The sequence below is a fragment of the Bacteroides sp. An322 genome, from assembly GCF_002161765.1.
GTDB lineage: Bacteria > Bacteroidota > Bacteroidia > Bacteroidales > Bacteroidaceae > Phocaeicola > Phocaeicola merdavium.
The window spans coordinates 57,672-101,826 of the sequence record NZ_NFIN01000011.1 but is presented as its reverse complement, the minus strand read 5'-3'; the positions used below and the strand labels follow the sequence as shown (position 1 = coordinate 101,826).

The 44,155-nt window shown below is 44.8% G+C and carries 37 protein-coding genes and 2 tRNA genes (1 of these 39 running past the window's edge); 20 read left to right on the top strand and 19 right to left on the bottom strand.

Annotation, left to right across the window (positions count from 1 at the left end; all coding sequences use genetic code 11):
• The first annotated feature begins 339 nt into the window (after positions 1–339).
• The gene (pnp, locus tag B5F91_RS07970; protein ID WP_087428555.1) at positions 340–2,535 is read left to right on the top strand and encodes a polyribonucleotide nucleotidyltransferase; all 2,196 of its coding nucleotides are present in this window, start codon (positions 340–342) and stop codon (positions 2,533–2,535) included.
• Positions 2,536–2,717: 182 nt separating this feature from the next.
• On the opposite strand, the gene B5F91_RS07965 is transcribed toward pnp, so the two are convergent.
• From B5F91_RS07965 to B5F91_RS07950, 4 genes are all read right to left on the bottom strand, one after another.
• Complete coding sequence (locus B5F91_RS07965; RefSeq protein ID WP_087428554.1) at positions 2,718–4,427, bottom strand: RagB/SusD family nutrient uptake outer membrane protein; 1,710 nt, start codon at positions 4,425–4,427, stop codon at positions 2,718–2,720.
• A gap of 13 nt (positions 4,428–4,440) precedes the next feature.
• Positions 4,441–7,581 carry a TonB-dependent receptor gene (locus tag B5F91_RS07960; protein WP_087428553.1) on the bottom strand — a complete coding sequence of 1,047 codons (3,141 nt, stop codon included), beginning with the start codon at positions 7,579–7,581 and terminating at the stop codon, positions 4,441–4,443.
• A gap of 385 nt (positions 7,582–7,966) precedes the next feature.
• Complete coding sequence (locus B5F91_RS07955) at positions 7,967–9,829, bottom strand: RagB/SusD family nutrient uptake outer membrane protein (protein ID WP_087428552.1); 1,863 nt, start codon at positions 9,827–9,829, stop codon at positions 7,967–7,969.
• Between the two features lie 28 nt (positions 9,830–9,857).
• A complete protein-coding gene (locus tag B5F91_RS07950) occupies positions 9,858–12,995 on the bottom strand; it encodes a TonB-dependent receptor (protein ID WP_087428551.1) in 3,138 nt (1,045 codons plus the stop codon).
• A gap of 238 nt (positions 12,996–13,233) precedes the next feature.
• Between B5F91_RS07950 and B5F91_RS07945 the strand changes: the two genes are divergently transcribed.
• Complete coding sequence (locus B5F91_RS07945) at positions 13,234–14,949, top strand: DUF5597 domain-containing protein (RefSeq protein WP_087428565.1); 1,716 nt, start codon at positions 13,234–13,236, stop codon at positions 14,947–14,949.
• A 23-nt stretch (positions 14,950–14,972) separates the two neighbouring features.
• On the opposite strand, the gene B5F91_RS15180 is transcribed toward B5F91_RS07945, so the two are convergent.
• The 3 genes from B5F91_RS15180 to B5F91_RS07935 form a co-directional block, all read right to left on the bottom strand.
• Complete coding sequence (locus B5F91_RS15180) at positions 14,973–15,110, bottom strand: hypothetical protein (protein WP_158099901.1); 138 nt, start codon at positions 15,108–15,110, stop codon at positions 14,973–14,975.
• A 63-nt stretch (positions 15,111–15,173) separates the two neighbouring features.
• Positions 15,174–15,338 (bottom strand): rubredoxin, encoded by a 165-nt coding sequence (rd, locus tag B5F91_RS07940; RefSeq protein ID WP_087428550.1) that lies wholly within the window; start codon positions 15,336–15,338, stop codon positions 15,174–15,176.
• 69 nt (positions 15,339–15,407) lie between these two features.
• Complete coding sequence (locus B5F91_RS07935) at positions 15,408–16,115, bottom strand: NAD-dependent deacylase (RefSeq protein WP_087428549.1); 708 nt, start codon at positions 16,113–16,115, stop codon at positions 15,408–15,410.
• A gap of 136 nt (positions 16,116–16,251) precedes the next feature.
• Here B5F91_RS07935 and B5F91_RS07930 point away from each other — a divergent pair, with 136 nt between their 5' ends.
• The 9 genes from B5F91_RS07930 (at position 16,252) to B5F91_RS07890 (ending at position 24,706) form a co-directional block, all read left to right on the top strand.
• Positions 16,252–16,836, top strand: a complete 585-nt coding sequence (locus tag B5F91_RS07930; protein WP_087428548.1) for an FKBP-type peptidyl-prolyl cis-trans isomerase — start codon at positions 16,252–16,254, stop codon at positions 16,834–16,836.
• A 27-nt stretch (positions 16,837–16,863) separates the two neighbouring features.
• Positions 16,864–17,739 carry an FKBP-type peptidyl-prolyl cis-trans isomerase gene (locus B5F91_RS07925; protein ID WP_087428547.1) on the top strand — a complete coding sequence of 292 codons (876 nt, stop codon included), beginning with the start codon at positions 16,864–16,866 and terminating at the stop codon, positions 17,737–17,739.
• Positions 17,740–17,943: 204 nt separating this feature from the next.
• Entirely contained in the window at positions 17,944–19,116 is a 1,173-nt protein-coding gene (locus B5F91_RS07920) for an iron-containing alcohol dehydrogenase (RefSeq protein WP_087428546.1), read from the top strand.
• 186 nt (positions 19,117–19,302) lie between these two features.
• Complete coding sequence (locus B5F91_RS07915) at positions 19,303–19,845, top strand: DUF1599 domain-containing protein (protein ID WP_087428545.1); 543 nt, start codon at positions 19,303–19,305, stop codon at positions 19,843–19,845.
• On the top strand, positions 19,835–21,169 hold the full coding sequence (locus B5F91_RS07910; protein ID WP_087428544.1) for a BT_3928 family protein: 1,335 nt from the start codon (positions 19,835–19,837) through the stop codon (positions 21,167–21,169). The genes B5F91_RS07915 and B5F91_RS07910 overlap by 11 nt, the downstream gene beginning before the upstream one ends.
• Positions 21,170–21,248: 79 nt before the next feature.
• Complete coding sequence (tpiA, locus tag B5F91_RS07905; RefSeq protein ID WP_087428543.1) at positions 21,249–22,004, top strand: triose-phosphate isomerase; 756 nt, start codon at positions 21,249–21,251, stop codon at positions 22,002–22,004.
• A gap of 169 nt (positions 22,005–22,173) precedes the next feature.
• A complete protein-coding gene (locus B5F91_RS07900) occupies positions 22,174–22,626 on the top strand; it encodes an SPOR domain-containing protein (protein WP_087428542.1) in 453 nt (150 codons plus the stop codon).
• Complete coding sequence (folE, locus tag B5F91_RS07895; protein ID WP_087428541.1) at positions 22,626–23,213, top strand: GTP cyclohydrolase I FolE; 588 nt, start codon at positions 22,626–22,628, stop codon at positions 23,211–23,213. The genes B5F91_RS07900 and folE overlap by 1 nt, the downstream gene beginning before the upstream one ends.
• A 140-nt stretch (positions 23,214–23,353) precedes the next feature.
• Positions 23,354–24,706 carry an MATE family efflux transporter gene (locus B5F91_RS07890; protein WP_087428540.1) on the top strand — a complete coding sequence of 451 codons (1,353 nt, stop codon included), beginning with the start codon at positions 23,354–23,356 and terminating at the stop codon, positions 24,704–24,706.
• Between the two features lie 158 nt (positions 24,707–24,864).
• Here the strand turns inward: B5F91_RS07890 and B5F91_RS07885 are convergent, their stop codons facing one another.
• The 3 genes from B5F91_RS07885 to B5F91_RS07875 all read right to left on the bottom strand — a co-directional run bounded on the left by B5F91_RS07885 (position 24,865) and on the right by B5F91_RS07875 (position 26,560).
• On the bottom strand, positions 24,865–25,089 hold the full coding sequence (locus tag B5F91_RS07885; RefSeq protein WP_204244671.1) for a hypothetical protein: 225 nt from the start codon (positions 25,087–25,089) through the stop codon (positions 24,865–24,867).
• 103 nt (positions 25,090–25,192) lie between these two features.
• Positions 25,193–25,963 carry a pyrroline-5-carboxylate reductase gene (gene proC, locus B5F91_RS07880; protein ID WP_087428539.1) on the bottom strand — a complete coding sequence of 257 codons (771 nt, stop codon included), beginning with the start codon at positions 25,961–25,963 and terminating at the stop codon, positions 25,193–25,195.
• A 150-nt stretch (positions 25,964–26,113) separates the two neighbouring features.
• On the bottom strand, positions 26,114–26,560 hold the full coding sequence (locus tag B5F91_RS07875; protein ID WP_087428538.1) for a thioesterase family protein: 447 nt from the start codon (positions 26,558–26,560) through the stop codon (positions 26,114–26,116).
• 119 nt (positions 26,561–26,679) lie between these two features.
• On the opposite strand from B5F91_RS07875, the gene B5F91_RS07870 reads away from it, so the two are divergent.
• Together B5F91_RS07870 and B5F91_RS07865 are read left to right on the top strand one after the other, a co-directional pair.
• Complete coding sequence (locus B5F91_RS07870; protein WP_087428537.1) at positions 26,680–27,963, top strand: O-acetylhomoserine aminocarboxypropyltransferase/cysteine synthase family protein; 1,284 nt, start codon at positions 26,680–26,682, stop codon at positions 27,961–27,963.
• Between the two features lie 98 nt (positions 27,964–28,061).
• Entirely contained in the window at positions 28,062–29,858 is a 1,797-nt protein-coding gene (locus B5F91_RS07865; RefSeq protein ID WP_087428536.1) for a MutS family DNA mismatch repair protein, read from the top strand.
• A 77-nt stretch (positions 29,859–29,935) separates the two neighbouring features.
• Here B5F91_RS07865 and B5F91_RS07860 read toward each other — a convergent pair.
• From B5F91_RS07860 to prmC, 8 genes are all read right to left on the bottom strand, one after another.
• Positions 29,936–30,021: transfer RNA gene (locus B5F91_RS07860), tRNA-Leu, on the bottom strand.
• Positions 30,022–30,040: 19 nt separating this feature from the next.
• Positions 30,041–30,113: transfer RNA gene (locus B5F91_RS07855), tRNA-Gly, on the bottom strand.
• A 166-nt stretch (positions 30,114–30,279) separates the two neighbouring features.
• On the bottom strand, positions 30,280–31,620 hold the full coding sequence (argH, locus tag B5F91_RS07850; RefSeq protein ID WP_087428535.1) for an argininosuccinate lyase: 1,341 nt from the start codon (positions 31,618–31,620) through the stop codon (positions 30,280–30,282).
• A 17-nt stretch (positions 31,621–31,637) separates the two neighbouring features.
• The gene (locus B5F91_RS07845; RefSeq protein ID WP_087428534.1) at positions 31,638–32,063 is read right to left on the bottom strand and encodes an SRPBCC family protein; all 426 of its coding nucleotides are present in this window, start codon (positions 32,061–32,063) and stop codon (positions 31,638–31,640) included.
• A gap of 98 nt (positions 32,064–32,161) precedes the next feature.
• Entirely contained in the window at positions 32,162–32,797 is a 636-nt protein-coding gene (pyrE, locus tag B5F91_RS07840) for an orotate phosphoribosyltransferase (protein WP_087428533.1), read from the bottom strand.
• A gap of 85 nt (positions 32,798–32,882) precedes the next feature.
• The gene (locus tag B5F91_RS07835; RefSeq protein ID WP_087428532.1) at positions 32,883–33,572 is read right to left on the bottom strand and encodes a ComF family protein; all 690 of its coding nucleotides are present in this window, start codon (positions 33,570–33,572) and stop codon (positions 32,883–32,885) included.
• Positions 33,556–34,035 carry a regulatory protein RecX gene (locus B5F91_RS07830; protein WP_087428531.1) on the bottom strand — a complete coding sequence of 160 codons (480 nt, stop codon included), beginning with the start codon at positions 34,033–34,035 and terminating at the stop codon, positions 33,556–33,558. Before B5F91_RS07830 ends, B5F91_RS07835 begins: the two co-directional genes overlap by 17 nt.
• Positions 34,032–34,874 (bottom strand): peptide chain release factor N(5)-glutamine methyltransferase, encoded by an 843-nt coding sequence (gene prmC, locus B5F91_RS07825; protein ID WP_087428530.1) that lies wholly within the window; start codon positions 34,872–34,874, stop codon positions 34,032–34,034. Before prmC ends, B5F91_RS07830 begins: the two co-directional genes overlap by 4 nt.
• 39 nt (positions 34,875–34,913) lie before the next feature.
• Between prmC and ribD the strand changes: the two genes are divergently transcribed.
• From ribD to murI, 7 genes are all read left to right on the top strand, one after another.
• Positions 34,914–35,948 carry a bifunctional diaminohydroxyphosphoribosylaminopyrimidine deaminase/5-amino-6-(5-phosphoribosylamino)uracil reductase RibD gene (ribD, locus tag B5F91_RS07820; RefSeq protein WP_087428563.1) on the top strand — a complete coding sequence of 345 codons (1,035 nt, stop codon included), beginning with the start codon at positions 34,914–34,916 and terminating at the stop codon, positions 35,946–35,948.
• Positions 35,949–36,083: 135 nt separating this feature from the next.
• Positions 36,084–37,553: a DUF6242 domain-containing protein gene (locus tag B5F91_RS07815; protein WP_087428529.1), complete on the top strand. Its 1,470-nt coding sequence runs from the start codon at positions 36,084–36,086 to the stop codon at positions 37,551–37,553.
• A 15-nt stretch (positions 37,554–37,568) separates the two neighbouring features.
• Complete coding sequence (locus B5F91_RS07810) at positions 37,569–38,309, top strand: isoprenyl transferase (protein ID WP_087428528.1); 741 nt, start codon at positions 37,569–37,571, stop codon at positions 38,307–38,309.
• A 128-nt stretch (positions 38,310–38,437) separates the two neighbouring features.
• A complete protein-coding gene (gene bamA, locus B5F91_RS07805; RefSeq protein ID WP_239416369.1) occupies positions 38,438–41,017 on the top strand; it encodes an outer membrane protein assembly factor BamA in 2,580 nt (859 codons plus the stop codon).
• A gap of 33 nt (positions 41,018–41,050) precedes the next feature.
• On the top strand, positions 41,051–41,566 hold the full coding sequence (locus B5F91_RS07800) for an OmpH family outer membrane protein (RefSeq protein WP_087428562.1): 516 nt from the start codon (positions 41,051–41,053) through the stop codon (positions 41,564–41,566).
• Positions 41,567–41,646: 80 nt separating this feature from the next.
• Positions 41,647–42,195, top strand: coding sequence for an OmpH family outer membrane protein (locus B5F91_RS07795; protein ID WP_087428526.1), 549 nt, complete (start codon positions 41,647–41,649; stop codon positions 42,193–42,195).
• A 131-nt stretch (positions 42,196–42,326) separates the two neighbouring features.
• Positions 42,327–43,154, top strand: coding sequence for a glutamate racemase (murI, locus tag B5F91_RS07790; protein WP_087428525.1), 828 nt, complete (start codon positions 42,327–42,329; stop codon positions 43,152–43,154).
• Positions 43,155–43,410: 256 nt separating this feature from the next.
• On the opposite strand, the gene B5F91_RS07785 is transcribed toward murI, so the two are convergent.
• Positions 43,411–44,155, bottom strand: the 3' portion of a protein-coding gene (locus B5F91_RS07785; RefSeq protein WP_087428524.1) for a peptidase U32 family protein. Its footprint extends 518 nt past the window's final position; only the last 745 of its 1,263 coding nucleotides appear in the window; the start codon falls outside the window, past its right edge; its stop codon occupies positions 43,411–43,413.

Sequence of the window (44,155 nt, the reverse complement as noted above, 5' to 3'; positions counted from 1 at the left end):
CATCGATTATGAATTCCTTGCTGAAACCGCAGAAGCTATGGTACAGATTGCATTCATCCAAATCATGCTTAACAGATTTATCGAATGAAATCAAAACAGCTTCTAAAAAAATTCGTATGCTAAAAATGGTTTAGTGAAATTAACGGGAGGCAGAAATGGTTTTGCTTCCCGTTTTTTATTCTTACAAAATAAAAGCCTGTTTTCTTTTCCCTAAAAGCATAAAATACTGTAAAAACGAGCAAAGTGTAAAAGTTTTATCTCATATTCACCCGATTACTTCAATATAATTCGTATCTTTGCGCGCGATTTATAGCGAAAAATTACATTAAAACTTTATTTATGATCAATCCTATTGTTAAGACGATCGAGCTTCCTGATGGCAGAACCATCACGCTCGAAACGGGAAAGCTGGCAAAACAGGCAGATGGTGCTGTTACGCTGCGCATGGGTAACACCGTGTTGTTGGCTACTGTTTGTGCCGCAAAAGATGCAGTTCCCGGTACAGATTTTATGCCGCTTCAGGTAGAGTACAAAGAGAAATATTCCGCATTCGGACGTTTTCCGGGTGGCTTCACCAAACGTGAAGGCAAGGCTTCGGATTATGAAATCCTTACTTGCCGCCTGGTAGACCGTGCGTTGCGCCCCTTGTTCCCTGATAATTTCCACGCTGAAGTTTATGTGAACATCATTCTTTTCTCTGCCGATGGCGTCGATATGCCTGATGCATTGGCAGGACTTGCCGCATCGGCAGCACTTGCCGTATCGGATATTCCGTTCGGCGGACCTATCTCGGAGGTTCGTGTCGCACGTATCGATGGCAAGTTTGTTATCGACCCGACTTTCGAACAACTGGAGCAGGCTGATATGGACTTGATGGTGGCGGCTACGTATGAGAACATCATGATGGTAGAAGGCGAAATGGATGAGGTAAGCGAACAAGACTTGCTCGAAGCCTTGAAAGCCGCTCACGAAGCTATCAAAGTTCATTGCAAGGCGCAGATGGAACTGATGGAAGAAGTCGGTTCTACCGTAAAGCGCGAATATTGCCACGAAGAAAACGACGAAGACTTGCGCAAGGCGGTTCACGAAGCTTGCTACGACAAGGCATACGCCATTGCTCAATCGGGCAATAAGAACAAGCACGAACGCGAAGATGCCTTCACCGCTATCTGCGATGAGTTCAAGGCTCAGTTCACCGAAGAGGAATTGGAAGAAAAAGGTCCGATGATCGACCGTTATTATCACGATGTGGAAAAAGAAGCGATGCGCCGTTGCATCCTTGATGAAGGCAAACGTCTGGACGGACGTAAGACGAATGAAATCCGTCCTATCTGGTGCGAAGTAAGCCCGTTGCCTTATCCGCACGGTTCGGCTATCTTCACCCGTGGCGAAACCCAGTCGCTGAGTACCGTCACATTGGGTACGAAAGCCGACGAGAAAATCGTGGACGATGTACTCGACCAACACAAAGAACGTTTCTTGCTTCACTATAACTTCCCTCCTTTCTCTACAGGCGAAGCGAAAGCGCAACGTGGTGTGGGACGCCGCGAAATCGGTCACGGCCATTTGGCATGGCGCGCGTTGAAGGGTCAGATTCCTGCCGATTATCCGTATTGTGTACGTGTGATGTCTGACATCCTCGAATCAAACGGTTCTTCTTCTATGGCTACGGTATGTGCCGGAACGCTTGCCCTGATGGATGCAGGTGTGCCTATCAAGAATCCGGTTTCAGGTATTGCAATGGGATTGATTAAGAACGCCGGAGAAGATAAATATGCAGTCTTGTCGGATATCTTGGGCGATGAAGACCACTTGGGCGACATGGACTTCAAGGTAACCGGAACAAAGAACGGTATCACCGCAACTCAAATGGATATCAAGTGCGACGGATTGACTTACGACATCTTGGAAAAAGCTTTGCTTCAGGCAAAAGAAGGCCGTGAGTATATCCTTGGCAAGCTGACCGAATGCATCGCAGAACCGCGTCCGGAACTGAAGCCGAACGCTCCGCGCATCGAAACCATAACGATTCCGAAAGAATTCATCGGTGCCGTAATCGGTCCGGGCGGAAAGATTATCCAGGGCATGCAGGAAGAGACAGGCGCTATCATCTCTATCGAAGAAATAGACGGTGTAGGACGCATCGAGATTGCAGGTACGAACAAGAAATGCATCGATGATGCTCTGCGTATGATTAAGAGCATTGTAGCCATCCCCGAAATCGGTGAGGTTTACACAGGAAAAGTCCGTTCGGTTATGCCATACGGTGCTTTCGTTGAATTCCTTCCGGGCAAGGACGGCTTGCTTCACATTTCTGAAATCGGCTGGAAACGTTTGGAGACTATCGAAGAATCAGGTCTGAAAGAAGGCGATGAAATTCAGGTGAAACTGATGGATATCGACCCGAAGACCGGCAAGTTCAAATTGTCTCATAAAGTGTTAGTGCCGAAACCGGAAGGTATGGCTGAAGAAAAACCGGCTCAGAACCATCATCCGAAACGCGAGCATAAGCCTCAAAGTCACAAAGAAAAATAATACATTTCTTTATAAAGCAATAAAAAAGACTGTCTTCTATAAGGGCAGTCTTTTTTTATTGCCTATAATCCTCCAAATTCTTAAAAGGAAACTCATAAGAAGAGGTCTCCGTTAACGGCAGATTCTCACGAACCCACCAATTAACAGAGACCTAAGAAAAGCACAAAACTTACAAATAGTAATTACCAACCTAAGAATTCAGCATCTGCAGTTCCCCAACCTGGATTCTGAGTCAAGACACCATTAGAAAGATCAAGCTGAGCCTTTGGTATAGGCCAGAAACCACCTGTTTCTTGATAACGCTTAGCAAAACCGTCACCAAACTCTTGCATTGTTGTTTCTGTTCCCAGATTATTTATCTTAACACCAATTTGCTTTTGCAAAGCAGGCACGACATCGTTCCAACGCATCAGGTCAAACCAACGTATTCCTTCAAATGCCAATTCATGACGACGCTCTTTCTTCAATGCATCCAAGCTATAACCAATTGCCGGTAATCCGACACGAGCACGTACTTGATTCATCCCATCGGCAGTTTCTGTCAATTCTGAATGCATTAACAAGACATCAGCATAACGCATCATAATCAAGTCTTGAGTTTGACCTAACTGATTGTTATTCTGAGCTCCATACATCAAACTAGAATAAACAACCTCACTTCCACTTGCATCATAAGCCAAGATACTCATGTATTTCTTTTGCAAATATCCTGTATATTCCATTTGGTCCTTTGCAGGATTTTGGTCATATTCAATTTCTTCCGGATCTCCAATTACAATGATAGAAGCTTTTATACGTGGGTCGTCCGGTTCTTCCGTTACCCAGTCATCATATAAATTGGGGGTAACAGTTCCACATCCCCAACCTTGTCCGAACGGGAAAGCATTCTGACCGCGTATGCCATAAAATAACGGGAACATATTTGACAAACTAACGTCATTCCATGAACCATATACATTATATTTCGTAGCAAACAAAACTTCTGTATTTACATCTGTTTCCCATGCCAACGGAGAGCCGTCGATGGCTGTTTTACCTGCTGTATATGGATAATCATTAATTGTGTACGAGTTAGTGTAAGGCCACAATTCACGGAAATCATTTACCAAACTATAACCTCCATTAGTCATACAATCTTCCAGCCAAGTTATTACCTGATCTTTTGTCACGCTTCCGCCATCAACCAAAGGCAAAGATTCCTTCTGATAATATCCTGTATAAAATAAGAATACACGTGCCATATAAGCTTCTGCTATATATTTTGTCGCATGTCCCGAAAAACTAGGATCATACGGTTTGTTCGGCATTGTTTCAATACAGTCTTTTAAATCTGTAGCAATCTGTGCATAAATTGCATCTGCTGAAGACTTTGGAAGATTTTCTGCTGCAGAAGCAAGCGGCATCGGTACTTCTCCGAATATTTGTGCCAAATCAGAATACAGCAAAGCACGCATGAATTTAGCTTCACCTATAGCTTGATTTTTTGCAGATTCATCTACCCAATCAGTAATGTTCCCAACCATTTCCAGCATCATATTAGCCCGGAAAATACCTTTATAACATTCTTCCCAAAACGGTTCGAAAGCATCTACACCTACATTCAACAGTTTATCTGTCATTTGGAATGCTTTATCGGCAGAACCACCACCGCCAAATCTATCATCAGATGCTGCTTCCGCTACGTAGAAGATATTTACTGTATGCTGACGGTTTATATGATTTAATGTAGAATAAATGCCTGCCAGCATCATATCAATATCAGCTGATGTTGTAGGGAAATTGCCGGTTGTTTTTTGGGTGTAATTTTCTGTATCCAGAAAATCTTCACAACTGCTCAAAGTTGTCAACCCAGCCAATGCTGCCATTGCAGCTATATAAATATATCTTTTCATATTCACAATCGATTTAGAATTTAAGATTTACACCAACCATATAAGTACGGGGGCTTGGATAGAATCCCAAGTCAATACCTGATGCCCACGAATAAGAATCGTTACCACTTGAACCGACTTCCGGGTCCATACCTGAATAGCCTGTAATGGTAAAGGCATTGATTACAGATACATACAAACGTGCTTGTTGTAACGGCATCTTCGGGAACAACGACTTAAAGTCATATCCCAATGTAATATTCTGTGCACGTAGATAGTTACCGTCTTCTACGAAAATATCCGAGAAGTTCTTCCAACTTTCACTACTTTCCAAACCTTCAATAGACGGCATTGTATTAGAGGTCCCTTCGCCATGCCAACATTCATATACATCTGTTGTAAAGTTTTGCTTCGGCTCACCTAAATACTGGCGGTAAGACTTCACAATCTGATGTCCGAAAGCACCGTTTGCCGTGAAAGAGAAATCGAAACCTTTATAAGCCAAATTAACAGAGAAACCCAAGCGGAAATCCGGATTCGGGTCACCGATCATCGTTTTGTCCGCATCGGTAATTTGACCGTCACCATTTTCATCAACAAATATCAATTCGCCCGGAGCTGCTGTTGATAATTTTGCTGAAGTTGCATCTACTTGTGCTTGATTTTGGAATACACCTGCTGTCTTATATCCCCAGAAATAACCAATAGGATAACCAACTTGTGCACGATAAATTTCACCGCCACTCATTGCTGTAAGTACATCACTTGGACCATGAATAATGCCTTCTGAATTAGCAATACGGGTAACTTCATTCTTATTGTAAGACAAGTTAAAGTTTACTCCATATCTGAAATCCTGTACCATATCGTTCCAGTTCAAAGCTACTTCAAAACCTTTATTTTCCACATCACCTCCATTAATATAAGGAGCACCTGTTCCATAACTTGCCAAAATCGGAGCTTGAACCAGCCAATCTTTTGTCTTCTTGATATAATAATCGAATGCGAAGCCCAAACGTGAACGGAAGAAACGGGCGTCAATACCTAAGTCTAACTGTTCTGAAGTTTCCCATGAAACATCCTCATTGGGGAGAATATTTGCATACGCACCGGTAGTCTGTGTAATCTTGTCTGTTCCAAATACATACGAGTTCTGCGAGTCAAATGCAATTGTTGCCAAATACTGGAAATTAGTGATATCCGAGTTACCGTTTTGTCCCCAGCTTGCACGAATCTTCAAGAAATCCATCCAATCTTGTATATCTTCCATAAACGGCTCGTTACTCATTACCCAACCTGCTGAGAATGAAGGAAAGACACCCCAACGTTTTCCACGAGCAAAGTTAGAAGAACCATCGGCACGCACCGTAGCAGAGAACATGTATTTCTCCATATAATTGTAATTGGCACGACCAAAGAAAGAAGCCAAACGACCAGCAGTTTGAGGACCACCACCAACGGTTGTTAAACTTGAACTGATGCCTTGTGTATTATTCAAATAGGCATAATCAAACAATCCGGGGAACAATGAATTGGCATTTGTTGCAGATACGGTTTCACCGATACCCCATTTTTCCATTGACTGACCGATAACGGCATCGAAAGAATGCCCGTTCTTTTCAAAGCTATACGACAATGTGTTTTCCCAAGTCCATGCCATACCCATACTTTGATCTTGAGAAACCTTATCATTTGAATTTACACTGGCAGACGCCAACTGGAATTTGTCGGTATATGAACGATAAGAAGAACCTTCGTAACGATATCCGAAGCTGGTGCGGTATTTCAAGTTCTTGATAGGTTGGATCTCCAAATAGAAATTGCCACGGAAAGCGTGATTACGGCGTAAGTTCTTGCCTCTTTGATAAACCATTGAAGCAATCGGATTGGCTGCATTAGCATCAAAAGCCCAACCTTCTGCCTGTTGGTCTGCATAGTCATAATAATTTCCTTCGCTATCATATACAGGCATCAAAGGATTGGCAACTAAGAAATTGTGCACGTCATTCCAATAGATGTTACCAATACCGATACCAGCCCGTTCTGTATAGCTGTACAGCATATTTTCACCGAATTTGATGACATCAAACTCATCGTTCTTTAAAACGACATGGTCTGAATTCAAACGTGCGGTATAGCGGCTGTAGTCCGGTTGAGTCGGAGCGCCGATCGTACCTTCCTGACTTGTATATGAAAGACCTATTGAAAACTTGGAAAGTTCGTTACCGCCAGCCAAATTAAACGAATGGTTTTGTGTCGGCGCATTATTGTTTTCAGCTTCTTCCAACCAATTTGTACCATTCCATGTGCCATCCATAATCGAATCATACAAATAACCCGGAAGCAAACTTTGCCAGTCGTATGCACCGTCTTTGCGGTCCATAATTTCCATATATTGGCGTGCGTTCAGCAATTCCGGTTTCTTGGCTATCTGCTGCCAGCCATAATAACCATCATAGGAAACCTGAATCTTACCTTCTTTTCCCTGACGGGTAGTGACCAAGATTACACCGTTAGCAGCACGGGCACCGTAAATCGCAGCAGAAGCAGCATCTTTCAAGACATCGATAGATTCGATATCCGATGGGTTCAGCATATTGATATCGCCTCCGGCTACACCGTCAATTACATACAACGGTGCAGAGGAACCGATAGTACCCATACCACGTACATTTACTTTATAACCTTCACCCGGCATACCTGAACTTTGCGTAATGTTGACACCCGGGCTCTGGCTCTGCAAAGCACCCAACGGACTGACGGTGTTCAGTTTCTGCAGGTCTTCACCTTTTACTTGTACGGTAGCTCCGGTGACCAGCTTTTTCTTCTGGACACCATAACCTACTACCACTACTTCGTCCAACACCTCAGTGTCTTCTTCCAATGTTACATTCAACGAAGTTTGTCCAGCAACTGGGATTTCTTGAGACTTATATCCCACAAAAGAAATTGTAAGTACCGCATCCGAAGGAACTTCCAATGTAAAGTTTCCATCGAAATCGGTAATTGTACCGTTCGTAGTGCCTTGTTGTAATACACTGGCACCAATTACACTTAGCCCTGTAGCATCTTTTACTACACCTTTTACTGTTATTGTCTGTGCCAATGCCCAAACCGGAACCAAGCATAGTAGAAACAACAGCCCTAAGGATTTTAAACCATTTGTGTTTCCCATAACTAAATAATTTTGTAGTTTTACATAGTGTTTCTCTTGTCATGACCGGATTGTATATCCGGAATGACTTATTTCTCATCCTTGCAAATTTAAGCCATTTACATAATCTGCCGCTAGCCCAGATGTAACGAATGATATTATATACGTTACATGCATTATCACGTGCGTTACATAAAATATCATAAACAGAACATTTATACTGTACAGCATTAATTTGCTGGATTTATTTCCGGTTTATACGTTATATATCAAATTATATCGTGATTGTAAACATAACGAGATATGTCCATAAAAAAGGCCTCCGCCTGATAAACTTTAGAAGTCTGTCATAGCAGAGGCCGATGAAAAACACAATTTATTCTTTCACAAGAAATTGATCGTATTTTTAGTTAGCTGCATTTCCATGCATATTCGTGTTAGTTGACAATTCGGTTGACGGAATCGGCAAGCGTAAATGACGATTGTAATCAAATGCTAATGTACCGGTCAAACTTGTTTGTTCTACTTGTAGAGCATTCTTGTTTTTCAAATTGTCCAACATTTTTTCACGATCCGGATCGTTCGGATTATTATACCAACGCATCAAATTAAAGAAACGCCATCCTTCCCAATACAGCTCAACAGAATATTCATGTTTCAATGCACGACGTACACTATTGATTTCCATTCCTTCACAGATAACGGTTCCATCACTTCCTACTACACGACCAACGACCGGATGATTAGCAATAAGTTCTTCAACAGTAGGCAGTGTCCCTCCTTGCAAATACCACATTCCTGCATCAGCTCCAGTTGTATTATATGCTTCCGTATTATTATTAGCACGGTCACGCACTTTATTAATGTATTCTCTTGCTGTTGCTTCGTCATTATTCGCTTCAAGACAGCATTCTGCATACATTAGCAATACATCCGCATAACGGATTACACGGTCATTAATGCCACTACGAAGCATATTCCGGAATTCATCAATACCATATTTGCGACAACCAAACCATTTGCCTCTCCACGTAGCAAAAAGGTCTTCACCTGTATCTTGATTAACATCCGAGAATAATTTTTCATATTCAAGCCATTCTCCGTCTTCTTCACGACCTGCTTCTCCTTTCCCTTTAAACTTACATCCACCAGGGATATACAAGCCTAAATAAGCACGCGGGTCAATGATTTTACCATTTTCATCACGCTCAAATTCGTTATACAAAGCAAGTGAAGGCATACCATTCCACCATCTACCAGACACAGTCGAGTTAGGAGAGGTTATTTCAAGCATTCTCATACAGTCTTGTCCGGTTACTACCCAGCTGTTAATATCGCCTGGAGCAGCCGGATTAAATCCTCCAGTTTCAACACTCTGACTGAACTGTACCTCAAACAATGATTCTTCATTGTTTTCATTCTCTTCCGTTGCATTTTCACGATAGTTTGGTATCAGACTGTATGCTCCTGATTGGATAATCTGCCACAAGACATCTTTGGCTGCTGCCCAATCTGCATCTCCTGCACTAGCAGTTCCGTCCAATATCGGACGTCCCATATAAGCTTTAGCCAAGAAAGCCAATGCAGAACCTTTGGTAGCACGACCTTCATCTTCTGTTCCTTCGTAATTCCACTCGGTCAACAGTTCTGATGCATCTTTGAAATCCTGTATCATCCGTTGATAAATCTGCCCGGGTTCGGCTGGAGGCAACAAATAATCATCGCCACCAGTTGTCACATAGTCACGGTCAGGAATTTCATCACCGAAAAAGTATACTAAATAGAAACGGCTAAGACCACGCAAGAAAATGGCTTCGCCACGCAAACGGTCATACAACTTTTTGTCTTCAGCATCATCTAAATTAAAAGCTCCATCTTGATTTATTTCCAATCTTTCCAAAGCCAAATTAGCTGCATACTGTAAAGTATAAAGATCCTGATAAGTAGCAGACATGCTTCCCAAATCAGCATTCACTGTATATTGGGCGAGGCGTGCTGTTTCCGGTTCTCCGTTAGCAGCTCCACTTGTAAAAGCATATTCATCACTACGGGCATTCAGCATAAACGGCATCCAACGCGCCCATCCTCCTGCACGTTGCAGCATATTGTAAGCTCCATTTACAGCATAAGTCAAATGCTCTTGAGTATTATAGTAAGTCAATTCACTGTCTGCGGAAGGATTAGTGTAAACCATATTCGGTTCGCACGAGCTTAAAGAAATTAAAGCTGTTCCTAAGCAGGCACCTATATATAATTTCATTCGTTTCATGATAATTCTGATTTAGTAATTTGACATTTTAGAATGTTAACTGTATACCAGCAAAGAACTCACGGGTTGCCCAATAAGTTTCGCCAGAGTAATAGTAGGCACCATCTACACCGCGGTTCAAAGTTGAACCTGTATTTGGAACTTGTGGGTCAAACATAGAATACCCCGTAATAGTGAACGGATTCTTTACGCCCATATACAAACGCAAGGATTCTACATGAATCTTTGAAAGCAAACTCTTATCAAATGTATAACCTAATGTAATACGGTTACAACGGAAATAAGAACCGTTTTCAATGAAATAATCAGATGCTTGGGTGTGATTTCCATTCGGGTCATTCCATACAGCACGCGGAACATCTGTATTGGTATTGGCTGGCAATGTAATTGTCTCACCTCCTGCGGTCGTAAATGTTACGTCTTGAGCACGGAAACGGTCGTTCATGTCTGCCATTTGGTTTTTAGCAGCATATCCTCCCATTAATTCAGATTTCCAGTTATTGAAGATTTGGTTTCCGAAGTCTCCTTGCCATAGCATAGAGAAGTCAAAACCCTTATATTCAGCGGTAATGTTCAAACCTAAAGAGCAGTCTGGAAGAGAAGAACCGATGAAAGTCTTGTCACTATCAGAAATTGTTCCGTCACCATTTACATCTACATATTTAAGGTCACCAGCTTTAGCAGATGGTTGCAGACGTTGTCCGTCCTTATTTACATAGTTGGCTGCTTCTTCGTCTGTTTTGAACAAGCCATCAGTCTTATATCCCCAGAACTGTGCAACGGGTTTGCCTACTACACTCATTGTTACGTTACCTACAGAAGTATTTCCTCCTGCCAGTGATGCATTACTACCTAAACTCGTGATTTTATTGCGATAGAAAGAGAAATTCGGAGAGATAGTAAACTTAAAGTCCCCTATCTGTTCACGATAAGTTGCAGCAATTTCAATACCCCAGTTTGTCATACTACCAACATTCATGTTGACCGTATTGATATTTCCGGTAGAACGAGGCACTTGAACAGCTAAAAGCATATCCGTGGTTTTACGATTGTAATAGTCAAATACTAAACTGAATTTGTTGTTAAACATATCCATATCAAAGCCCACACCTGCATCGCGCGTTGTTTCCCATGACAAATCTTGATTAGCAAAATTCTCAATTAACGGCGCGGGAGCATTTGAAGCAGAACCTTCCGGATTAATCTGATTCGGACCGAATGTATAATAACGGTTATCACTTTCTACTACAGATTGGTAATCATAAAGCCCTACAGCATTGGCACTACCAATCCAACCCAATGTTGCACGAATTTTCAAATTATCAAGCCAATGTGAAGTAGCTTCTTTCATCCATTTTTCTTCACTGACTCTCCAACCTACAGAGAAAGAAGGGAAATATCCCCAACGGTTGCCATCTGCAAACTTAGAAGATTCATCTGCACGGAAATTGGCTGTAATCATGTATTTACTATTATATGAATACATTACACGAGCCAAATAAGAGAAATAAGCTTGATTAGTTTGTGAACTAATGATTGTCTGATTATCCGGATAACGGCTTTCGATACCGAATCCGCTGTATTCATTGCTACGGCCTGTAATACCTGTTGACCATCCATCAAACTTTTCAGAAACCATACCCAATACTCCTGAAAGGTTATGCTTTCCGTTGAACGTATGATCGAAAGTAATCAAATTTTCAATCACTTCATGTCCGCTGCCGCCTTTCGTTGTTGTTTGCTGGTTATAAGCTTGTCTTGAATTGGCGCCTAAATCATATTGAGGGATGATAGTAGCATCGTTATTACGTGAATAAGAATAGGTATAAGTCAAACGGTATTTCAGCCAATCGAATATCTTGATTTCACCAAAGATACTTCCCATGGTGCTGACCGAACGATTACGCAATTGTTGGTTATGAAGATACCAAGCCTGATTAGTAATATCATTTCCATCACGACTATTATTTCCGGTTAAGAAAAAGCTGCCATCTTCATTGTATACAGGTAAATTAGGAGACGTAATAAGCATATTCATCAGGGATGCTCCTGTATATCCATTTGTGCGGCTATAGTTCGCAAAAATACGTCCACCGTAAGTAATACGACCTACAGTTCCTTCTACATTCGCATAAATGTTATCAACTTTCACGTCATTCTTATGCATCTGGTCATCATTGTCAGAGTGAGTAGCACCGATACGGTAATTTGCATATTTGCTTCCGCCACTGATAGATACATCGTATTTCTGGTAATTTGTATTGCAGAAATATTCATTCCACCAATCTGTATCGCTTAAAGGAGAACTCGGAGTAGCGACTCCTGTCGGTACAATCTGGTTCCATGTCCCATTGGCGATGCTCGCTGCATCTGAAGAGTTATAATAAAGTTCGTTTACATAAACGCCGTAATCATACGCATTCAACATGTCTACTTTCTTAGTCGGAGAACCAAAGCCCGCATAAGCATTGAAACTGATTTTAGGCTTACCTTCTTTACCTTTCTTAGTCGTAACCAAAATCACACCATTTGCACCACGCACACCGTAGATGGCACAAGATGCAGCGTCTTTCAATACCTGAATGGATTCGATTTCATCGTCATTCGGAATATTGCCCGAAGCGTCAATGATTCCATCCACAACCCAAAGCGGGTCTGTACTACCTGTAATAGAAGCCGTACCACGGATACGGATTTTTCCACCCGAAACGTTTACACCGGCTGTACTTCCTTGCAATGCATCGGTAATGCCACCCGGTGATTTCAACACTTCTTTAGGACTCAAGGTAGCAATAGCTGAAGTCAAGTCTTCTTTCTTCTGAGTACCATAACCTACAACAATTACATTGTCCAGCATTTGTGCATCTTCCGACAATGTCACTTCTAATGAAGTTTTTCCTGCAACCGGTATTTCCTGGGTTTTATATCCCACAAAAGAAATGGTTAATACCGCATCTGAAGGAACTTCCAATGTAAAGTTACCATCAAAATCAGAGATTGTACCATTGGTTGTGCCTTTTTGGACTACACTGGCACCGATTACTGTTTGTCCCGTAGCATCTTTCACTACACCCTTTACTGTAATGTTTTGTCCGAATGCCCATAACGGGACCATACAGAGCAAAAACAACAGTTTTAAAGACTTAAAACAATTTTCGCTTTTCATAATATTAATGTATTAAACGTGTAAAATAAGTTGTTTTTCGATGCAAATTTATAGAAATTAGTCTAACAATAGTAGCCCGAATGTTACATTTTTTACCATGTATGTTACATAAACTGTAATAAAACGGGGATTTATGCCGTATAACATCTATTTCTCAAGAAGCTTTCTTGCTATTCCTTTTATCTTTGTAACAGAAACAATTTATACCGTAACCATTAACATGAATGGACTTAAGCTTATGAAAAAGATTTTGATTTGCATTTTGCTGGTAAATTTTTGCCTGTTGCAAGCCGTTGCGCAACACGTCCCTCATTGGCAAAAGCAGGGTTCTGCCACCCAACTCATTGTAGACAATCATCCTTATTTAATATTAGGAGGAGAATTAGGCAATTCATCCGCCTCTTCACAACAGGATATCGAACGGATTTTCCCCAAATTGCAACGCCTCGGATTGAATACGGTATTAGTGCCTGCATATTGGGACTTGACTGAAGCGCAAGAAGGCACATTTGATTTTTCTTTGACAGACCAAGCCATTCATCAAGCCCGGCAAAATGATTTGCGGATTGTTTTCCTTTGGTTTGGCGCCTGGAAAAACTCGATGAGTTGTTATGCTCCTCTGTGGTTCAAGCAGGACTATAAGGAATATCCCCGCGTACGTACCGAGTCTGGGAAGCCGTTGGAAATAGCCAGCCCTTTCTCGGAGAATGTGTTCCGGGCAGACTGTAAGGCATTCTCTGCATTCATGAAACACCTTGCCGAGACCGATGGAGAAAGGCATACCGTCATTATGATACAGGTGGAAAACGAAATCGGCATGTTAGAAAGCGCGCGCGACCATTCCGAAGAAGCCAACCGATTGTTTAATGCACCTGTCCCGGACACGTTGCTAAAATACCTGAGTCAAAACCGGAAGACGCTTCACCCGTGGCTGGCAAAGAAATGGCAGGAGGCAGGCGGAAAGACAGAAGGGACCTGGCAGGAAGTATTTGGCGCCGATATGTATACCGATGAAATTTTCATGGCGTGGCATTACGCTTCGTATGTAGAACGCATGATACAATGCGGACGGGCGGTCTATGATCTGCCCATGTACGTCAATGCTGCCATGAATAGCCGTGGACGTACTCCCGGTGAATATCCTTCGGCTGGACCGTTGGCGCACCTGATAGACATCTGGCACTGTGCCGCTCCGGGAATCGATTTGTTGGCACCGGATTTATATGACAAAGGATTTACTGATTGGACCGCACAATACAAGCTGCACAATAATCCCCTTTTTATCCCTGAAATCCGGCTGGAGCCGAATGACGGCGTACGTGCCTTCTACGTCTTCGGAGAACATGACGGTATCGGTTTCAGCCCGTTTTCGATAGAAGACGCTCCCGACACATCGGATTATCCTTTAAGCCAAAGTTATCGGAAACTAAAGGAACTAATGCCTGTCATTACCCGGTACCAAGGGAAAGGCGTTATGAAAGGCTTGCTTTTTAACCAAGCAGACAAGGAACGCATATTGGAATGGGACAACACCTTATTAATATGCAGGCATTTCTTTACCTTGCCTTGGGATGCGCGTGCGACCGATGGAAGTGTTTGGCCCGAAGGGGGAGGATTAGTCATCCGTATGGCTGAAGACGAATACCTGATTGCCGGAAGTGGCATTGTCGTTGAATTTAAAAGCAAGGAAGAAGCTGCTCTCAGCTCTGCGCAAGCCAAATTGGGAGAAGACGGATTTGTGTTGAAAGGCGAAGGGGAACAGGCTACTTCAGTCCGTTGGAAAGGCGAAAAGCGCATTGGAATCGGTTCGGTAGACCAAGTAAGTATAGCCGCCGATGGAAGCATGAATTTTATCCGACGGTTGAATGGAGACCAAGATCACCAAGGAAGACACGCACGCATCGGAGTGGATGATTTTCAAATCCTGCACGTAAAATTATATGAATACAAATGAATATAGGTGCATTAGCCAACGCATTAGGCTGCATCATGAATTTCATACGGATGAAACTCCGGTTTCATCCGGCTAGGATCGGCATGGAAGCAGGGTACATAATGCGGACATTCCAATCGGATGCCACAAGCAAATAGAAATACCACAAGAGGCTGTCTCAAAATGAAAGCTTATTTCAATTTTGAGACAGCCTCTTTCCTTATCATACTGCCTTAAGCAGAAGCTTATTCTTCTACCGGCTGGAAATCGTCTTTTCCTACTCCGCAAACCGGGCAAACCCAGTCTTCCGGAAGGTCTTCGAATGCTGTACCCGGAGCGATGCCGTTATCCGGATCACCTTTAGCGGGATCATATTCCCAATCGCATACGGTGCAAATGTACTTTTTCATAATGCAAATCTGTTTTTAAGTTAGTCACTCTTGTTATTTAATGGTATAACAAAGATAAGAAAGATTTGTTCATCCTTGTTCTTTTAATAACATATTTTTCAATTCTTTCATGCCTTCGGAAGCTCCTTTCCTGATGACGTGCACTTTTCTTCCCGAAGCGATAGCGACTTCTTTCGGGTCAATCAGATAGACGGGCACATCGGCAGGTACGTAATAAAGCAATCCCGCCGCCGGATAAACATTGAGCGAAGTTCCGATAATGACGAAGATATCCGCCTGTTCGGCATATCCGATAGCAGTTTCAATCATCGGCACCGCTTCGCCAAACCAAACGATGAACGGACGAAGCTGGGAGCCGTCACCTGCCAAATCGCCCATTTTCACTTCCCATTCCTCAGGTTTCAATGTCTTAATGTATTTCGGATTGTTCGGCTCCCGGCTGGAAGTGACCTTGGTCAGTTCTCCGTGTAAATGGATAACGTGGTGGCTTCCGGCGCGTTCGTGCAGGTTATCCACGTTTTGCGTGATAACCGTCACATCGAAATCCTTTTCCAGTTCGGCTATCAGCTCATGCCCTCGGTTGGGCTTTACGTTTTGCAATTCTTTGCGGCGCGTGTTATAAAAGTCAATCACCAGTTTGGGATTGGCGGCATAGCCTTCGGGCGTAGCCACTTGTTCCACCGGATATTGGTCCCATAGCCCTCCAGAATCGCGGAAAGTACTGATTCCGCTTTCGGCACTCATGCCTGCTCCTGTCAATATTACCAGCTTTTTCATACGCAAGTTCCTCCTATTATTATAATAACCACACAAAAATAAGAAATTTTAATCGCTTATAGAAGCTCTTATTCAAAGAAAAAAGATACCTTTGCGCCGACTAACGAAAAGTAATATCTTTTAACTCAAATACTTTATGGATAAATTCAGTTACGCCATTGGTCTGGGTATAGGCCAAAACTTGTGGAGCATGGGTGCTCGTAATATTGACGTAAACGACTTTGCACAAGCAATCAAAGACGTATTGGAAGGGAATCAGACGGCTATCACGCACAATGAAGCCCGTGAAATCGTAAACAAGTATTTCACCGAACTGGAAGAAAAGGCGAATGCGGAAAACATAGCCAAAGGAAAAGCTTTCTTGGAAGAAAACAAGAAGAATCCGAATATTGTAACCCTCCCCAGCGGACTTCAATACGAGGTAATCAAGGAAGGAAACGGAAAACAACCGAAAGCAACCGACCGCGTGCGTTGCCATTACGAGGGAACGTTGATTGACGGAACCTTGTTTGACAGTTCTATCAAGCGTGGCGAACCTGCCGTATTCGGCGTGAACCAAGTAATCAAAGGTTGGGTAGAAGCACTCCAGCTGATGTCGGAAGGCGCAAAATGGAAACTCTACATCCCGTCTGACCTGGCATACGGAGCACAAGGCGCAGGCGAATTGATTCCGCCTCATAGCACACTGATTTTTGAAGTGGAACTTATCGAAGTATTATAATCAACAATCAAATAAACAATCAAGCAAATGAAAAAAAGTGCATTTTTAATGGCTTTGGCTATTGCTGCAGGCATGGCATCATGCGCACAAGGTCCGAAAGCCAACATGAAGAATGAAGTGGATACCCTTTCTTATATGATGGGTGTCAGCAACACACAGGGATTACAAGACTACGCTTTAGGCCGTATGGGTATTGATTCAGCTCATTATGCTGATTTCGTGCGTGGTATCGAGCAAGGTATGAAAGAAACCGATGCAAAAGAAAAAGCTTACCTTATGGGTCTGCAAATCGGCCAACAAGTAAGCGGACAAATGTTCGATGCCATTAACAACCAAATCTTTGAAGGCGACTCAGTGAACAGCCTGACAAAAGAAAACTTCCTTGCCGGATTTATTGCAGCAGTAAAAGAACAAGCTCTTGTTTCTCCTGATTCTGCAGGCATCTACGTCCGTACACAAGTAGACGCTATCAAAGAAAAAGCGCTAGAAGCCAAATATGCTGACTATAAGAAAGAAAACGAAGAATTCCTTGCCAACAATAAGGACAAAGAAGGCATAAAGGTTACTCCGAGCGGCTTGCAATACAAAGTATTGAAAGAAGGAAAAGGTGCAGTGCCTACCGCAGATTCAAAAGTAAAGGTACACTACAAAGGTACACTGATTGACGGTACAGAATTCGATTCTTCATACAAACGTAAAGAACCGACCAGCTTCCGTGCCAACCAAGTTATCAAAGGCTGGACCGAAGCTTTGACCATGATGCCGGTAGGTTCAAAATGGTTGCTCTATATCCCGCAAGAACTGGCTTATGGCTCACGTAACACAGGCAAAATCAAACCGTTCTCTACATTGATTTTTGAAATAGAATTGGTTGACATCGAAGAAACTCCGGCTAAGAAATAATCAAAGCCTATCAAAATAAAGGGCTGTATCAAAATGAAAGTGGTTTTTAGTTTGATACAGCCCTTTTTCATTCCCGCACCGCAATCCCGCTATCCGTATGAATGGTTTTACTCTCCCCTATTGGAATATTTAACACTTTAGCGGATACAAACTATGTTTTTATTTGTATCTTTGGGAAACATGAACTTTTAAAAGCAAACAGATATGAACTCAAATCCTATTTTCAGTTTGTACGTACCCACCAAGATATTGTTCGGGTGCGGTGAGATAAAGAAATTGGCTACAGAAACATTGCCCGGTAAAAAAGCAATGATAGTCATCTCAGGCGGAACATCCATGAAGAAATACGGATATTTGGATAAAGTCATAGGATACTTGACCGAAAATGATGTAGCGGCAATTGTGTACGACAAGATACTTCCAAACCCGATTAAAGCGCATGTCATGGAAGCCGCAGCTATCTGCCGTGAGCAGAAATGTGATTTTATCATCGGACTGGGAGGCGGAAGCAGCATCGACTCGGCAAAAGCCATTGCCATTATGGCATGCAATGACGGGGATTATTGGAACTACGTTGTAGGCGGAAGCGGCAAAGGACGTCCGGTCACGAAAGTACTTCCAATTGTTGCCATTCCTACAACTGCCGGTACTGGCACCGAAGCTGACCCATGGACAGTAATCACCAACGAAGAAAAACAAGAGAAAATCGGTTTCGGAAACCAGCTTACTTTCCCTACCCTCTCTATTATTGACCCGAGCCTGATGCTCACAATTCCTCCTCATCTTACAGCATACCAAGGTTTTGATGCCTTCTTCCATGCAGCAGAAGGTTTCTTGGCTAATTGTGCCACTCCGATAAGCGATTTGTATGCATTAGAAGCAATCCGCTTGCTTTATAAATACCTTCCGGTTGCCGTAAATGACGGACGCGACATTAAGGCACGCGCCAAAGTGGCATGGGCAAGCACGTTGGCAGGACTGGTGGAAGCAACTTCCAGTTGCATCTCTGAACATTCCATGGAGCATGCCATGAGTGCCTATTATCCGGAACTTCCACATGGAGCTGGCTTAATTGCCATTAGTACGGCATATTTCGAAACATTCCGCAACGATTGCATGAAGCGTTTCATGAAAATGGCAGAAGCTATGACCCAACAAAAGAGCAACCGTCCAAGCGATTTTATCGATGCTTTGGTACGGATGCAACGGGAGTGCCATGTAGACGACATCAAGCTGAGCAGCTGGGGAATTAAAGAAGAAGACCTTCCCAAAATGGTGCAGAATGCACGCGAAACCATGGGAGGCTTATTCACTCTCGATCCACGTCCGCTGACCGATGATGAAGTATTGAACATTTACAAGCAATCGTATAAATAAACTTCTTATTTATCAAACGCAGAAGCGCAAAGACGCAAAGAAATTATTTTAGAGGGCAAAAGCCACAGAATATCTTCTGCAAACTTTTCTTCTCTGAAAATGTAAACTTTACGTCTTTGCGTTTCTGCGTTTGATAATTTAAAAGGAAAATCGTAACTTTGCGACATCAATTCATGACACGAGTGTATGAAAGATACGAAAGAACAATTTGAACACGTCATTGCCATTTGCCGGGACCTGTTCGCCAAGAAGCTGCACGATTATGGCGCGGCATGGCGCATCATGCGTCCTTCTTCGGTCACCGACCAGTTGCTTATCAAGGCGAACCGCATCCGGAGCTTGGAAGTGAAAGGGGTCAGCTTAGTGGGCGAGGGCATCCGTCCGGAGTTTATGGCAATCGTTAATTACGGCATCATCGGGCTTATCCAGCTCGAATTAGGTTATGCCGAGAAAGAAGACCTGACCGAAGCCGACGCGCTTGCCTGGTATGATAAATATGCCAAGCAGACGCTGGAGCTGATGTTGAAGAAGAATCACGATTACGACGAGGCATGGCGCAGCATGCGTGTCACCTCGTACACCGACCTGATTCTGATGAAAATTTACCGCACGAAGCAGATTGAGGCTTTGAGCGGGAACACGTTGGTATCGGAAGGCGTAGACGCCAACTATATGGATATGATTAATTATTCGGTATTCGCATTAATCAAATTGGAATTTGGAGAATAAGCACCTACATACGATTCTTGCCGTGTGGATAAACCTCTGCCGTTTCTTGCTGGCTGGCGTGTTCATCTTTTCCGGTTTCGTGAAAGTGAACGACCCGTATGGCTTTGCCTATAAGATACAAGACTATTTAGAGGCATGGGGCTTGCTTCAGATTACGCCCCAATTCGCGCCCTATATCGGCTCGATGGCGATGGGGATTCTTGAGTTTACGCTTGGCGTTTATCTGCTCTTCGGCATCCACCGGAAGGCGGTGTGCACGTTGTTCCTCCTCCTCATGGCGTTCATGACGCCCTTGACCCTTTGGCTTGCCATTGCCAATCCGATATCCGATTGCGGGTGTTTCGGCGATGCCGTTATCCTCACCAATTGGGAAACGTTCGGCAAGAATGTGGTGTTGCTCATAGCCGCCATCACCGTGTTCCGCTGGCGGGGGACGGGCATCAAGAAGTTAGTGACCGAGAAGGTGGATTGGCTCATCGCGCTTTATACGGTGGTCTTCGCCTTGCTCTTCTCCATTTATTGCGTGCGCGAATTGCCTCTTTTCGATTTCCGCCCTTATTATATAGGTATGGATATCAAGCGGGGCATGGAGATTCCGGAGGGAGAAAAGCCGACCGTATATGAAACGACCTTCATTTACGAGAAGGACGGAGTGGAAAAGGAGTTTACCATCGATAATTTCCCTTCCGATTCGGCTTGGACATTCGTAGATGCCGAGACGCGGGTGAAGGAACAAGGGTATGAGCCTCCGATTCAGGACTTCCACATCGTATTGCAAGAAGACGGGACCGATGTCACGGAAGAGGTGCTGGACGATGATAACTACACTTTCCTCTTGATATCGCCCCAGTTGAGGAACGCGGACGAGAGCGGCATGGACCTTATCAATGAGGTGTACGATTATAGCATGGAATACGGGTACCGTTTCTTGTGTGTGACGGCTTCGCCCGATGAAGATATCGCCGTATGGCAAGACAATACGGGAGCCGAATATCCCTTTGCCTTGGCGGATGAGATTACGTTGAAAACCATTATCCGTTCCAATCCGGGGCTGGTCTTATTAAAAGGCGGGGTCATCCTGAACAAATGGAGCGTGAACAGCATACCCGATGAATACCAGCTCCATGCGCCTTTGGCGGACTTGCCTATCGGTACGTTGACGGTCCCGAACACGTGGCATAAGGTGGCGGGCATCCTCGGCTGGTTCTTCGGTCCACTCCTGTTCCTCACCCTGTGCGATTTGCTTTGGCTGAAATGGAGCAAGAAGAGAAAAAAGAAACATGCGTATTCACCACAGGGGACACAGAGTACCACAGAGGAATAAATCAAGAACTCTGTGTGACTCTGTGCCCTCTGTGATGAATATATAAACTTTTATATTAACCCTTTAAAACTTAAACAAAATGAGAAAGAACATTGTAGCAGGAAACTGGAAAATGAACAAGAACCTGCAAGAAGGTATTGCTTTGGCAAAAGAACTGAACGAAGTATTGAGCGCAGACAAACCCAATTGTGATGTCATCATCTGTACTCCGTTCATCCACTTGGCTTCGGTGACTCCGATTGTAGACAAGAACATCATCGGTGTAGGTGCAGAAAACTGTGCCGATAAGGCATCGGGCGCTTATACGGGCGAAGTATCAGCCGAAATGGTTGCTTCTACCGGTGCTCAATACGTTATCTTGGGCCACTCTGAACGCCGTGCTTACTATCACGAAACCGTTGAAATCTTGGAAGAAAAAGTGAAATTGGCTTTGGCTAACGGCTTGCGTCCTATCTTCTGCATCGGCGAAGTATTGGAAGAACGCGAAGCAAACAAGCAAAACGAAGTGGTAGAAGCTCAATTGGCTTCTGTATTCTCACTCTCTGCAGAAGACTTCGGCAAGATTATCTTGGCTTACGAACCGGTTTGGGCTATCGGTACAGGTAAGACCGCTACTCCGGAACAAGCTCAGGAAATCCACGCACACATCCGTTCGTTGGTAGCTGCTAAATACGGTCAGGAAGTAGCTGAAAACACTTCTATCCTGTATGGAGGAAGCTGCAAGCCTTCAAACGCGAAAGAATTGTTCGCTAATCCCGATGTAGACGGTGGCTTGATTGGCGGTGCTGCATTGAAAGCCGCTGATTTCAAAGGCATTATCGATGCATTTAAATAATCTTTTATAGATACAAGGTTATCTTAAAAGGATTTGATTATCAGAAGATAATATCATCCTGAGCGAAGCGAAGGATCTCGTGTACATCCACGTGGAAGCGTTCGAGATTCTTCACTTCGTTCAGAATGACAAATAGAAGATGACTCTTGTCTACAAAACATAAGACCCCATGAAATACCTATTATCTTTTCTTTTACTCTTTTTTGCCGGCACAATGTATGCCCAGCGCACCATTGTAGAAAGCCTTGAAACACGTCAGGCGGGACAGGGTACGGTAGATGTCCATCAAGATGCTTACATCGCCTCGCTCATCGGTTTGCGCTATACGGGCGGCTCGTCTTCTCCCCAGACCTTGAAGGCAAGAGGCTTCCGGGTGCAGATTTATGCGGGAAACAATTCGCGCGTGGCACGGAATGAAGCCCAACGTGCGGCGAATAAAGTGAAAGAAACATTTCCGGAAATGCCGGTATATACGTATTTCCAACCTCCCCGCTGGCTGTGCCGTGTAGGTGACTTCAAGAGCATCGAAGAAGCTCATGTCGCTATGCGCAAGCTGAAAGGAAGCGGTGAATTTAAAGAAGCGGCGATTGTGCGTGAACAAATTAATATACCTATTGAATAATGATTGATACAGACTTGTTGAAGTTCCCGGAAGAGAAAGTGCAGAAGCTCATGGCGCATTACAAAGAGATTCTTGCACTCTTGGGTGAAGACACTGAACGGGAAGGATTGTTGAAGACTCCGGAGCGTGTGGCGAAAGCGATGCTCACGCTTACAAGGGGGTACGACGTAGACCCGAAAGAAATTTTATTGAAAGCCAAGTTTAAGGAAGAATATAGCCAGATGGTCGTAGTAAAGGATATCGATTTCTTCTCGATGTGCGAACATCATATCTTGCCCTTTTACGGGAAAGCGCACGTGGCTTATATTCCCAACGGATACATCACGGGACTGAGTAAGATAGCCCGTGTGGTAGATGTATTCTCACATCGCTTGCAGGTGCAAGAACGCATGACCCTGCAAATCAAAGAGTGCATTCAGGAAACTTTGCACCCATTAGGCGTAATGGTCGTAGTAGAAGCCAAGCACATGTGCATGCAAATGAGAGGCGTAGAAAAACAAAACTCTATCACCACCACATCTGACTTTACCGGAGCGTTCAATCAAGCCAAGACAAGAGAAGAGTTTATGAATCTTATCAGAAAATGACGCATTGTTCACTACAAATCATACAGACTAAATTAATGAATAATTAATACTAAATAGTTGATTGCGGGACATAAAAGCATCTATCATTATTCATTAATTTAGTCTGTTAATCTGTAGTGAAACTTATTAACAACACAAAAGTGGAACAAACTATTTCCCAATCATCCGGAATCCGAAAAGGGTTGACCAAGCTGGTTATCCCGATTTTTATCGAAACCCTGCTGATTATGATGCTGGGGGCGGTAGATACCATCATGCTAAGCCAATACTCCGATGAAAGTGTAGCGGCAGTAGGTGTAGTCAACCAAATCGTTTCATTTGCTTTTCTGATATTTGAAGTCATCAATATCGGAACTTCCGTGCTTTGCTCGCAATATTTGGGAGCTAAGCTACACAAAAACATGATACAAGTAGTAGGCGTAGCCTTGCTTTTGAATCTAGTACTTGGCTTGCTTATCAGTGCCATCCTTCATTTTGGAGCAACTACCTTGTTATTGTGGATGGGACTACGTCCCGAATTGCTGCAATATGGTATCGGCTACATGGAAATCGTAGGGGCATTCGCCTTCTTCCAAGCCATATCCCTTACCATATCCGCTTCGTTGCGCAGTGCAGATAAAGCCATATACCCGATGTTGGTGACCGTTTTAGTCAATATTATGAACATCATCGGCAATTATGCCTTGATTTTCGGAAAGTTGGGTATGCCAGCCTTGGGAGCCGAAGGAGCTGCTATTTCTACGGCGGTTGCCCGCGGGGCAAGCATGGTCATTCTCTTTATTATCCTTTTCCGAAAACATATTCCCAAGTTCCCGTTAGCCTATTTCCGCCCTTTCCCTTGGATAGAACTGAAGAACCTATTGAAAATCGGCTTGCCTTCTGCCGGCGAAAATATCTCTTACAGTTTCTCGCAAGTGGTTATTACTTATATGATTAACATTTTAGGGAACAACGCTTTGGCTACACGTACCTATACGATGAATATTGTGATGTTCGTCTATTTGTTTGCCATAGCCATGGCACAAGGCGGAGCCATAACCATCGGGCATTTGGTAGGACAGAAAAAAATCCGTGCCGCCTACCTGTTAGGTAAATACGTCATGCGGCTTTCTATCTTGGTCACGCTCATCCTTTCTTGCATTTGGGCAGCTTCGGGACATTTCATATTTTCATTGCTGACCGATAATCCGGAGATTATCCAATTGGGTGTAACTGTCATGCTGATAGATATTATAGTCGAAGTAGGGCGTTCTGTCAATATTTATGCAACCAATGCCCTCCGTTCGGCAGGCGATGTCAATTTCCCCTTTTATGTAGGACTGGTTGTGCAATGGAGCGTATCGGTCGGTGTCAGCTATTTGCTCGGCATTCATTGGGGTTGGGGACTGGTAGGAATGTGGTGCTCATTCCTTTTCGACGAGAACATCCGTGCCATTATCTTTGTCCGCCGCTGGAACAGCCTGAAATGGGCAAAGAAAGGATTTGTAAAATAAAACTGCGTATAGAAACGAATTAGGCTTCGATGGCTGACGGAGCCTGCTTCATCCGCCAACGAAGCAGGCTGCATCAGCCATCGAAGCCGTATGCATTTTTGTCAGCACTGTACTGACATCTTTTCAGTAATCGATTATGAGATTTCGACGTATCTGTATTACATCACTTGCATCAGGCGAAAATAAAAAGCAATGATACAAATCAAATCAATAATCAATGCCACCACCGACCACTTGATAAACAACTTCTTTTTCGTCACCACCCCATAGACAATGCCGATAACCGCCGATACCAAGATACCCGCAGCTACCCCAAATAATCCTTGCACGGCAAGCCCTATCAGGATTAAAAGAGCCATAGTAATCAGAATGTTATTTCTCATAAGTGTATTCTTTTATTCACCACAGAGGAGACAGAGTACCACGGAGGAAATAAATTAAAATACTCTGTGTGCTTCTGTGTTCTCTGTGGTGGATATCCTTCTATCACAAACTTGCTTTAATCGCCTTTATCACCGCCGAAGTAAACCCGTCGTGTTCCAACGAATTGACTCCTTTAATGGTGATGCCGCCCGGTGTAGTGACCTTCTCAATCTCCAGCGCGGGGTGTGCATCTTCATTGGCAAGCAAAAGGCGTGCGGCTCCTTCTACCGTTTGAGCCACCATCTTCATCGCGTCTTTCGGGCGGATGCCCAATTCCACTCCGGCTTGCATGGCGGCTTGCACGTACTTCAACACGTAAGCGATGCCGCACGAGGTGAGCGATGTAGCCGCCGCGAATTGCTTTTCTTCTATCAGCATGGCAAGCCCCATTTCGTTGAACAAGCTCAACATCATCTGTACCTGCTCTTCCGAAGCGTTGCGTGCGGCTATCAGCGTCATGCTTGCCCGTTCAGAGATAGCGGTATTCGGTATTACCCGAAACATAGGCATCTCCGGCTCAACGAAGTGTGCCAAGTTCTCGAATGTCAATCCCGCAGCAACCGATACCAATATCTGAGGCTGGCGCAAGCGCAAAGGCTTCAATACTTCTTCCATTTTCCAGGGCTTTACCGCTACAATCACCACATCGGCATCCGAAGCCTCCCGGTTGTTCGTGCTCACTTGGATAGCCGGATATTCCGCTTTCAATGCATCCAGCTTCGGCATGCTGGGATTGGTCACGATAATGTCTTGTTCCCTTACATAATGTCCTTGTGCCAGCCCACGGGCAATTGCTCCGCCCATATTTCCGGCTCCGATAATTCCTACTTTCATGTCAGATATTTTTTTTTAACGCAGAGACGCAAAAACGCAAAATCTTTATTTTTAAAGAGAGCAAAGCACTCAGAGAAAAGCGTTTGGCTCCGTAACCTTTGCTTACTCTAAAAATAAAACCTCTGCGCTTTCGCGTCTTTGCGTTTATATTTACAACGGTTTCGAAAGTTCCTCCAACGTCTTTCCCTCGTACCCGCAAATGGTCTTCTTGAACGAGTCGGGCAATTCTACGGGTTCTTTTGTCGCCATGTCATAGCCCACCATTACCGTGCGGCATTGGCATTTCAATACCCCGCTTGCCTTGTTAATGGCACGTTGAAGCAAGGTAAAGCTCTTGTGCCCCAAATGGATAACTGTTGTCTCGATATACAAATCATCGGAAAAGAACACCGGAGCCAAGAAATCGGCATTGATATTGGCTACCACAATACCCAAGTCTCTCCAATTCTTATCGCCGAAAACATCACGCATATACGAAGTCTTCGCCAAGTCATAAATGGAGAAATACGATGAATTGTTCATGTGACCGTACTGGTCTACATCGCTAAAACGGATTTGCACCGGCATCACATGCCTGTATGTTAGTTCTGTTGCCATATCATTTAAACTTTGTTCACCTCAAATATATATCTTTTTTCTGATAAACCGCAACAAGTGGAGCATTTATTTCTTATTTTTGCACACAATGCAATAAAAATCGACTAAAAAGACAAACAATGGAAAAGAAATTAAGCAAAGAAACACTCTGCGTACAAGCAGGGTGGACTCCCAAAAACGGAGAACCGCGCGTAGTGCCCATTTATCAGAGCACAACCTTCAAATATGATGATAGCGACCAAATGGCACGCTTATTCGACTTGAAAGATACTGGTTATTTTTATACTCGCCTGCAAAACCCCACCAACGATGCCGTAGCATCGAAGATTGCCGCACTGGAAGGCGGAGTAGGCGCTATCCTGACTTCATCGGGGCAGACCGCCAACTTCTATGCCATCCTGAACATCTGCGAAGCGGGCGACCACTTTGTATGTTCGTCCACTATCTATGGAGGGACATTCAACTTATTCGGTGTCACATTAAAGAAAATGGGTATCGAATGCACCTTTATCGATGCCGATGCGCCCGAAGAAGAAATCGAAAAGGCATTCCGTCCCAACACCAAATGCCTCTTTGGTGAAACCATTTCGAACCCCGGCATCAATGTGCTCGACATCGAAAAGTTCGCCCGCATCGCCCATAAGCACGGTGTACCTCTGATTGTAGACAATACATTCGCTACCCCTATCAATTGCCGCCCCTTCGAATGGGGAGCCGACATCGTGACCCATTCTACCACAAAATACATGGACGGACATGCCACTAGTGTAGGTGGAGTCATTGTAGATAGCGGCAATTTCGACTGGATGGCTCATGCCGATAAATTCCCCGGACTGACCACCCCCGATGAATCGTACCACGGGTTGACCTACGCCAAGGCTTTCGGCAAAATGGCATACATTACCAAAGCAACCGCTCAATTGATGCGTGACTTAGGCGCCATTCCCTCACCCATGAACGCCTTCCTTTTGAATTTAGGCTTGGAGACACTCCATCTGCGTGTGGCACGCCATTGTGCCAATGCCCAAAAGGTAGCCGAATGGTTAGAAGTGAACCCGAAGGTGAAATGGGTGCACTATTGCGGCTTGAAGGGCAACAAATATTACGAATTAGCACAAAAATACCTCCCCAACGGCTCATGCGGTGTCATCGCTTTCGGCTTGAAAGGCACACGCGAAGATGCCGTGAAGTTTATGGATAGCCTGAAGTTGGCATGTATCGTGACCCACGTGGCAGATGCCCGCACCTGTGTCTTGCATCCGGCAAGCCATACGCACCGCCAACTGAGCGATGAACAATTGATAGAAGCCGGCGTAGCTCCCGACTTAATCCGCCTCTCGGTAGGTATCGAGAACGTAGACGATATCATCACTGATTTGGAACAAGCGTTGCAAAACATTTAATTTCATAGAACACAGAGACACGGAGACACAGAGTCTTATTTTATATTCTCTGTGCCTTTGTGTCTCTGTGTTTTTTAAATCATAACTTAACTAACGACATGACACCACACAATTGGTACACCCAACGCATAGACGAAACTTCAAAACTGCTTTCCCATACCAAGACACAGATTAACCGCATCAGCCTTTTGCGTGTCCTCCTTTTCGTAGCGGGCATTGTGGGACTTATCCTATTTTATAGTTCCGGCACGAGAGCGATTGTGCTGACCCTGTGTTGCACTTTCTTGCCTTTCTTTATCTTGGTAAAAGTGCATAACCGCCTTTATTTCCGCAAAGAACGCTTAGAAATCAAACTCAAGCTGAACCAAGACGAATTGAAAGGATTGGAAGGCGACTGGTCGGCTTTCGATGAAGGACGGGAGTTCATCGATCCCGAACATCCTTACTCGTACGACCTCGACCTCTTCGGACGCAAATCGCTCTTCCAAGCCATCGGACGTACCTGCACACACATCGGAAAACAGACCCTTGCCGCATGGATGCAGCATCACCTGACGGAAAAAGAGGCTATCGAGACCCGTCAGGAAAGCATTCAGGACATGAGCCAACGCACCGAGTTCCGTGAAACGTTCCGAGTAACAGGCTCGGTAAACCGTGGCACAGACTCCGATGAAGAAGAGATACGCCGCTGGAGCCGGACACCCTCTGCCCTGCAACACCTTTGGTGGGTAAAACTCTGCCTTTGGGCTGTACCCGGCATCAACGTACTTCTGCTTACATTAGGGCTTTTAGATATCATTTCGCTAAGCTGGTTCGGCATGATGTTTGCCGTTTTCGTTATCCTCAGCTTCGCCCTTATCAAGCGGGTCACCCTCATTCAGGAAGCCTACGGAGAAAAGCTGAAGACCCTGAACCGCTATGCCAAGCTCATCGCTTTAGCCAAGCAAGAGACGTGGGAAACCCCTGCCTTGCGCGAGTTGACCGATAAGTTAGACATCGACGGACATTCTCCCGCCGAAGCCTTGATGCAACTTTCTAAGGAACTGGACCGCCTCGACTTGCGCAATAACCAGCTCTTGTATGTCATCTTAGAAGGAAGCCTATTCTTCCAACTACGCCAAATCGTATGCATCGAACGCTGGAAAGAACGTTACGGAATGTATCTGATGAACTGGCTCGAAGCCGTAGGTGAACTCGACGCGCTCTGCTCGCTCGGAACCTTTGCTTATAACCATCCGGCATACACCTATCCCACAATAGCCGATGAGCCTTTCCGCTTCCTCGCAAAAGACATGGGACATCCGCTTATGCCCGAAGCCCAATGCGTGAAGAATGATGCAACAATCCCTTCTCGCCCCTTCTTCCTCATCATTACCGGAGCCAACATGGCGGGCAAGAGCACTTATCTCCGCACCATCGGCGTGAATTACCTCTTGGCGTGCATGGGATGTCCCGTATGTTGCGAAAGCCTTACCCTCTACCCTGCCCAACTCATCACCAGCCTGCGCACCACCGATTCGCTCTCGGATAACGAATCGTATTTCTTTGCCGAACTGAAACGCCTGAAATGCATCATCGATTTATTGAACGAAGGCAACGAACTCTTTATCATCCTCGACGAGATATTAAAAGGAACCAACTCGGCAGATAAGCAAAAAGGTTCGCTCGACCTGATTCGCCAGTTCATGCGCCTCAAAGCGGATGGCATCATCGCCACCCACGACCTCTTGTTAGGCACACTTGCCGAACAATTCCCTAACGAAATCCGCAACTATTGCTTCGAAGCCGACATCACCGATAACGAACTGACCTTCTCCTACCGCCTGCGTGAAGGAGTGGCACAAAACATGAACGCCTGCTTCCTGATGAAGAAAATGGGGATTACAGTTAGTTGAACATCAAAATATTGAGCTAAATTTCATGTACAAAAAACAACGGGACGAACCGTAATTTAACGATTCGTCCCGTAGAGTACCCGAAGCGGGACTTGAACCCGCACAGCCATCACTGGCCAAGGGATTTTAAGTCCCTCGTGTCTACCGATTCCACCATCCGGGCATCCTTTTCAAAGAACTTGAGCGGAAAACGAGACTCGAACTCGCGACCCCAACCTTGGCAAGGTTGTGCTCTACCAACTGAGCTATTTCCGCGTTTGCGGTTGCAAATGTAGGGAGTTTTATGAAATACTCCAAATATTTTCCGCTTTTTCTTTCAATGATTTTGTTAAACGCAAAGACGCAAAAGCGCAAAGCATCATTTTTAGAGGAGGAAATTAAAAAAACTTTGCGGTTTTGCGTCTCTGCGTTTGATAAAACATCAACGTCCTAATAAGGCTTTCTCGGCTTGAGCCACACGGTCGAAGTCGAAACCATTCATGACTTGATTCATCAAGGCTTCGATTTTATCGTTGCACAGATTTCCGATGCTTCCGGCATGGGTGTGGTGCGCTTCCTTCGTATGTGTGAACTTGCCGGCTTCGATATCCAAGCCTACCTTTTTATAAGCGTCACGGAAAGGCATGCCTCCTGCGGCAAGGCGGTTCACCTCTTCTACGCTGAACATATACAGGTATTTATCATCGTCTAAAATGTGTTCGTTCACCTTAATGCGCTCCATGATGTATGCCGACATCCGCAAGCAATCCAATAATTCCTCGAATGCGGGAAGGAATACTTCCTTGATAATCTGCAAATCACGGAAATAGCCCGAAGGGAGGTTGTTCATTATCATCATGATTTGCTGGGGCAAGGACTGGATTTTATTGCATTTAGCACGGGTCAATTCGAAGACATCAGGATTCTTCTTATGCGGCATGATACTGGAACCTGTGGTGCACTCATCGGGGAGTTTGACGAATCCAAAGTTCTGGCAACTGAACATACATGCGTCAAATGCCATCTTCGAAACGGTTCCGGCAATAGATGCCAAGGCAAAGGCAACGTTACGCTCCATCTTACCACGTCCCATCTGCGCATAGACCACGTTGTAATTCATTGAGTCGAAGCCCAATAGACGAGTGGTCATTTCCCGGTCTAAAGGGAAAGAAGAGCCATATCCGGCGGCTGAGCCCAACGGATTACGGTTGCACATCTTATAAGCGGCTTGCAAGAACAACATATCATCGACCAAGCTCTCGGCATACGCGCCAAACCAAAGTCCGAACGAGGAAGGCATAGCGATTTGCAGGTGCGTATATCCCGGCATCAGAATGTCTTTGTACTTATTGCTTTGCGCTATCAACACGCGGAAGAGTGTTTCGACCGCTTCAGCCACTTGCTTCAATTGTTCACGGGTGAAGAGTTTCAAGTCCACCAAGACTTGGTCGTTCCGCGAACGCCCGCTATGTATCTTCTTGCCTATATCGCCCAACTTACGGGTCAGCATGAGTTCCACTTGCGAATGCACATCTTCGATGCCGTCTTCAATCACAAACTCGCCTTTCTCTGCCGTAGCGTAGATTTGCTTTAATTCTTCCAACAAGATTTTTAACTCATCGGACTTCAACAAACCGATACTTTCGAGCATCGTGATATGCGCCATTGAGCCTAAGACATCGTGCTTCGCCAGATAAAGGTCCAATTCACGGTCTCTGCCTACGGTAAAACGGTCGATTTCCGCATTTACCTGCACATTCTTTTCCCAAAGTTTTTGTCCCATAGGTTTATGAGTTTTAATTAATAAGGAATCAAGGCGAGCATGTCCGCCAATTTCTCTACGCCTTCTTGCAAAGGCTTGGAAACCATTGCTTTCATAAAGGCATTGACCTCGGCACGGATGGTTACTTTCATCTTGGCTTCCGCATCGCTTACCGGAAGAATCTGAATCCATACGTTCAAGGGGATAGGAGTCTTGTCGCCCTCGAACTTGATGCACTTCATCGGCTCACGTTCGATGATGCGGAGGGTCAGATTGATGCCTTGCACTTTCAAGGTTAAAGAATCTTGGTCGAAAGATAAATCTTCCACCTTGCCCCCTGCTTGTGCTTTTATCGCATCCAAGCGTTCGCGCACCGAAGCTAAGTTATTCAGGTCGGCAAGTTTGGTATATACCCGTTCCTGCGTATAAGGAACATGCTTTACACTGCTTTCAAATTGTACCATACATTGTATATAATTGAACACAGAGACACGGAGGCACAGAAGATTATTCCTTAATTCTCTGCGCCTTTGTGCCTCTGCGTTCGATTGTTATGCTCTTTTTATTTTCCGGTCCAGTGAGCCGGGTCTTTTCTCCAAGCCTGAAGGATAGGAATATCCTGTTCGTCAATATAATCAGTCTTCAGAGCTGCATCCAATACGGCATTGTAGTTGGTCAGCGTAACCAATTCTACACGCGCTTCCTTGAATGCTTCTACCGATACATCGAATCCGTATGTAAATGAAGCCACCATACCGATTACGTCACATCCGTTCTGGCGGATGGCGTTCACGGCTTTCAGGCTGCTTCCGCCAGTTGATATCAAGTCTTCTACCACTACAACCTTCATACCCGGACGAAGTTCTCCTTCAATCAGGTTTTCTAAGCCGTGGTCTTTGGGGCTCGAACGTACATAAACGAACGGGAGGTTCAGTTCTTCTGCCACCAATGCGCCTTGGGGAATGGCTCCTGTAGCTACACCCGCTATTGCATCCACTTCTCCAAACCGCTCCATGATGATACGGCACAACTCCAATTTGACAAAATTGCGCAAGGCAGGATAAGACAATGTCTTGCGATTGTCACAATAAATAGGGGATTTCCAACCCGATGCCCATGTGAAAGGGTTAGCAGGCTGAATCTTTACAGCTTTTACCTTCAACAATTTTTCTGCAAATAATCTTTCCAAAGCTTTCATAACTTATTATCTGATAAATAACAATGCAAAAGTACGGAAAACCTACGTGATTATGAAATATATAACGACTTTTTTCAGGAAAACTTCATTTTGCCCATGCCAACGTTACGATGCTGATACGGATTCCCTCTATCGAGGAGAGGGCATCGGCACAAGCCGTGAGGGTGGCTCCGGTGGTCAGCACATCATCTACTAATAAGATATGTTTGCCCCGCAAAAGCTCCGCTTCGGGAGTGGCACGGAACAAACCTTCCACATTCATCCAGCGGGCATACCCGCTCTTATGGGTTTGCGTCGCATTGTTCCGTACCCGGCAAACCGCATTCAGGCATAAAGGGATGCTGGTTTTCAAGGATATACCCCGCGCCAAAAGCTCACTCTGATTGTACCCTCTTTGGCGCAAACGGGTGCGGAATAAAGGTACGGGCACCAAGAAATCAATTCCTTCAAAGAAGCCGGACGGGAACAATTCGCTTCCTATCCATTCGCCCATCTTCACACAAAGCGTGCGCCGGTTATGGTATTTCATGGCATACAACACCTGAGCCACCTTGCCGCCCTTGGCATAATAGAAAAGCGAAGAGGCGCGCACAATCGGGAAACGTCCCCAAAAGCAACGCTCCATTTCGTTCCCCTCCTTATTATATATAAAGGTGTAGGGCAACGAAGCCGAACAAGCCAGGCACAATCCCGTCTCCCCTTGCATCAGCCTTTTCCCGCACGACACGCAAAGGCGGGGGAAAAAGAACTCGCGGAGGTCAGTCCAGATACTCATCTTCGGAAGCCTGACGGATGTAACGCTTCACCTCGTCTAATGTAAAGCCGCGCGACACGGCAAAGCGAATCAGTTTCATCGCGCATTCATAGTCATTCTTCCCCGTCACTTGCTTCTCTTTTTGGGCAAGCGTCTCCCGTAGCATCCGGTCGTATTCGTCCTCATCAATTTCTTCCAGCCCGATACGGATGTCTTCCGCGGGCAAACGCTTCATCCGCAAGGCTTGCGCTATCTTGTTCTTTCCCCATCGGGCAAAGCGGTACTTATCGCGCACAAACGCTTTGCAATAGCGTGCCGTATCAATGAAACGGTCTTTCACTAACGATGCCAGGATGCGGGACGTCATCTCCTCGTCCGCTCCCCACTGGATTAATTTCTGTTCTACCTCGAAGGGGCACCGTTCGGTCTTGGCACAATAGGCTTCCGCCTTGGTTTTCAATTCGTTTTCTGTATATTCTTTCATGGGCGTTCCGCTTTAACCATACGGTCGTTTCCCGACATATCTTTGCGTAAGATAACGTTCCGATAGCCCATTCCGGTCAATAAATCCACCGTTTCCGAACCGTATGCCTGATTGATTTCAACATATAAAACGCCGGAAGGCGCCAAATGTACAAGCCCCAACTCCGCTATTTTCCGATAAAAGCGCAAAGGGTCATCATCGGGAACGAAAAGGGCTTGTTCCGGCTCCCAGTCGAGCACGTTCCGTTCCATATCCGTCTTCTCCCGTTCACGGATATAGGGAGGATTGCTCACGAAGATATGTGCGTTGCCCTCCGCAGATATATGCGAGAGCACATCCACCTGCTTGAAATCGACATGCACCCCGTTGCGTTCCGCATTCCTTCGGGCAATATCGAGCGCGGTATCCGAAATGTCCCACGCGCTCACCCGTGCTCCGGGCAAAAACTTGGCTAAAGCAATGGCGATGCATCCGCTCCCCGTACCGATATCCACGATATTCAGATGCGCCTCGTCCCCAAAATCAGTGACAATCCAATCCACTAACTCGGCGGTTTCGGGACGGGGAATCAAGACTCCGGGAGCAACATGCAGGGGCAATCCGCAAAAGGACGTTTCGCCCGTAATGTATTGGAAAGGCTCGAAACGCTTCAATCGGGCAAGAATATCTTCTAACTCCGCGTGCTCTTTTTCCGAAAAATCCCTATCTTTGCCATCGTACAAATCGAGGGTGGAAAAACGGAACACTTCGGCAAGTATTCCTTTTGCCAAAGCCTTCGCTTCCGGCTCCGGATAGAAACCGGAAAGCGAGCGGATAATATCGATATAAATAGAATGCATAGGAATGCAAAGATACAAAAAGAAACGAACATACAAACCATGACACAAGACGAAAAATACATCAGCCGGTGCATCCAGCTGGCTAAGAACGGGTTATGCAATACCCCTCCCAATCCCATGGTAGGTGCCGTCATCGTATATCAAGACCAGATTATCGGGGAGGGCTATCACGTAAGATGCGGGGAAGGGCATGCCGAGGTGAATGCCATTGCCTCGGTGAAAGACGAAAGCCTATTGCGCCAATCCACGCTATACGTAAGCTTAGAGCCTTGCTCACACTATGGGAAGACCCCTCCATGTGCCGACCTCATCATCCGGAAAGGCATCCCACGGGTCGTAGTAGGATGTGTAGACCCCTTCTCAATGGTATCTGGAAGAGGCATCCAAAAGCTTCGGGATGCCGGCGTTGATGTAACGGTAGGTGTTTTGGAACAAGCATGCAAGGACCTTATCAAGCGTTTTGTCACCTTCAATCTGAAGCAACGCCCCTACATCACCCTGAAGTGGGCGCAATCTGCAGACGGGTTCATCGATGTCCTCCGCCAAAAAGGCATGCCGGTAAAATTATCCAGCCCTATCACTTCGATGTATGTCCACAAGCTAAGGGCAGAGCATCAAGCGATATTGGTAGGACGGAAAACCGCCCTGCTGGATAATCCTTCGCTCACCGTGCGGGACTGGTACGGGAAAAACCCGCTCCGCATGGTGATAGACCGCGAGTTGTCCCTCCCCTCCTCGCTCCGGCTTTTCGATGAAAGCACGCCTACGTGGGTATTCACTTCCAAAGAAAAGGCATCCCAGCCCAACCTGACTTACATCCGGCTGGACTTCGGGCAGGACATCCTTCCGCAAATCGCCCGGACGTTGTACGAAAATAAGGTGCAATCGCTCTTGGTAGAAGGCGGAAGCACGCTCCTCCAGTCCTTCATCGACCGGGGAATGTGGGATGAAATCTATACCGAACATACCTCTGCGGTATTGGGAGAAGGGGTAAAAGCCCCCGTAATTCCTTACGGATTTCCCATAAAATACACGATTCGGGACAAATCAACTATCGGACATTGCCAAAATTAGTAGAGCAAAATGCCTGACTCACCGATAAAAAAGTAAAGTTTATCCATAATTTTATATAAAACTTGACATAAAACTTCCAAGTGGCAAAAAAAACTTCTACTTTTGCAACTTGTAATGCAAAGAATAGACTGAATAATGAAATTAAAATTCTTATCCATAGTAGTAATTGGTTTAATGATAACCACTCTCTCAATGACTTCTTGCTTGAAAGACGATACAGTAGAAGTTATATACACCAACGAATCAAGCATCGTTTCCTTTTCATTAGGAACCTTGTGGAAACAATTCGTAGGGAAAGCCCAGGACGGGAGCGATTCGCTCTATATGGACACGTTATCATTCAATGAATATCCTTTCACTATCGACCAGTTGAGCCGGACTATCGAAAACAAAGATTCGCTTCCGGTGGGCGTAGATATATCAAGGGTGCTTGTTAACATCAGTGCCGATACTCCTTATATATTATATGGCAAAATCAAGGAAGCAGGGGAAGAAGCGACAGATACCCTTTGGAGCAGTACAGACAGCATTGACTTTTCGGTTGCCCCTGCAGAAGGGCTTTCCTTCAAAGTCATGTCATATACAGGACAGCTAGGGAAAGCATACCGTGTGAAAATCAATGTACACACCCAAGACCCTGACTCTTTGAACTGGAGTGAGGACGAATCACAAATCCCCTTTACGGCTCAAACCTTAATCCGTCAAAAGGCGGTTTATGCAAACGGACGAATTTATGTATTCGGTGAGCACGGAGGAGTGCCCGCCATAGAATACACCACCGTTTCCAGCAACGGGAAAGCAGACGGGTGGACTCCTATCGAAAATGTCCCAGCCGGTACCGATTCTTATTCACCAATTGTATGGAACGGAACGATTTACTTCCTGTCCGATGGTGCATTGTATGAGCTGATTGATACCACGATACAGCCTTCAGCCTTCTCTCCAGCCGGTTATCAACTGAAACAACTCTTGGCTAATGCCACTACGGCAAGCGGACTTACTTATTTATATGCCTGCACCGAAGACGGTACATTCGTAACTTTCAATGGAACTACATGGAACGAAGAAGGGAGAAACGAGCATTTCCCCTCTATGAACCAACGTTTCTATTACGCATCCCTGCCGCTTTCATACAATTCCGACATTGTACGCACCGTCTTGTTTGGTCGTCATACCGATGCTACAGGCAATGAATTCGGCTTTGCGGCAAACCGCTTGACAAATGAAAATACATGGGTGCCCTATGACTATATACAAACCGATACATGCCGTTGCCCGAATATTGCCGACGGCACTATGATTTATTACGATAAAAAGCTGTATGCATTCGGAGGGTTTGTAAATAGTCTAGAGCATAAAGAATACCGACATGAGTTCAGCACGTTCTTCGCATCTACCGATAACGGACTGACCTGGCAACCCGATACCCGATACATGAAATTCCCCGAACCTTCATTCAGAGAAAAATATGAAGAAGGAGAAGCTTTAGGCGAAGGAAGCTATTCGTGCATCGTAGACGAAAATAACTTTATTTGGATTATCTGGCACAACGGATATATGAGCAGAGGAAGAATCAACCGGTTCGGTTTTCTGCCCAAATGGTAAAAAAAGAGCACAGACATGCGATACAAAGAACTGATAGACAAATCACGGATACCGGCACACATCGCCATTATCATGGACGGTAACGGCAGATGGGCAAAGCAACGCGGTGAAGCTCGTTCATTCGGGCATCAGGCGGGTGCAGAAACGGTGCACGTGATAGCCGAAGAAGCGGCAAGGCTAGGGGTAAAATACCTGACACTCTATACGTTTTCAACCGAAAACTGGAAACGTCCGGCAGAAGAAGTATCTGCATTGATGCACCTGCTCATGGATTCCATTGAAGAAGAAACGCTGATGAAAAACAACATCCGCTTCCGTATCATCGGAGAAATGGCAAAGCTCCCCGTCCATGTTGCAGAACGTCTGGAACAATGCATTGCACATACCTCAAACAATACGGGCATGACGTTAGTGCTGGCTCTCAGCTATTCCTCGAAATGGGAAATCACCAATGCCGTAAAACAAATAGCCAAACAAGTTGAAAGCCATAAGTTGGCAATAAATGACATAACCGACCAAACCATTGACAAGTACTTGGAGACCCGCTTCATGCCCGACCCTGACCTATTGATACGTACAGGGGGCGAGCTTCGGCTTAGCAATTACCTGTTGTGGCAATGCGCTTATTCAGAGCTTTACTTTTGCGACACCTTTTGGCCAGACTTTAAAGAAGAAGAATTTTGTAAGGCAATTTACGATTATCAACAAAGAGAACGCCGATTTGGCAAAACAAGTGAACAACTATTGAAACAATGAAAAAGATGCGATACTGTTTTTTTCTCATTCTAGGGGTCTTGACGTATTTTTGTTTTCCGGCAATTAGCCATGCACAAGAAAACAATACGGTAAATATGGACAATCAAACGACGGATTTGAACACCTCTATGCAAAACGGACAAACCGCCGAAGAAGAAAAGCCTATTATCCTGTATAATAGTACCCCAAAGAAGTATGAAATCGCCGACATCAAAGTAGAAGGAGTGAAAAACTACGAAGATTATGTATTAATCGGCATTTCAGGACTTGCCGTAGGACAAACGATTACCGTACCGGGAGATGACATAACCGATGCGGTCAAACGGTATTGGCGTCATGGATTGTTCTCGGATGTAAGAATCTCGGCAGACAAGATAGAAGGGAATAAAATCTGGCTTCGCATCGAACTAAGCCAGCGTCCGCGTATTGCCGATATTCATTTCAATGGCATCAAGAAAAGTGAACGTGAAGACCTGCAAGAAAAACTGGGCAACATGGTAAAGGGTATGCAGATTACCCCGAACATGGTAGACCGCGCCAAAATCATCATCAAGAAATACTTTGATGAAAAAGGTTTCAAGAATGCCGAAATCAATATTATCGAGCGCGAAGACCCCAAAGACAAGGAACAAGTGTACGTAGATGTAAACATCGACAAGAAAGAAAAAATCAAAGTACACAAAATCACTATCGAGGGCAATACGGTGCTTAGTGACAAGAAATTGAAACGCACCATGAAGAAAACTAACGAAAAAGGCAAGCTCATCAACCTTTTCCGTTCCAAGAAATTCATCGATGAACGTTACGAAGAAGACAAGCAGAAGATTATCGAAAAATACAATGAATTGGGTTTCCGCGATGCCCTTATTGAAATGGATAGCGTATCCAATTACGATGAAAAGACGGTTGATATCTACATGAAAATCTACGAAGGAAACAAATACTACTTGCGTAACGTTACGTGGGTAGGTAACACCGTCTACCCCTCTGACTTATTGAGCGAACAATTGCAAATGAAGCATGGGGACGTATATAACCAAAAATTGCTGAACGAACGTCTTGAAACCGATGAAGATGCTATCAAAAATAATTACTACAACCGTGGATACGTGTTCTCGAACATTGACCCGGTAGAAGTCAATATTGACGGCGACTCTATTGATTTGGAAATGCGTGTCATGGAAGGTCCGCAAGCCAGCATCAGCCATGTACGTATCAACGGTAATGACCGCCTGTATGAAAACGTAATCCGACGCGAGCTCCGTACCCGCCCGGGAGACTTGTTCAGTAAAGAAGCCTTGGAACGTTCGTACCGTGAAATAGCCCAAATGGGTCACTTCAATCCGGAAACCATTAATCCGAATGTCGTTCCGAATTATGAAGACGGTACGGTAGATATCAACTGGGGATTGGAATCGAAGGCAAACGACCAGGTAGAGTTCTCTGCCGGTTGGGGACAGACCGGTATCATCGGTAAGTTAAGTTTGAAGTTTACCAACTTCTCATTCGCCAACCTGTTCCGTAAGAACGATAATTTCCGTGGTTTCATGCCTCAAGGAGACGGACAGACTTTGACCATCAGCGGACAAACCAACGGACGCTATTATCAAGCATATAGCATCTCGTTCCTTGACCCGTGGTTCGGAGGCAAACGCCCGAACTCGCTTTCAGTATCGGCTTTCTATTCGGTACAGACCGATATCAGTAGCCAGTACTATAATTCGGCATATATGAACAATTTCTATAACTCGTATTATTATGGTTACGGTTATGGGAACTACGGTTATTATGACAATTACGAATCTTATTACGACCCCGACAAATCCATTAAAATGTTTGGTGTATCGTTAGGATGGGGTAAACGTCTCCGCTGGCCCGATGACTACTTTACTTTCATGGCTGAATTGTCATACCAACGGTTTATGCTGAAAGACTGGAGCTACCTGTATATCATGTTGAACAACGGAGAATACATGAACACAGGTAATTGCAATAGCTTGAGTTTGAACTTGACTTTGTCGCGTAACTCTACTGATAACCCGATATTCCCGCGTTACGGTTCAGAATTTACCGCATCGTTGCAGATTACTCCGCCCTATTCGCTCTTCAGCAAGAGAGATTATTCTACTTACGGAAAAGACAATTACGATGAAGCGGCAAGTATGTTCAAATGGATTGAATACCATAAATGGAAATTCAAATCAAAAACTTATACCGCATTGATGGATATCCAGAAATGTCCGGTTATCATGACCCGTGCCGAGTTCGGTATTTTAGGACATTTCAATAAATACAAACGCTCTCCGTTCGAAACCTTCTATGTAGGAGGTGACGGTATGACCGGATACAGCTACAACTATGCATCCGAAACCATCGCTTTGCGCGGATACGAAAACGGAGCATTGACCCCATACGGAAGCGAAGGATATGCCTATATCCGCTTGGGAGCCGAACTCCGCTATCCGTTGATGTTGGAAAACTCTACCAGCATTTATGCATTGGGATTCGTAGAAGCAGGTAATGCTTGGACCGAAGTATCGAAATTCAATCCTTTCCAATTGAAACGCTCTGCCGGAGTCGGTGTACGTATCTTCCTGCCGATGATTGGTATGATGGGTATCGACTGGGCATACGGATTTGATAAGATAAACGGCTCTATGCAATACAGCGGAAGCCAATTCCACTTTATCATCGGACAAGAATTTTAATAAACGAACAAAGGACCAACAGATATGAAAGATATGAAAAGATTGATTTTCTCAGCAGCCCTGCTTGTGATGTGCATCTTTACAGCACAAGCACAAAAGTTTGCCTTGATAGACATGGAATTTATCTTGAAACATATCCCTGCCTATGAACAGGCAAACCAACAAATGGCATCGCTATCCAAACAATGGCAAAGCGAAATAGAAGCCAAAAGCAACGAAGCGAAAGCCTTATATGAAGCTTACCAGAAAGAAGCCGCTACCCTCTCTGATGCCCAACGCACGGCAAAAGAAGAAGCCGTAGTGGCAAAAGAGAAAGAAGCAGCCGAACTTCGGCAAAAATACTTCGGACCGCAAGGCGAAATGATGAAAAAGCAACAAGAACTCATTGCTCCCATTCAAGACCAAATATACAATGCGGTAAAGGAAATCGCAATTGCCCAAAATTACGATGCGGTTATTGACCGTGCCTCGGCACAAAGTATGATTTTTGCTTCCCCACGCATTGATATCAGCAATGAAGTACTCACACGCTTAGGATATTCAAATTAATTTTATACATTTGCATCCGTTCGCATGACAATAGAAAAAACAATAGAAAACTAATAACAAACAAATAGAAATTAAAGATTATGCTGAAAAAAATTGCTTTATTACTCTTGCTCGTCGCTCCGATGAGCTTGTTCGCGCAAAAATTCGCGCATTTCAGATCAATGGACATCATCCCGGTAATGCCGGAGTATGCAAAGGCTCAAACCGACATCCAAGCATTGTCAAAACAATATGAGGATGAAATCAAACGCTCGGCTGAGGAATTCAACAAGAAATACGCTGAATACCAACAAGAGCAACAGAATCTCCCGCAAAATATCCAAGAACGACGCCAGAAAGAGTTGCAGGAAATGATGGAAAAAGGTAACCAGTTCCAACAAGAAGCACAACAACAATTGGATAAGTCGTACCGGGAAATGATGGAGCCTATTTACAAAAAATTGGAAGATGCGGTAAAAGCTATTGGCGCAGCCGGAGGATATACATACGTATTTGACCTGAACCGTACAGATATCCCTTATATTGATGAAAACGCATCGAAAGACGTAACTAACGACATTAAGACTAAATTAGGCATTAGCCTGACCGCCGTACCTGCTGCACCTGCAGCTGCTGCTCCGGCAAACTAATGCAAACATACTTCATAAAGCATATTTCATGTCATCCTGAACGAAGTGAAGGATCTCGAAAACATCCGTTTACACATACGAGATTCTTCACGCCGTTCAGAATGACATTACTTTTTTAATATCATACGCTTATGACAACCACAGGACCTATCGGCATATTCGATTCCGGCTATGGAGGATTGACTATCCTCAGCAAAATACGCGAATTGCTTCCCCAATATAATTATCTTTATTTAGGTGATAACGCCCGTACGCCCTATGGTACACGTTCGTTCGAAGTAGTCTACGAATTTACCCTCCAAGCAGTACGCAAATTGTTTGATTTGGGTTGTCCTTTGGTTATCCTTGCCTGCAACACCGCTTCGGCAAAAGCCTTGCGCAGCATCCAGCAACACGATTTGCCTCATCTTGACCCTTCTCGAAGAGTTTTAGGAGTTATCCGTCCTACAGTAGAATGCATCGGAGAATTAACCTATACCCGCCATGTAGGCTTATTAGCCACCGAAGGCACCGTCCGCTCACAATCATATCCCTTGGAAATCCATAAACTATACCCCGATATCCAACTTACGGGAGTGCCTTGCCCTTTATGGGTACCCTTAATAGAAAACAATGAATTCAATTCTCCCGGAGCCGATTATTTCGTACAAAAATACCTAAACCAACTACTCAGCCAAGACCCTGAAATAGATACTATCATTTTAGGATGCACCCACTATCCGCTCCTGCTAGAGAAAATCCGCCGTTACACCCCCTCTCATATCCGATTGGTAGAGCAAGGGCAATATGTCGCCTCCAGCTTGAAAGATTACTTAGCAAGGCATCCAGAAATACGCACGCGATGTGAAACAGGCGGAGCATGCCAATTCCTTACCACCGAATCTGTAGAAAAATTCCGTGAATCAGCCAATGTCTTCCTGCATCAAGAAGTACAAGTACAGACTGTTACACTGGAATAATATGCCTATAGAACGCATTAAAAAAGGCAAGCATACCAAACACTATTAGCACACTAAAAAGAGGATATAAGCCATCTTGCCAGTCCTACCTAGAAAGGATTGGAGTTTTCACCCAGTCAGTACTATAGTTTTATACGGGTAGGACTGCAATCCTACCCTAGTAGGATTGCGATCTTACCCGTATGAAAAAGGCTATGCACCCTACTTCGTTTTTTATTCAACACGCATCGGTGCATAGCGTTATTTATGTATCCGATTATTTTTTCTTCAATTCTTCGGTCGGAACCATGCGGTAGAGCTTGTCGCTGGGACGGATTCTGCCCGGAACCTTGAAGGATACGTGCACGCCTTTGTGCACTACATCCACCGGCTTCAGGTCGACACGGGCTTCTTCGAGGGTAACGAACATCGCGCCCGTAGTAGGTCCGGTTATCAGAAGTTTGTCGCCTACCTTGATTTCGGAAGCCTCTATCAGGAACTCCGCCACACCGATGTTCGAGAAATACTTGATGCCCCGTCCGGCATAGACCTTACGCTCGGTGGCTTCCGAACCGTAATTGCGACTCCATTCGCCCAAGCGTTGACCCAAATAGTAACCGTTCCAAAATCCGCGGTTAAACACCGTCTTCAGGCGTTCGTCCCAAGCGTCTTTCTTCTCTTCGGTGAACGTGCCTTCCAAGTACGATTGGATGGCTTCCTTGTAGCACTCCACCACCGTGCGCACGTATTCCGGTCCGCGGGCACGGCCTTCTATCTTGAACACCCGTACGCCCGCTTCTATCATCTCGTCCATAAAGCGGATGGTCTTCAGGTCTTTGGGCGACATGATGTATTGGTTGTCTATCTCCAGTTCAATGTCGCTCTCCTTGTCTTTCACGATATACGCCCTGCGGCACACCTGCATACAAGCACCCCGGTTGGCAGAAGCGTTCTGTTCATTCAAGCTAAGGTAGCACTTGCCCGATACCGCCATGCACAATGCCCCGTGGCAGAACATTTCA

Excerpts from the sequence above, each read along its gene's own strand:
- pnp (WP_087428555.1), top strand. The coding sequence starts at position 340 with ATGATCAATCCTATTGTTAAGACGATCGAGCTTCCTGATGGCAGAACC.
- B5F91_RS07965 (WP_087428554.1), bottom strand. The coding sequence starts at position 4,427 with ATGAAAAGATATATTTATATAGCTGCAATGGCAGCATTGGCTGGGTTG.
- B5F91_RS07960 (WP_087428553.1), bottom strand. The coding sequence starts at position 7,581 with ATGGGAAACACAAATGGTTTAAAATCCTTAGGGCTGTTGTTTCTACTA.
- B5F91_RS07955 (WP_087428552.1), bottom strand. The coding sequence starts at position 9,829 with ATGAAACGAATGAAATTATATATAGGTGCCTGCTTAGGAACAGCTTTA.
- B5F91_RS07950 (WP_087428551.1), bottom strand. The coding sequence starts at position 12,995 with ATGAAAAGCGAAAATTGTTTTAAGTCTTTAAAACTGTTGTTTTTGCTC.
- B5F91_RS07945 (WP_087428565.1), top strand. The coding sequence starts at position 13,234 with ATGAAAAAGATTTTGATTTGCATTTTGCTGGTAAATTTTTGCCTGTTG.
- rd (WP_087428550.1), bottom strand. The coding sequence starts at position 15,338 with ATGAAAAAGTACATTTGCACCGTATGCGATTGGGAATATGATCCCGCT.
- B5F91_RS07935 (WP_087428549.1), bottom strand. The coding sequence starts at position 16,115 with ATGAAAAAGCTGGTAATATTGACAGGAGCAGGCATGAGTGCCGAAAGC.
- B5F91_RS07930 (WP_087428548.1), top strand. The coding sequence starts at position 16,252 with ATGGATAAATTCAGTTACGCCATTGGTCTGGGTATAGGCCAAAACTTG.
- B5F91_RS07925 (WP_087428547.1), top strand. The coding sequence starts at position 16,864 with ATGAAAAAAAGTGCATTTTTAATGGCTTTGGCTATTGCTGCAGGCATG.
- B5F91_RS07920 (WP_087428546.1), top strand. The coding sequence starts at position 17,944 with ATGAACTCAAATCCTATTTTCAGTTTGTACGTACCCACCAAGATATTG.
- B5F91_RS07915 (WP_087428545.1), top strand. The coding sequence starts at position 19,303 with ATGAAAGATACGAAAGAACAATTTGAACACGTCATTGCCATTTGCCGG.
- tpiA (WP_087428543.1), top strand. The coding sequence starts at position 21,249 with ATGAGAAAGAACATTGTAGCAGGAAACTGGAAAATGAACAAGAACCTG.
- B5F91_RS07900 (WP_087428542.1), top strand. The coding sequence starts at position 22,174 with ATGAAATACCTATTATCTTTTCTTTTACTCTTTTTTGCCGGCACAATG.
- folE (WP_087428541.1), top strand. The coding sequence starts at position 22,626 with ATGATTGATACAGACTTGTTGAAGTTCCCGGAAGAGAAAGTGCAGAAG.
- B5F91_RS07885 (WP_204244671.1), bottom strand. The coding sequence starts at position 25,089 with ATGAGAAATAACATTCTGATTACTATGGCTCTTTTAATCCTGATAGGG.
- proC (WP_087428539.1), bottom strand. The coding sequence starts at position 25,963 with ATGAAAGTAGGAATTATCGGAGCCGGAAATATGGGCGGAGCAATTGCC.
- B5F91_RS07875 (WP_087428538.1), bottom strand. The coding sequence starts at position 26,560 with ATGGCAACAGAACTAACATACAGGCATGTGATGCCGGTGCAAATCCGT.
- B5F91_RS07870 (WP_087428537.1), top strand. The coding sequence starts at position 26,680 with ATGGAAAAGAAATTAAGCAAAGAAACACTCTGCGTACAAGCAGGGTGG.
- B5F91_RS07865 (WP_087428536.1), top strand. The coding sequence starts at position 28,062 with ATGACACCACACAATTGGTACACCCAACGCATAGACGAAACTTCAAAA.
- argH (WP_087428535.1), bottom strand. The coding sequence starts at position 31,620 with ATGGGACAAAAACTTTGGGAAAAGAATGTGCAGGTAAATGCGGAAATC.
- B5F91_RS07845 (WP_087428534.1), bottom strand. The coding sequence starts at position 32,063 with ATGGTACAATTTGAAAGCAGTGTAAAGCATGTTCCTTATACGCAGGAA.
- pyrE (WP_087428533.1), bottom strand. The coding sequence starts at position 32,797 with ATGAAAGCTTTGGAAAGATTATTTGCAGAAAAATTGTTGAAGGTAAAA.
- B5F91_RS07835 (WP_087428532.1), bottom strand. The coding sequence starts at position 33,572 with ATGAGTATCTGGACTGACCTCCGCGAGTTCTTTTTCCCCCGCCTTTGC.
- B5F91_RS07830 (WP_087428531.1), bottom strand. The coding sequence starts at position 34,035 with ATGAAAGAATATACAGAAAACGAATTGAAAACCAAGGCGGAAGCCTAT.
- prmC (WP_087428530.1), bottom strand. The coding sequence starts at position 34,874 with ATGCATTCTATTTATATCGATATTATCCGCTCGCTTTCCGGTTTCTAT.
- ribD (WP_087428563.1), top strand. The coding sequence starts at position 34,914 with ATGACACAAGACGAAAAATACATCAGCCGGTGCATCCAGCTGGCTAAG.
- B5F91_RS07815 (WP_087428529.1), top strand. The coding sequence starts at position 36,084 with ATGAAATTAAAATTCTTATCCATAGTAGTAATTGGTTTAATGATAACC.
- B5F91_RS07810 (WP_087428528.1), top strand. The coding sequence starts at position 37,569 with ATGCGATACAAAGAACTGATAGACAAATCACGGATACCGGCACACATC.
- bamA (WP_239416369.1), top strand. The coding sequence starts at position 38,438 with ATGCAAAACGGACAAACCGCCGAAGAAGAAAAGCCTATTATCCTGTAT.
- B5F91_RS07800 (WP_087428562.1), top strand. The coding sequence starts at position 41,051 with ATGAAAAGATTGATTTTCTCAGCAGCCCTGCTTGTGATGTGCATCTTT.
- B5F91_RS07795 (WP_087428526.1), top strand. The coding sequence starts at position 41,647 with ATGCTGAAAAAAATTGCTTTATTACTCTTGCTCGTCGCTCCGATGAGC.
- murI (WP_087428525.1), top strand. The coding sequence starts at position 42,327 with ATGACAACCACAGGACCTATCGGCATATTCGATTCCGGCTATGGAGGA.